The organism is Devosia sp. (genome assembly GCF_025809055.1).
Taxonomy (GTDB): domain Bacteria; phylum Pseudomonadota; class Alphaproteobacteria; order Rhizobiales; family Devosiaceae; genus Devosia.
In genome coordinates, this window is the sequence record NZ_CP075529.1 from 2,157,501 (window position 1) to 2,212,776 (window position 55,276).

A 55,276-nucleotide genomic window follows, 5' to 3' on the forward strand; every position below is an offset into this window, starting at 1 on the left:
CCTCAATCGCCGTCCGCTCGAGGGCGGGGGCACCCTGCGCTCGCGCTTCGGCTACCGCATCCACCCCATCTTCAAGACCCGGCGCCTACATACCGGCGTCGATCTGGCCGCCCCCTCCGGCACGCCCATCTATGCCGCCGGCGATGGCACCATCATCTATTACAAGTGGCAGTCGGGCTACGGGAACAAGATCGAGATCGAGCACGTCAATGGCTACGAGACCGCCTATGGCCACCTGTCGCGATTCGTCGATGGGCTGGGCAACGGCTCCCGCGTGCGCCAGGGGCAGCTGATCGGCTATGTCGGCTCGACGGGCCAGTCCACCGGCCCGCATCTGCATTTCGAAATCAAGATCAACGGCAATCTCGTCGACCCGCTCAGCGTCAAGCTGCCCAAGGACAATGTCCTGCCCCAGCAATATCGCGACGAGTTCGACCAGACCATCGCCCAGATCAACGATCTCATGGCCCGTGACCCGGCGCCGGTCAGCGTCGCGGCGGTCAGCAACTGATCCCTATTCCGGCACGCTGACATAAACTGCCAGTTCGTTCCCGCCCGGCTCGCGGAAGTGGAACCGCCGCCCGCCGGGAAAATCGTATTGCGGCCGGGTAATGATGCCGCCCGCCGCCAGCACCCGCTCCTGGGCTGCGTCGAGATCGTCGGTATGGACCACGGCCATGGTTGCAGCCACCCGGTCTTCGGCCTGGTCGACACCCCCATCGATGCCCGCCCCGTCGAGGCCGTCATAGATCGGGCCATAGCTGACGATGCTCCAGCCGAAGGCCGCCTGGAAAAAGCCACTGGTCGCTGCGCGGTCGCTCGAGGGAAATTCTATATAGTCCAGACGATCAGACATCGTGTCTCTCCTAATTCCGTTTGGTGCGCAGGCCTGCGCGCTTGGTAATGTCATCCCGCTCCATCAGATTACGGTAGGTCTGGCTGGCCGGATCGACCAATGCCACGCGGCCCTCCGAATCGTGGTGGAGCGCCCACCCCAGTGTCTTGACCAGCGCCGAACTCCGCAGGCAGGCCTGTCCGCTCGAAAAGAACGCCATGCGGGCCGGGCCGCGATCGCTTTCGTCTATGCCCTTGCGATCGGCGTGCACGCCGAAGATGACCTCGTCGCTGGTCAGCCCATAGGGCGCGGCCAGAAGTGCGTCATAGAGCATGGACGCCACCGTTCCCGGCTTTGATGGCGCAACCGCGCCGGTGGCCTTGGTGTCCGGCGACGGCGTGATCAGCGTGTCGAAGTAGTTGGTGGTGTGCACGATATTTGTTCCCTCTTTGTTCTAACCTATCATCCATTCCGGAAATGGCAAGGGGCTGTTCCGCGCGAAACAGCGCAGACCATCAGCCAGGCCTAGAACGGTGGGCATTGGAACCTCTCACCCCGGAGACGAAAATGATCCGCACCGCCCTGATCGCCCTGACACTGACCCTTGTAGCCCCCATCGCTGCCCAGGCCGCCCAGCCTGAAGACCAGCAGGTGACCGCCGAGGCCAGCCAGCAGAAATGCCACCCCATCTTCGTGACCTGCCCGGCGGGAGCCAATTCACCCGCGCGCCTGTCCCTCCTCGATGAGGATTTCCTGCCCGTCCTGCGCGACAAAACGGAAGCGGCCACGGCCTGACAGTGGACCCGCCTTAGAGGTCGTTGCTGACACTAAATCCGTGCAGCCGCGACAGGTGGTCCACCAGCACAGCCCGGAAGGCCCGCACATTCGGGCTTTCCCGCAAATGCTCGCGCATCACCAGATAATGCGGCTTGGGCGCCGGCGCATAGCCCGGAAGCACCTCTTCCAGCGTTCCCGCCGCAAGCCGCTCATGCACGAAAAAGGCGGGCGACTTGGCAAAGCCGATCCCACCCAGCACGGCATGCAGGGTCAAATCGGGGTGCTGCGCGGAAAAGGCAGGGGTCACTGGAACGTGGATGGCCTCGCCGGCATGCACCATGGCAATGGCGTTTTCTTCCGGGTCATCCCGATACTGCACATAACTGAGGCCGGCCAGATCCTCGGGGCCCTTGGGCCGCCCTACGCGGTCGAGATAGGACGGGGAGGCAATCAGCGCGCCCTCCATCGTGGCAATGCGCCGGACCAGCCCCCGGCCCGATCCGTGCGTACCCCCGCGCACCGCCAGATCGATTCCCTCCGCCTCGATATCCACGACCTTGTCGCTCGGCAGCACATCGACGCGCAGCGACGGGTAGCGCTGCCGCAGATCGGCAATGACCGGGCCCATGATCGCCTGGCCGAACATCATATTGACAGTCACCCGCAACCGCCCGGCCACCTCGCCCCGCAGACTGTCCAGCGCGGTCTGCATATCCGCCAGTGACGTCAGCACGCGCCCGGCATGCTCGAGGGCCAGTTCGCCCGCCGGGGTTGGCGCTACGCCGCTGCGCGAGCGCACCAGCAATTGCTGGCCCACAGCCGCTTCGAGGCCGGCCAGTTTCTGGCTCAGGGCTGGCTGCGACACCGCCAGCCGCTTGGCCGCCGCCGAGATCGAACCGGTTTCCACCGCAGCCACGAGGCTGCGCAGCGCCGACATATCCATAATCATTGCTTATGCCACCCAGAAGCGTTTCGGCAGTATTCCTGGGAAACCGTTATACCTAAATCGGGGCCGTCGTCACTTCTGATTGGACACATCAAATGACCGAAGCCCTTCCCAACCCCTCCCGCCGTGGCCTGCTTGGCGCGCTGGCCCTGGCCCCCGCCGCTTTGGCCTTGCCCACCCTGCTTGCCGCGGGCCGCTCCATGGCGCAGGCCCCTGCTGCCCCCACCGGCGCCATTACCCGGCACCGCGTCGGTGACATCGAGGTCATCGCCCTGGCCGATGGCCATGGTGCCGTCCCCACCAGCATCATGGTTGGCCTCGAAGACGGGGCCGCACAGCAGGCCGCGGCCCTGGCGCACAAGCCTCACGACCCGGCCAACCTGGCCATTTCCATCAATGCCTACCTGATCCGCAGAGGCGACCGCCTCATTGCCGTCGATTCGGGCGCCGGTGGTGCTATGGGCCCAACACTGGGTGCCTGGCAGAACAGCCTCGCCCTTGCCGGTGTAGACCTGGCCGATATCGACACCCTGTTCCTCACCCATACCCATACCGACCATGTCGGTGGCATGACGGATGCATCGGGCATCCGCCTGCTGCCCAATGCGGAACTGATCGTCTCCGAGGCCGACTGGTTCTTCACCCATGACGAAGGCGTCTTTGCCTCCATCCCGAAGGACTTCCAGGGCAATTTCCTGGCCGCCCGGGCCCAGCTAGCCCCCTATGCCGAGGGGCGTACCCTGATCACCATGGACCGCGAGACCGAAATCGCGCCCGGCGTGACGGCTGTTCCCCTGCCGGGCCACACACCCGGCCATATGGGCCTTCGGGTGGTCAGCGGCAGCGAGTCGGTGCTGATCTGGGGCGATCTGTTGCATGCGCCCGCCTACCAGTTCAGCCATCCGGACTGGTCGGTCGGCTTCGATGCCGATATTCCCACCGCCATCGCCACGCGCCAGCGCCTGTTCGACATGGTGGCCAGCGATGACACGCTGGTGGCCGGCATGCATCTGGATTTCCCGGCCTTCGGTTATGTCGAGCGGCGCGGCGACGCCTATCGCTACATGGCAGCGCCGCCCGATCTCGGCGCTTGAAAAAGCAAGGGGCCGGTCATGCAACCGGCCCCTTCCGTCAATGGATTGCCCGATCAGGCGGCGTGTGCCTTGCCTGCTTCACCGGGCAGCAGCACGATGCCACCTTCGCCGGCATCGATCAGCACATTGCCGCCGTCGCTGACCTTGCCCGAGAGGATTTCCTCGGCCAGTTCGTCCTGGACAGCCCTCTGGATCACGCGCTTGAGGGGGCGCGCGCCATAGGCGGGATCATAACCCTCGTTCGCCAGCCATTCGCGGGCCCGCGGCGTGAGTTCCAGCGCGATGTCGCGGTCATGCAGCAATTGCTGCAGGCGGCCGAACTGGATGTCGACGATCGAGCCCATATGCTCGCGACCCAGCCGGTGGAACAGCAGGATCTCGTCGATCCGGTTGAGGAACTCCGGACGGAACGCCGCCTTGACCGTATCGAGCACCTTGCCGCGCACCAGTTCCACCGAATCGCCGTCCTTGAGGTCGACGAGATATTCGGCGCCCAGGTTAGAGGTGAGGATGATGACCGTATTGCGGAAGTCGACCGTGCGCCCCTGCCCGTCCGTCAGCCGCCCATCGTCGAGCACCTGCAGCAGGACATTGAACACGTCCGGATGCGCCTTTTCGATCTCGTCGAACAGCACCACCTGATAGGGCCGGCGCCGCACCGCTTCGGTCAGCACCCCGCCTTCGTCATAGCCGACATAGCCCGGAGGCGCCCCGATCAGCCGGGCCACGGAGTGCTTCTCCATGAATTCGGACATGTCGAGCCGCACCATGGCGGTTTCGTCGTCGAAGAGGAATTGCGCCAGCGCCTTGGTCAACTCGGTCTTGCCGACACCGGTTGGTCCCAGGAACATGAACGAGCCGATCGGCCGGTTCGGGTCCTGCAGGCCGGCGCGCGACCGCCGCACGGCCTTGGCCACGGCGGCCACCGCTTCGGCCTGCCCGATCACCCGGGCGCCGAGCGAGCTTTCCATATGCAGCAGCTTTTCGCGCTCGCCTTCCATCATCCGGTCGACGGGAATACCGGTCCAGCGCGACACCACCTGGGCGATATCGGTCGGTTCGACCGTTTCCTTGGCCATCAGCGGATCCGGCTTGCCGTCCCCATCTTGGTCGTCGGCGGCGATCAGCCGCTTTTCGAGATCGGGAATGACGCCATAGGCAAGCTCGCCGGCCTTGGCCAGGTCACCCTGGCGCTGGGCGATCTCGAGCTGGGAGCGCGCCGCATCGAGTTCTTCCTTGATTCGGGTCGAACCCTGCAGCCGCTCTTTCTCGGCCAGCCACTTGGCCGAAAGGGCCTGGGCCTGTTCCTCGAACCCGGCCAGATCCTGCTCAAGCCGGTCGAGCCGGGTCTTGGAGCCCTCGTCGCTTTCCTTCTTCAGTGCCTCGCGCTCGATCTTGAGCTGCATGATGCGCCGATCCAATTCGTCCAGCGCCTCGGGCTTGGAATCCACGGCCATGCGCAACCGCGCCGCCGCCTCGTCCATGAGGTCGATAGCCTTGTCGGGCAGGAAGCGGTCGGTGATGTAGCGGTTGGACAATGTCGCCGCACTCACCAGCGCCGAATCGGCGATGCGGATGCCGTGATGCAGCTCATACTTTTCCTTGAGGCCCCGCAGGATCGAGATCGTGTCCTCGACGGTCGGCTCGGAGACAAAGACCGGCTGGAAGCGCCGGGCCAGTGCCGGATCCTTCTCGACATGCTTGCGATATTCGTCGAGCGTGGTGGCGCCGACGCAGTGCAATTCGCCGCGCGCCAGGGCGGGCTTCAGCAGATTGGAGGCGTCCATGGCCCCCTCGCTCTTGCCGGCACCGACAAGCGTGTGCATTTCGTCGATGAACAGGATGATCTGTCCCTCGGCCGACTGCACTTCGCTCAAGACGCTTTTCAGGCGCTCCTCGAACTCACCGCGATATTTCGCACCGGCGATCAAGGCGCCCATGTCGAGCGCCAATAGGCTCTTGTTCTTGAGCGATTCAGGCACGTCACCATTGACGATGCGGATGGCCAGGCCCTCGGCAATGGCAGTCTTGCCGACACCGGGTTCACCGATCAGCACCGGATTGTTCTTGGTCCGGCGGCTCAACACCTGGATGGCGCGGCGAATCTCCTCGTCGCGGCCGATCACCGGGTCGAGCTTGCCCTCGCGCACGTCCTCGGTGAGGTCGCGGGCATATTTCTTGAGCGCATCATAGGTGTTTTCGGCCGAAGCGCTGTCGGCGGTGCGGCCCTTGCGGATTGCCTCGATGGCGCCATTGAGACCCTGTGCGGTCACGCCGGCAGAAGCCAGGATGCGCCCTGCATCGCTGTCCTTCTCGATCACCAACGCCAGCAGCAGCCGCTCGACCGTGACAAAGCTGTCACCGGCCTTCTTGGCGGCCTCTTCGGCCGTGTCGAAAACCTTGGCCAGTTCCCGGCTGAGATAGAGCTGGCCGGCATCGCCGGATACTTTCGGAATCTTGTTGAGCGCGGCCTCGACCCCGGCTCGCGCCGCCTTGGGGTCGCCCCCGGCGCGCTGGATCAGGCCATTGGCCATGCCTTGGTCGTCATCAAGCAGGACCTTGAGCAGGTGGACCGGCGCGAATTGCTGGTGGCTCTGCCCCAGCGCATAGGTCTGCGCACTCTGGATGAAGCCGCGCGCCCGCTCGGTATATTTCTCGATATTCAATGCAACTCTCCTTGTCTCGCCCGCTCCATGGCCCAAAGGCACCACGGCAACGGCGGAAGCGTCGTTTGAGGCCCGCCCGGATCGGCGCAGGCCTTCGCACCATCATGTAGGCAGAGACAGCCAGAACAAAAGAGCCCGCCGCAGAAAAGTCACCAATGGGAGCAGCCTGACCAAGTGCAACCGAAAGGGAAAAAGGGAGGACCGGCATGAGGCAGGTCGGACACGCTGACCCCTCGTCTCCAATCGGGGCGGGTTGCCGGCAAGCCCGCCGCCTCCCATAAACATAGAACACGCGATTTGCGGAGACCGAGCATGACGGCCGAACAACAATTGCGACACTATGCTGAGCGCTACTTCCTGCGCCTCTCGGATTTCATCGATCAGGCAGGTTTGTCTGGCACCGCAATAAGCGAACTGATCGCCGCTGGCGCCTTACCAGGGCCGATCTATTCCATCTGGCCAAACGGCGCTTTTTATAGCCCCATCGGTGGCGCTCATGGTCCCGAACCCATGGGAAACGCCGATGATTATTATGCGCCGGCGGCAATCTGGTGGGCGCGGCGCGCAAGCCTCCTCGATGGTCCGGCGGAAAATATCGCCCGCAAGTTCCGCGACATTTTCGTCTCCGAATTTGTCGACGCCCTGCGGCAGGAAAAGCTGGGCGTGCACGGTTATCCATCCGCCTATGACGGGCAACGCTTCAACCCCGGCAACGCAATTGTTGCTGCCGAAGCAGAATGGGCCGACTGGATCAGTGGCGGTTACGGCGTCTGCCTGCGATACTGGGATGCACCCCACGCAATCACGAAGGCCTGCCAGCGAGGCTTGATTGTCTCGCTGACCGACGAAGGGCGCGCGCTTTCCCTTTCGTCTGAAACTCTGGACCATGTTCTGGTCGCCATGCAGAAGCTCGAAGCAGTCATGCTGCCGTTCGCACCGCACCAGCGCCCCCATGGCACGCCCGGTCTCTGGATCGACCGCTTGCTGCTGATCTATGGAATCGGCCAAGAGGCCAGAGCGGCGGGCTCGGAAATCACCGCAGCCGAACGATACTGCGCCTGACGAAAAAGGCCGGGCAACATGCCCGGCCTTTACTTATTCAGCGGCATTCCCAGTGAGGAAAGCCGGCAATTCGCCCACATCGGGCTGCTCGGCAACGGCCGGATCGGCATTGCCGTCACCACCGCCGGCGGGGCGGCGGCGGCGTGGCCGGCGCTCGCGCGGCTTGCGCTGGCTCTGTTCGCCTTCGCCCTCGGCCTGGGTGCTGGCAGCAGCCTGCTCCGGCTGGGCCTGACCTTCGGACGGCTGGGCGGAAGCCGCCTCGTCCTCGGTGTCGCTGGCATTGCTATTGTTGGAATTGTTCTGCTGCACCGGCTGGGGCGACGAGAAGCGGGAATTGACGTCCATGCCGTCATCCTCGAACTCGTTGTCGTCCTGGCTCTGTCCGTCGCGCGGGCCGTTCATGGCCTGCTGGGCGGAAGAGACGATGCGGAAATAGTGCTCGGCATGCTGCAGGTAATTCTCGGCCATCACCGAGTCGCCGGACGATTGGGCATCGCGGGCCAGCTGCAGATATTTCTCGGCGATATGGGCGGCGTTGCCGCGTACCTTCACATCGGGGCCGTTGCTTTCATAGTTGCGCGACAGCGGATTGACATGCTTGCGTCCGCCGTTCCGGCCACGCTGCCGGTTCTTGTTCTGGTTGGGTCTCATCGGGTCGCTTTGTCTGACTCTAGATCGTTAAGCGTCACATCACTGGGTCTGTCGGGACATAAGGCCCGATCTGGCCCACAGCCCCGGCGGAGAACGAATACGCCGTGCGGGGCCCTAACTGGCTTCATGAAGACCGAATGCGGTCGGCAGCGACCCAACGGAAAATCCGTTCCCTCTCCGCGTCGTCCCGGCTTGCCGGAACCGCGCTGCTCACAGCAGCAATATCGCAAATGGATCGGGTGTGATCGCTGCGGCGCCCATGATGCGCCGTTGACAGCACGGTCAAATTATCCGCTTCGCCCGGCTTTGGCCAGCACAAAGTGCGTTATTGCCCTTTCCGCGCTGTCAGCTCACCCCATGTGGTGCGCACAAACCACACGATCAAGACCCGCGAGGTCCTTGTGGACGGCGATTTCGCCGAATCCGGACCGGGCGAACAGCTCTGCAACGGCCACCCCCTGATCATGGCCGATCTCCACCAGCACCCGCCCGCCAGGCACGAGGTGACGCCCCGCCGTGGCGGCAATGATGCGATAGGGCCCAAGCCCGTCCGGCCCGCCATCAAGCGCCAGGCGCGGATCGAAATCCTTGACCTCGGGAGCCAGCGTCTCGACCACCGCGCTGTCAATATAGGGCGGGTTGGAGGTGATGAGGTGGAGCCTTTGCGGAGGAACCCCCACCCGGCCTCCCCCTGTAGAAGGGGGAGGAGCAGACCCTGCCACCGAACTGGCTCCCTCCCCCTTGTGGGGAGGGCTAGGGTGGGGGTTTTCGATCAACGCCCCGAACCAGTCACCCTGCGCAAAACGCAATCGCTCCGCCACTCCGTTCCGGGCGGCATTGACCGCGGCGATTGCCAGCGCCTCGGCACTGATATCTGTCGCCACCCCGGACACATCCGGCCGGTTGGCGAGGATGGCGATGGGAATGCAGCCGCTGCCCGTGCCGAGATCGAGCATAAGAGCATTTTCGGGCAAGTCCTTGAGCGCCAGGTCGACCAGCAGTTCGGTTTCGGGACGCGGCTCCAGCGTGGCGGCATTGAGGCCGAAGGGGAGCCCGTAGAACTCCCTCTCGCCGATGATCCGCGCCACCGATTCCCCGGCCAGGCGGCGCTGGATGAGCGCGGCTACCCGCGCGGCCCCCGTTTCCTCGACCGGCATGTCTTCGCGCACCGTCAGGGCCAGCATGTCCAGCCCCAGCCCCTGGCCGGTCAGCAGCTTGGCATCGAGCGCGGCCGTCGCAAAACCCTGCCGGGCCAGCACATCGCGCCAGCCGCGCCACAGGGCGCCGATGGTCATGGCCTGGCTCAGTTGGCCTGCTCCAGGGCGGCCAACTGCGCCGCCTGGTTTTCGGTGATCAGCGCTTCGATCAATTCGTCCAGCGCTTCCCCGGTAATGACCTTGTCGAGCTTGTAGAGCGTCAGGTTGATGCGGTGATCGGTGACCCGGCCCTGCGGAAAATTATAGGTGCGGATGCGCTCAGAGCGATCGCCCGACCCCACCTGGTTCTTGCGGTCGGCAGAGCGGGCGCTGTCGCGTTCCTCCCGCTGGATTTCATAGAGCCGCGCCCGCAGCACCCGCATGGCTTCGGCGCGGTTCTGATGCTGGCTCTTCATCGAGGAGGTGACCACGAGCCCGGTCGGCAGGTGGGTGATGCGCACCGCCGAATCGGTGGTGTTGACGTGCTGTCCGCCGGCGCCGGACGAGCGCATCGTATCAATGCGGATATCCTGTTCGCGCACCTCGATGTCGATGTCCTCCACCTCCGGCAGGACGGCGACGGTGGCGGCGGAGGTATGGATACGGCCCGAGCCCTCGGTCGCCGGCACGCGCTGCACCCGGTGCACGCCGCTTTCGAATTTCATGCGCGCATAGACGCCCTTGCCCGAGACATTGGCGATGATTTCCTTGAACCCCCCGACTTCGCCGGGGCTCTCCTCCATGACGCTGACTTTCCAGCCGCGCCCGGCCGCATAGCGCTCATACATGCGGAACAGATCGCCGGCGAACAAAGCCGCCTCGTCGCCGCCGGTGCCGCCCCGGATTTCGAGAATGATCGACTTTTCGTCGGCCTCGTCGCGCGGCAGCAGCAGGATGCGGATCGATTGCACCAGGGCCTCGATCTGGCCGTCGAGATCTTCGATCTCGGCTTCGGCCATTTCGGCCATTTCCTTGTCGCCGCTCTTGAGCAGCGCCGAGGCCTCACCCCGGTCCTTGAGCGCCTTCTTGTAGGCGCCGATCTGGCCGACGATTTCGCTGAGGTCGGAATGTTCCTTACTGAGCCTTGCGAACTCGTCCGGGCCCGCCCCGCCCGACAGGGCCGCCTCGATATACTGAAAGCGCACTTCGAGCGCGTCGAGCTTGTCCTGGGGAAGAGAAGGCATCTGATCGTCCTAACAACCACCGGGTCATTCCGGCATGGGCCGGAATCCATGCGCGGGATTTCCCCGGCCCTGGATGTATCGGATGGTTCACAACATGGATCCCGGCCTCAGCCGGGATGACATCGTGCGTTTAATGGGTGCTGCGCCACATCGCAAGCTTTGCCCTACCCCAGCGGCAGGTTCTGCTTGTCGACCCACTCGGTCAGAAGGGCCCGCACGCTGCGGCCATTGGCACCGGCACTCAGGGCCTTGGCGATATCGTCCTGAATGGGCTTGAGCTCGAGATTGAGGATCATTTCCTTGATCGGGCCGATCGAGGCCGGGCCCATGGACAGCCTTGTCATCCCCACCGCCATCAGCGCCAGGGCTTCCATCGGTTTGCCGGCAAGCTCCCCGCACATGGTCACCGGCTTGCCATGCCGGGCGGCAGCATCCACCACCAGGCGAATGGCCCTGAGGCGCGGCAGGGCGATCGGATCATAGGCCTTGGCGACGCGCGGATTGGCGCGGTCGGCGGCGGTGAGGAACTGCACGAGGTCGTTGCTGCCGATCGAGACGAAATCTGCCTCGGGCAGGATCTGGTCCAGTTCGAACAGCAGCGATGGCACTTCCACCATGGCGCCCACTTCGAGCTTTTCGGGCGCTGGCAAGCCGGCGCGCCGCAACCGCGCCAGTTCCTTCATGATCACGAGCTTGGTCGCCATGAACTCAAAGGTCTCGGTGACCATGGGCACCAGGATCTTGAGCGGACGCCCGGCCGCCGCGATCAGCAGGGCCCGGATCTGCGTGCGCAGGAGGCCCGGCCGGTCCAGCCCCAGCCGGATCGAGCGATAGCCCATGGCCGGATTTTCCTCGGCCGAGGCCCGCAGATAGGGCAAGACCTTGTCGCCGCCGATATCGAGCAGCCGGAACACGATGGGCCGGTTGCCGGCGATCTGCATGGCTTCGGCGTAGAGATCGGCCTGTTCGCGCAGCCGCGGCAGACGGCTGGCGATCATGAACTGCAATTCGGTGCGGAACAGGCCCACCCCGCTCGCCCCGGTATCCTCGAGCATGGGCAGGTCCGCCACGAGGCCCGAATTGTGCAGCAGCGTCACTTCGATCCCGTCGCGGGTGACGCTGGGCTTGTTCTTGAGCGCGGCGTAATGGGCGCGCCGCCGCGCCGAAATGCGCACCTTGTCGACAAAGGTCTGCTCGACATCGGGCGTGGGCCGTAAGTGCACCTGGCCCGCCGGGCCATCGATGATGATGTCGTCGCCGGTTTCGGACATGGAGACGATGGACTGCGCCTGGCCCACCGCCACGATGCCGAGCGACCGCGCCACGATGGCGACATGGGCGGTGGCCCCGCCCTCTTCGAGCACCACGCCGCGCAGCTTCTTGCGGTCATATTCGAGCAGTTCTGCCGGACCCATATTGCGGGCGACCAGAATGGCATTGTCAGGCAGCTCGCGCTGGGCGGGCTGGCTCGAATTGGTCAGCACCCGCAACAGGCGATTGGCCAGGTCATCGAGATCATGCAGCCGGTCGCGAATATAGGGATCGGTCTGGCGCAGCATGCGCGCCCGCGTGTCGTTCTGCACCCGCTCGACTGCCGCCTCGGCGCTGAGGCCATTGTCGATCGCCTCGGTCAGCCGGTTCACCCAGCCCCGGTCATTGGCGAACATGCGATAGGTTTCAAGGATTTCCCGATGGTCGGAGCCGCCGGCCATGTCGCCATGGTCGAGCATGGCATCGATCGACACCCGCATGGTTTCAAGCGCCGTGTCCAGCCGCAGCTTTTCAGCTTCGGTGTCCTCGGCAATGAAATTGGTCACGACGACGCGGGGATCGTGCAGGACCACGGTTCCCAGTGCGATTCCATCGGTGAAGCTGACGCCATTGAACATGCGGGGCCGCCGGAGATCGATATCCGACCCTGGCTTGATGAGATTGTCGAAATCGCTGGTAGCGATCATCTCGGCCAGAATCGTGGCCGTGGTGAGCATGGCCTCAGCTTCGTCTTCGCCATAGTGGCGATGATCGGCATTCTGCACCACCAGAACACCAAGCGTTTGACCGGCCCGCAGCACCGGCACGCCGAGGAAGGAATTATATTTTTCCTCGCCCGTTTCCGGCCGGTAGGCAAAGGAGGGATGCGTCGGCGCATCGTCGAGGCTGAGCAGTTCGGCTTCCGCCGCGATCAGGCCCACCAGGCCCTCGCCCAGCCGCAGCGTTGTCAGGTGGACCGAACCGGCTTCAAGGCCATGGGTGGCGAACAGTTCCAGCGCGCCATCATCGCGCAGGACATAGAAGGAGCAGACATCGGCCCGCATGTTTTCGGCGATGAGATCGACGATCTTGTCGAGGCGTTGCTGCGAGGCCAGGGGCTCCGCCATCGTCTCGCGCAATTGCCGCAGCAGCACTCTCGGGCCGCCCGTCGTCGTAGCCATGCCTCACCAGGCGGCCCGCAAAGCCGCCCCCCTTATCGGACGCGGCTCACCCCCCTCAACGGAGCTATGCGTCCTTCTTGTCCAGACCGTAATAGGTGTGGAGCGCGCGAACCGCAAGCTCGGCATATTCTTCATCGATCAATACCGAGGTCTTGATTTCCGATGTGGTGATGAGCTGGATATTGATGCCCTTGTCGGCCAGCGCCTTGAACATGGACGAGGCGACACCGGCATGGCTGCGCATGCCGACGCCCACCACCGAGACCTTGGCGCCGCCCTTGGAGCCGGACAGGCGCGCATATTCGAAACGCCCGCCATTGTCCTCGAGCGCCTTGACCGCCTTGTCATACTCACTGTCGGGTACGGTAAAGGTGATGTCGGTGGTTGCGCCATCATCGGCAATGTTCTGCACGATCATGTCGACGATGATGCCCTTGTCGGCCAGCGTGCCGAAAATGGCGGCGGCGACACCGGGATTGTCCTTGACGTCGCGCAGGGTGATCTTGGCCTCTGCCTTGGCGAGCGTCACGCCCGAAACGATCTGCTTTTCCATGATCTCATCCTCATCGCAGACAAGCGTTCCGGGCACACCCGGGGTTCCATCGGGCGCGATCTGCGGCGCGTCCGGGTCATCGAAACTGGAGCGGACGGTCACGCGCACCTTGTGCGCCATGGCCATTTCCACCGAGCGGATCATCAGCACCTTGGCGCCCAGTGACGCCATTTCCAGCATTTCCTCGAAGGAAATCTTGGTCAGCCGTTGTGCCTTGGGAACGATGCGCGGGTCGGTGGTATAGACGCCATCGACGTCGGTATAAATATCACAACGGTCCGCGCCCACGGCGGCCGCCACGGCCACCGCCGAAGTATCGGAGCCGCCCCGGCCCAGCGTGGTCACCCGGCCATGCGGCGATATCCCCTGGAATCCGGTGATCACCGGTACCCAGCCCGCCTTCATGCGCTTGTCGAGCTCGGTCGGCTCGATATCGGTAATGCGCGCGGCACCATGGGAATCGTCGGTATGGATAGGCACCTGCCAGCCGGCAAAGCTGCGCGCCTCTATCCCCATTTCGCTGAGCACGATGGCCATCAGGCCCGCCGTCACCTGCTCGCCCGAAGCGACGACGGCGTCGTATTCGCGCGCATCGTGGAATTTGGATGCCTCATTGACCCAGCCCACCAGTTCATTGGTCTTGCCGCTCATGGCCGAAACCACCACGGCAACCTCGTTGCCGGCCTCGACCTCGCGCTTGATGTGACGGGCCGAATGGCGGATGCGCTCGACGCTGGCCATCGAGGTGCCACCGAACTTGACGACGATACGGGCCACTTGGCTTCCCCGGCTAAGCGCTGCCGGCAAAAGCGGAAACCACTCTTGCGGTTCGGCAGCGCGAAAACTCAAAGCACTTCCCGCCGAACCCGGCGGTACGCTTCAATCGCGCGGGACATGCCATAATCCCGGGGCGCAATCAATGGGCTTGGGGCCGCACCCCATGATCGCGGGGTGCCTCAATCGCTGGCCGGGCGCATTGTCCGCGCTTCGGAGGACCCCGACCATGCTGCACCGCATCCTGATCCTGCTGACAGTGAGTCTCGGCCTCGCCTTCCCCGCTGTTGCGCAGGACGCAGACGAACAGGCATTTCTCAACTATCAGGTCGCCATGGCGATCAACGACAAATGCCATTTCCTGAGGCAGTTCGAGCTGAGCCACACCTACCCCATTTTTAGCGATCTGGTGGATCAGTTGCACTGGGGTGCCGCTTATGGATCGGGAAAAATCTCTCCCGAGGAGTATGACGCCAGCCTCACCGAAGTTCGGAACCAGGCCGCCACGATAGCCCAGACAATCGCCTGCACTGACGAGCAACAGGCTGCAGCCTATATTGTGCCACTCCGCGCCGAATTGGCTTTGGCCATCTATGCCAGATTGCTGATCGCTTTCGAACTGGGGCAGCCGACGCCCGAACAACAGGACGCAGCCCGGCGCTATGAAGCAATGATCGCGCCGCTCTATGGCCAGAACTGGCAAGGATTTGTGCAGCGGGCACAAGCTGATGCCCGGCAGATCCTGGATGAGGCGCGCCAAACCGACAGCATGGACGATCTTTACGGGTTTAGCCTCTTTCCCGACGATGACTGGCTCTGGCCGGAGGAAGATTCCGGTTACGGTCCGGGCAGTTGGAACGTCGAGATGGAAGCGGCCGGTTCGGTCCGGATCATCGACGAAATCTTCTTTGAGATCGTCGCGGAGAGCCAGGGATACCGCTACGTCACACGCTCCGAGCCCGGCCGCGACGGCTACATCAAGAGCCTGACCAACGCTGAGTTCGAGCCACAGGCGGACCTGTTCGGCGGCCCGGGGCGCTATCCGACATTGGAGGGCGGCGCCGAAGTCCACGCCGCAATGACGATCGGCCAGGATGGTAGCATCAGGATCATGACATATGGCCAGGGCGCCGCAATGCTCAAGCAAGGCACCGTCGTCCTTATGGTGCAGCCCGATCCGCTGCCCGCCGACAAGGCCGACAATTACTCATACGTTACGACCAGGGAGTGGTGGGATACGGCCCGCGCCTATCGCGGCGAAGTTGTGCCCGAGACCTGCCTGGGCGGCCCATGCTTTGCCTTCGACCCATCGCTTGCCGAAGCGCTTCTGACCGGGGACAGGCAGCAGACGCTTCGCTTCTACATTGCGCAGGCAGGTGACGCGGCGCCCCCATCCTTCGATGATGTGGCGATCCAACTTGGCTACGCCTATCAAATCAGGTCGCGCCGGGATTTTCTGGCGGCCGCACCGTAAGCCTGCGACACGCCGAGCCTTGCCCCGGCGATGGCTGCGGGGTCATATGGCGGCCAAGGAGCCCGCCATGACCAGCACTGCCCGCACCACCGTCAACGATGCCGAGATCGCCAAGTTCACCGCCATGGCCGAACAATGGTGGGACCCCAAGGGCAAGTTCAAACCGCTGCACAAGTTCAACCCGGTGCGCCTCGCCTATATTCGCGACAATCTCAACCGCCATTTCCGCCGCGACGCCAATGCCATCCGGCCGTTCGAGGGCCTCAAGGTGCTCGATGTCGGCTGCGGCGGCGGGCTGCTCTGCGAACCCCTGACCCGGCTGGGCGCCGCGGTCACGGGCGTCGACGCCGCCGAGCGCAATATCGCCATCGCCCGGATCCACGCCGAGCAGTCCGGCCTTGAGATCGACTACCGCGCCACCACCAGCGAAGCCCTGGTCGCGGCCGGCGAACGCTACGATGTGGTGCTCAACATGGAAGTGGTCGAGCATGTCGAGGACGTGCCGCTTTACATGAAAAGCTGCGCCGATCTGGTGGCGCCCGGTGGACTGATGTTCACCGCCACCCTCAATCGCACCGCCCGCGCCCTCGCCTTTGCGGTCATCGGGGCCGAATATGTCCTGGGCTGGCTGCCGCGCGGCACCCATGACTGGAACAAGTTCCTCACCCCCGACGAGATCAAGGCCGAGATCACCCGCAATGGCCTGGCCGTTTTGGACGAGACCGGCGTGGTCTTCCACCCCCTGGCCGATGAATGGCGGCTGTCGCGGGACATGGGCATCAACTACATGGTGCTGGCCAATCGGCCCGAATAGAGAAGACGTCTGCTAAAATACTGCCATTTGCTTAGAGAGGCGGTAAACCAAGCAGCAAACCGCCCGCGCCGGAGCGGCGATGTTCAGTTCCCGTTCAGCCGGACCGCCGCATTTTCCTTGCAGCGTCATCAAGGAAAATCGTCATGTTCAAGTTCATCCTGTCGGGCATCGCCCTCACCCTTCTCAGTATCAGCCCGGCCCTCGCCGACATGATCGTGCTGCGCTCCGCAGAAGTCGGCCACTATGTCGGCACCGACGGCGCCGGGCGCCTGGCCCTGGTCGAAAGCCCCGCCCAGGCCCTCGAACTGGAACTGGTGCCCCTCGAGAGCACGCTCGTCGCCTTCCGCGCGGCCGATGGCCAATATCTGCGCGCCGGCGTGGGAGAAAACACCCATCTCATGGTGACCAGCCCCCACATTCGCGGCTGGGAAACTTTTCAGCGCATCAGGGCCAGCGGCGGGCGCACTGCCTTCCTTTCGAGCCAGAACGGCAAATATCTGACGATTGATCTCGACGGCCGCCTCTCGGCCACCGCGCCGCATATCACCGAACGCGAAATCTTCACCCTCGAAGCCAAGCCGCGCCTCGTCATCAACCCCAATGTCAGCCAGTGGCTCGGCAATTCGGGCAATCCGGCCGCTGCGCAACCCCCTGCCCAGGCCGCCCAGCCACCCGTGGCCGCCAATGAATCCCATTTGTACGAGGGTTTCTACAAGATCGCCCAGCTCTCCAACGGGCAGGGCGTGACCTATCAATTGCCATCCCGCCTCTATCACACCATTCGCATGCAGATCCTGGGCACCGGCGGCATCACCTTCGTCGCCGATTGCACCAACTTCAATGGCCGGCTGCGCATCAGTGGCCATGATGCCGGCGTCGACAATCTCAATGGCCCGATCAGCCGTTGCGATGGCCAGATGCGCCAGATCGAGGAAGACACGCTCCTCGCCCTCACCGCCGTGAGCCGCTTTGCCGGCAGTACCGGGGGCGGCGACCTCTACTTCTTCGATGCCAGCAATCGCGACGTGCTCGTCCTGCGCCCCACGCGCTGACCGCGCCGCACCGTCCCCGACCCGAACCAGACCCCGCTTCGGCGGGGTCTTTTTTTGTGTCACACACGACATTTGAGGGCAGGCGCGAAAAAAGTGATCGCTGAGACAGTAATCGTGATCACACAATCAGGAACGATGTAGATTCTAGAAGATTATGCCTGACAAAGAAGGTCCCGTCAGGCAATCATGATCAAAATTTGGCACAAAAAAGCTGCAATCGCGGCAGCAACCGGAATACTATTGTCTACTTCTGTTTTGGCTCAGGACGCCAATACGGATGAAAACGTATTTGTATTTGGCGGACCGCTGACCAAAGGGTACTTTGGTGATGCCTTTCTTGTCTGGGAAGACAATTACGAATCCAACTTCTTTGCTGGTGTCGGCTATCAACGCTTCCTCTACGAGTATCTGGATTTCCAAATGGGCGTCGAAGTGGGCCTTGGCGTGCGCGTCGGTTCGCCATCTTCGGGCGAGGCCTGGGCGGGCATCGTCAATCGCCTGATGAAATTCGAGATCGGCGAGGTCAATATCGTGCCCAGCATCACCGGCGGCTTCTCGGTCGTGACTGATACGATCGGTGTCGAGACCGAGCGGACAGCGGCCTCCGGCGATAGCGCGGCCTTTCTCTATTATCTTGCGCCCGAGGTTTCCGTCTCGCTCGACAGCCAGCCCGAATGGGAGGCCTTTGGACGCATTCAGCATCGCTCCGGCGGCTTTGGCACCATTGCCCATATCGATGGTTCAAACGCGGTAACGGTCGGGCTGCGCTACAAGTTCTGATCATCCCGCGAGAACGGCAGACATGTCGGCGCGCCGAAAGTGTACCGTACGGTACGGTACGGATTTGTGTTGCCGCTCCACCCGTTTGGGTCTAAACAGGAGGTCAGAAGACCGGCCCCACCGGCAGCTCGTTTCCGAGGATTTCGCCATGCCCGCTTATCGTTCCCGCACCACCACTCATGGCCGCAACATGGCCGGCGCGCGCGGCCTCTGGCGCGCCACCGGCATGAAGGACGGCGATTTCGGCAAGCCCATCATCGCGGTGGTCAACTCCTTCACCCAGTTCGTGCCAGGCCATGTGCATCTCAAGGATCTCGGCCAGCTCGTTGCCCGCGAAATCGAGGCGGCCGGCGGCGTCGCCAAGGAATTCAACACCATCGCTGTTGATGACGGCATCGCCATGGGCCATGACGGCATGCTCTATTCCCTGCCCAGCCGCGATATCATCGCGGACTCGGTGGAATACATGGTCAATGCCCATACGGCCGACGCCATGGTCTGCATTTCCAATTGCGACAAGATCACCCCGGGCATGCTCAATGCCGCCATGCGTCTCAACATTCCGGTGGTCTTCGTCTCCGGCGGGCCTATGGAAGCCGGCAAGGCGATCGTCAAGGGCAAGCTGCAGGCACTCGATCTCGTCGATGCCATGGTGATGGCCGCCGACGATCACTATACCGATGAGGAAGTCCAGGCCGTCGAGGAAGCCGCCTGCCCCACCTGCGGGTCGTGCTCGGGCATGTTCACCGCCAATTCCATGAATTGCCTCACCGAGGCGCTCGGCCTTTCCCTGCCCGGCAATGGCTCGACGCTCGCCACCCACACCGATCGCAAGCGCCTGTTCCAGGAAGCCGGTCACCTGATCGTCGATCTGGCCCGCCGCTATTACGAGCAGGATGACGAAACCGTCCTGCCGCGATCCATCGCGACCAAACAGGCCTTCGAAAACGCCATGAGCCTCGACATTGCCATGGGCGGCTCGACCAATACCGTGCTGCACATCCTGGCGGCTGCCCATGAGGGCGGCGTCGATTTCACCATGGACGACATCAACCGCCTGAGCCTCAAGGTTCCGGTTCTGTCCAAGGTCGCGCCGGCCAAGCAGGACGTGCATATGGAAGACGTGCACCGCGCCGGTGGCATTTTCGCCATTCTCGGCCAGCTCGACCGCGCGGGCCTCATCAACCGCAAGGAACCCACGGTCCACGCCGCCACCATGGGCGATGCCATTGATCGCTGGGATATTTCCCGCACCAATTCCGACAGCGTCCGCAATTTCTTCATGGCCGCGCCGGGCGGCGTGCGCACCACGCAGGCCTTTTCCCAGTCGAACCGCTGGACCGATCTCGATCTCGACCGCAAGGACGGCGTCATCCGCTCGGCCGACACCCCCTTCTCCAAGGATGGGGGCCTTGCCGTGCTCAAGGGCAATATCGCGCTCGACGGCTGCATCGTGAAGACGGCCGGCGTCGATGAATCCATCCTCAAGTTCACCGGCCCGGCCCGCGTCTTCGAGAGCCAGGACATGACGGTCAAGGCCATCCTCTCCAATGAGATCAAGGAAGGCGACGTCGTCGTCATCCGCTATGAAGGCCCCAAGGGCGGCCCCGGCATGCAGGAAATGCTCTATCCCACGAGCTACCTCAAATCCAAGGGCCTCGGCAAAGCCTGTGCCCTGCTGACCGATGGGCGGTTCTCGGGCGGCACATCGGGCCTGTCCATCGGCCATGCTTCGCCCGAAGCGGCCGAGGGCGGCGCCATTGGTCTCGTGCGCGAAGGCGACACCATCGAGATCGACATCCCCAACCGCACCGTCAATGTGCTGGTCTCCGATGCCGAACTGGCCAGGCGCCGCGCCGAGCAGGATGCCAAGGGCTGGAAGCCCGAGCATCCGCGCAAGCGCAAGGTGACGACGGCATTGAAGGCCTATGCGGCGCTAGTGACCTCCGCCGCCAAGGGCGCGGTGCGCGACACCGCGGCCATCGACAAGCTCTGGAACTGAACCGAAGGGCCAGGCCCCTCACAATGTGATCCCGGCGCAGGCCGGGATCCACGTCCGTCCCCAACCGCGACCAAGCGCTCGCGGCTTACGCTGCGCATGGGTTCCGGCCTCCGCCGGAACGGCATGGTGGATTTGACCACCAACCGCCCCACGACAATCGCGTGACAAGCTCCGCATCCGGTGCTAGTACCCCGCCCAGCCAACCAGCGGCCTGCCAAGGTTTGCTGGCCTGGTCAGGTTCGATAGCGGGGATTCCACCCTCCCTATCGAACCGACCCTAATCTCCCCCTATCTCCGGCCGATGGCATCCAGCGTGGCGAAATCCTCATCGCTGAGCGCAATTGCGGCCGCCGCGACATTGTCCTCCAGATGCTTGAGCTTGCCGGTGCCCGGAATGGGCAGCATGACCGGCGAGCGCTTGAGCAGCCAGGCCAGCGCGATCTGGCTGCCGCTGGCGCCGTGCTTGTCCATGATGGCGCGCGCCTTGTCATGGCCCGCGACCAGTTCACCACCGGCCAGCGGAAACCAGGGAATGAAGCCGATGCCCTGCTCGGCGCAGTAATCGAGAACGACCTCGCTCTTGCGGCCTGCAAGGTTGTAGTGGTTCTGCACCGTGGCGACCTTGAAATATTTCTGCGCCTGCCTGATGTCGTCGACACTGACTTCGGACAGGCCGGCATGGCGGATCAGGCCTTCCTTGAGCATGTCGGCGATGACACCGAACTGGTCCTCGCGCGGCGTCCTGGCATCGATGCGGTGCAATTGCCAGAGATCGAGTTGTTCGCGCTTCAACCGGCGCAGGCTGGTCATCACACCCTGGCGCAGGAATTCCGGCCGCCCGACCTGATGCCATTCATCCGGCCCGGTGCGGGTAAGCCCGCTTTTTGTCGCCACCACCGTGCCCTTGCCATAGGGCGCCAGCGCCTCCCCGATCAGTTCTTCGCTGATATAGGGGCCATAGCTCTCGGCCGTGTCGATCAGGTTGACATTGAGCTCCGGCAGGCGCCTCAGCACGGCAAGGGCCGCCTCATGGTCCTCGGGTGGCCCCCAGATCCCCTTGCCCGTAATGCGCATGGCGCCGAAGCCGAGCCGGTTGACCGAAAGGTCGCCGCCAATGGCGAATTGTCCCGACAGGGACGCGTCGAGTGTGGTCATGCTGGTTTCTCCATTGGATGGACTGCGATCAGAGGGCCGCAGCTCAAGAGGAAAGCGTTCAGGCGATGCCCAGCTCCGCCCGCAGCTTCTTTGTGAGCCCCGCTGCCACCAGTTCATGCGAGCGGGTGGCATAGGCCAGCACGTCGCCCTCAGGCAGGGCGCCGGGCTCAATCGATACCCATTGGCGCTTGGCGAAATAGGCGGCCTGTTCGACCCCTTCAATTTCCGAGAGGATATCGAAGCTGGTTTCACCGCATTTCAAAACGATCCGGTGCGGCGCCGTATCCGACAACAGGCAGAACACCTTGCCGCCCACCTTGGCGACCCGTGCATCCCATTGATCGACGAAACTGACCCCCGGCAGGGCCGCGAGCGCGTCGTCAAATCCGGGGCGCAGGAACAGGCTCAATTGTCGTCGCCGATATCGGGCAGTGGCAGGAAATCGACGCCGTCCTCGATCAGCCCGGCCACGTCGTCGCGGCTGGCTTCGCCATAGATGCCGCGCGCCTCCACTTCCTCGAAATGGATCTTGCGCGCCTCTTCGGCGAAGCGGTCGCCGACATAGTCAGCCTCTTCCATCACCTTGCTGCGATATTGGCGCAGCAATTCGCGCATCCGCGCCGCATCGGCATGGCCCGCCGAGACCGGCAGGCGCTCGCCATCCTTGCGCGCCACATTGGGCGCCATCGGGGCCTTTTCGACCTGGCCATCGCCGCATTGGGCGCAGGAGACAATGCCCCTTGCCTTCTGGTCGTCATAGGCGGCGGCGCTCTTGAACCAGGCGTCGAACCGGTGCCCTTTCGAGCATTGCAGCGAATATTGAATCACGTCTCTGATCGTCTGTTCCGCGCCCGGGGGCGCCTGTTCCGGACCATATAGGGCGTCAGCCTAACCCTGCAAAGCCGGCAGGGCAAATTCACGCGCATTGGCCAGCGCCGGAATGCGGTTCCGGGCCTCGGTAATCGCCGCCGGATCGATATCGGCCAGCAGCACGCCGGGCCGGTCATGGTCGAGCTCGGCCACCACCCGCCCCCAGGGATCGATGACGAGGGAATGGCCATAGGTGGACCGCCCATTGGCGTGAACGCCGCCCTGCGCCGCCGCGATGACATAGGAGCCGGTTTCTATGGCCCGGGCCCGCAACAGCACGTGCCAATGTGCCTGTCCCGTCGGCACGGTAAAGGCCGCCGGCACCGCCATCAGCCCCGCCCCGGCATTGGCCAGCGCGTTGAACAGGCGCGGAAACCGCATGTCGTAGCAGATGGCAAAGCCGAGCGTGACATCGTCGACCCGCGCCGTCACCGCCTGCTCGCCGCCGCGATAGGTGGCGCTTTCGCGATAGGCATTGAGCCCGGCAATATCGGCATCGAAGAGATGAATCTTGTCATAGGTCGCCACCTGCCCGCCATCCGGAGCGTAGAGGACAGAACGATTGGCAAAGCGCCCATCCTCGAGCGGCACGGGGAGCGAGCCGATATGCACGAAAATCCCGTGCTGTTTCGCCAGCCTGCTCACCGCCGCCAATTGCGGATGGCCTTCGAACGGCGCCGCCACGCTGCGCAACTGCTCCCGGTTTTCCGGGAAGATCATGGTGACTTCCGGCGTCAGCGCATAGCGCGCCCCGGCGGCCGCCGCTTCGGCCAGCAGCGGCTCGAGCGCGGCGAGATTGGCCTCGGGGTCCAGCCCCGACTGCATCTGGATGGCGGCAACCTTCATGGCGTCAGCGCACGAGCAGCGGGTCGAGCCCGCCCTGCCGATCCAGCGCGGCGATGTCGTCATAGCCCCCGATATGGGCATTATCGATGAAGATCTGCGGCACGGTGCGCCGCCCATGCGCCCGGTCGGTCATGGCCACGCGCACATCCGGATCGAGCACGTCGATCTCGGTATAGTCCACGCCCTTGTCGGCCAGGAGCGACTTGGCCGCATGGCAATAGGGGCAGGTGGGTGTGGTGTAGATTTCGACCTTGGCCATGACGTCACTCCGGCAAAATTCTGTATCGGTTCTTATATGGTGTCATCGCCGCCGATGACAACGCGGGCAAAGGTGAGAACATCGACGCCCGCCACGCCGCCGCGCAACAGCGTCCGCGTCACCGCCTTGACTGTCGCTCCGGTCGTATAGACGTCATCGACCAGCACCACCCGGCGCCCCCTGGCCCGCTCCAGTGCGCGCGGATGCAGCGAGAACGCCCCCTGCACATTGCGCAGCCGGCCATCGCCGGAAAGCCCCACCTGCTGGCGCGTCCGCCGATGCCGCAGGATCAGATGCGCATCCACCTCTAGACCAGTCAGCCGCCCCACCGCCTGCGCCAGCAGCAGTGACTGGTTATAGCGGCGAAACCGCAAGCGGCTGACATGCAGCGGCACCGGTACCAGAATCGGGTGTTCACCCCAGAAATCGTCCCCTGCCCCCGCCATCAGCCGGGCGCAGAACTGCGCCAGTTCCGGCCGGTCGCCATATTTGAGCCGCCCCACCAGGGCCTGGGCCACCTCACCATAGGCAACCGCCGCCCGGGCCCGCGCAAAGGGCGGCGGATCGGCCAGCGCCTCGGCCGACAGCGCCCCTGCGCCCTGGTCACTGGCAAAGGGCAGGCCGAGCACCGGACAGTAGGGGCGGGTAATAACACGCAAATGGCCGTGGCACTGCGGGCAGAGCCCGTCGCTGGCAACCAGGGGCGCATTGCAGGCCATGCAGCCGGGCGGATAGAGCTGGTCGAGCACCAGGCGCCCGGCAGCAGCCAGCCCCCGCCCGAACCATCCCGGCCTGAGCCCGGCTTTGACTTCCGCGCCGTCGCTGGCCATAACTGCCACCACCCCCAAGGGGCCATGCTCTGCAAGCGCCCCGCCCTCACTTCGGCACGTCCGCGTCACCATGTCCAGCCCGCCCGTCATCTTCGATTCCGGCCAGATCGCCCGCAACCTGGCCCGCCGCGCCAATAGCGCCAATTTCGTGCGTGATCTGGTGGTGGATGACCTTGTCGACCGCATGGGCGCCTACAAGCGCGATTTTGCCCGCGCCGTGCTCATCGCGCCCGATGTGGCGGACCTGCCCGACACCTTTTTCACCGCCAACGGCCCGGTGCATGTCGCGCGCGTCGAGGCTTTTTCCGGCGCCGAATTTCCGGACCTCCCCACGGGCGAGCTCGATCTCGTCATTTCCCTATTGCATCTGCAGGTGGTCGACGACGTGCCCGGGCACCTCTTGCGGCTGCGCCGTCAGCTCAAACCCGATGGCCTGCTGCTCGCCGCCTTTCTGGGCGGCGACACCCTCACCGAATTACGCGAGGCCTTTCTGGCCGCCGACCTCGCCGTCACCGGCGGCGCCTCGGCCCGCGTGGCGCCCATGGCCCAGGTGCGCGATGCTGGCGCCCTGTTGCAGCGGGCCGGCTTTGCCCTGCCGGTGGCCGATGTCGAGACCCACCGCGTCCGCTATGCCAATCCCTTTGCGCTCATGGCCGAGATCAAGGCCTTGGGCGCCGCCAATCCGCTGCGCGACCGGCCCCGCCACTTTGCCACGCGCCGCCTGCTGGCTGCCGCCGCCGAAGCCTATGCCCGGCGCGATAGCGATGCCGATGGCCGTATCAGGGCGACGCTGGAGCTGATCTGGGTCGCCGGCTGGGTGCCCCATGAAAGCCAGCAGAAGCCGCTCAAGCCGGGCAGCGCCACCGTCAGCATGACCCAAATTCTCTCCAGCAAGAAGGCAGACACACCATGACCCTCACCATCTGGGGCCGCGCCACCTCATCCAATGTCCAGGCCGTCATGTGGGGTGTGGGCGAGCTGGGGCTCGATCACATTCGCCACGATATCGGCCATATCCATGGCGGCAATGACACGCCCGAGTTCCTGGCCATGAACCCCAATGGCCTGGTGCCGGTCCTGCGTGACGGTGAGGACGAACCGATCTGGGAAAGCGCTGCCATCCTGCGCTATCTGGCTGCCCGCTATGGCGACGACAGCTTCTGGCCCAAGGATGCTGCCGCCCGCGCCCAGGTGGACAAATGGGCCGAATGGGCCAAGGTCACGGTGAGCCTGGCCTTTACCGTCCCGATCTTCTGGCGGGTCGTGCGCACGGCACCCTCCAAGCGCGATCCCGAGGCCATCGCCCAGGCCATTACCGGCTTCGACAGGTTGCTGGGCATGGCCGATGCCCGCCTTGCCAAGCATCAGTTCCTCGTCGGCGATGCCTTTACCCTGGCCGATATCCAGTTCGCCCACATTCTCTTCCGCTACTACACGGCCGAGATCGAGCGGCCCGCGCGGCCCCATGTCGAGCGCTACTACAAGGACATGACCGAGCGCCCGGCCTATCGTGAGCATGTCATGGTGTCTTACGAAAGCCTGCGGGCGAAAGACTGAACCCATGGCGCTCGATGCCCTGGCCGGCCATATCGCCATCATTTCGGGGTCGCCGGGCTCGGGCAAGACCACGGTCGCGTCGGCCCTGGCCCACCGGACCGGCGTGGCCAAGGCGCATCTGCATACCGATGACTTCTGGGGCAATATCAAGCACGGCCATATTCCGCCCTGGTTGCCGGAATCCGACGCGCAGAACCGCATGGTCTGCACCATCGCGGCAGGCGTCGCCGCCGCCTATGCCCGCCACGGCTATTTCGTCGCCCTCGATGGAGTGGTCCGGCCGTGGTGGCTGCCCAGCTTTTCGGCCCTGGACCTGCCGGTGCACTACATCATCCTGCGCACAAGCCTCGAAGATGCGGTGACGCGCTGCCAGGCCCGGGGCGGCGACAGCCTCACCGATCCCACCGTAGTCGCCGATCTGTATGGCCAATTCACCGATCTCGGACCCTTCGAAGCCCATGTGCTGGACGTGACCGGGCTGACGCCCGAAGACACCGAGACCGCCGTCGCCTCGGCCCTCGCCAGCGGCGGCTACCGGCTCTCCCCTTTGGGGGAGAGGGGGAATTGAGCCACTGGATCAATTCGCCGGTGAACGCCCCGAGCCCGCGCAGGTAGCTCCACACCACCCGGGTCATTCCCGCGAAAGCGGGAACCTCCGTTGCAAGGCATAGCGAAGTATAAAGATTCCCGCTTTCGCGGGAATGACACCGTGATTGACGGACGCAATGTCCGAGCGCCCCAATAAAAAAGGCCGGTGTTTCCACCGGCCTTTTCGATTCTCGTTCCGATAAAAGCGGCTTACGCGGCTTCTTCGTCGCTTTCGGCTTCGGCGGCATCGGCCTTGACCCGCTTGGGGCTCTTGGCGAGCTGCTTTTCGATCAGTTGCACGGCCTCGGTGAGGGTCAGCTTCTTGACCGAACCGATTTCACGGCTCATGCGATCCATGGCCTGTTCGAACAGCTGGCGTTCCGAATAGGACTGCTCGGGCTGCTCTTCGGAGCGGTAGAGGTCGCGGACCACTTCGGAAATCGCGATCAGGTCGCCCGAATTGATCTTGGCTTCATATTCCTGGGCGCGGCGCGACCACATGGTGCGCTTGACGCGGGCACGGCCGGTGACGGTTTCAAGCGCCTTCTTGACCTCGTCTTCTTCGGCCAGCTTGCGCATGCCGACAGACTTGATCTTGGCCACGGGTACACGCAGGGTCAGCTTGTCCTGCTCGAAGCTGATGACGAACAGCTCCAGAGTAAGGCCGGCGACTTCTTGCTCCTCGATGGCGACGATTACGCCGACGCCATGGGCGGGGTAGACGACGAACTCGCCCGTCTTGAACCCGAGCCGCTGCTGCTGCTTCTTGGCTACCATTATGCTGGAACTCCTTGTTGACGCCCCAAATGGCTGGTTCCTTGCGGTAAAGACCGGCCATTCCGTACTCGTTCAGCGCCCGACCCCGGACACCGATGCGCAGTCAACCCCACGGCCGTTCCGGGTCCGCTTGTCCGGAACGCCATGCATCATAACGATGTTGTCAAAAAAATCGTGCCTTGCGGCACGGGCTGGGTGACGGGCTCAACTGCATATGGTGACACCATAGCACAATTTTTCAGCAGAATCAAAAGGAACGAATCAGCCGAGGGCGAGCCCCGCGCCCGGTAGAAGCCGGCGTGTCAAAATCGTGACATTTGCCAGTCACGTCCGGGGCTTGTCACCAGGCTTGTGACCCAGTCCCGATCAGTCGCCCTCGCCCGGGGATTCCGAGAAGTACTTCTCGAGCTTGCCGGTTTCGCCGTCGCGGTCCTTGGCCTCGGGCAGCGGATCGCGCCGCTCGGTCAGGTTTGGCCATTCGGCGGCATATTTGGTATTGAGCGCCAGCCAGTCGTCCAGGCCGCTTTCAGTATCGGGCTTGATCGCTTCGGCCGGACATTCGGGTTCGCACACACCGCAGTCGATGCATTCGTCCGGATGGATCACCAGCATGTTCTCGCCTTCATAGAAGCAGTCCACCGGACACACTTCCACGCAGTCGGTATATTTGCAGGCGATACAATTGTCGGTGACGATATAGGTCATTCTAGCCGGCGATCCCGTCCAAGCGCGGCTTGTCCTCTGGGGAAGGTCAAGCCGCCTGTCTCAACGCGACCGGTGCTAAACCCTTTTCCATGGCTTCGCAAGGCTGTCCGGGAGGACGGTTTGGCGCATCTCGGGCCGGTCTCAAAAAGACTTGCCTATTCCTCGTCCGGGACGCGCAATCTGTCCGTATCGCGCCGCTCTTTCTTGGTGGGACGTCCGGCCCCGGCCGGCCGTTCGGCAATCGCCGCCTCATAGGGGGATTTCTCGGCTTTGGGCACGGGCGGCGGCGACAGGTCCTCGTAAAGTCCCTGGGCCTCGCTGGCCGGCCCGCGGCGCGTACCGGGATCGAGAATGCGCCAGACCAGGATCCGGCCGTGCAGGGACATGGTCAGAACGTCCCCGGCCCCGACCTTATGGTCGCTGCGCTCGGTGCGCTCGGAATTGACCCGGATGGCGCCGCTTTCGATGATCTTTTGCGCCAGGGTGCGGGATTTGACCGCGCGCGAGAAGAACAGGAACCGGTCCAGCCGCTCCTTGCGGAGGCCAGTGTCCGGCCCTGCCAATCCTTACTCCGACTTGCCGCGCAGGGCGGCCAGGGCAGCAAAGGGGCTGTCGGGATCGAAAACCGGCTTGCGCTCTTCCCGCTGCGGGCGGCGATCGGGACGGGGCCCCTTGTCGGGCCGGCCCTTGCCAGCATACGGCTTGCCGCCATGCCCGCGATCTTCGCCCTCGGGACGGCGCGGCCCCTTGCCATGGCGCGGCCGCTCATTGCGCCGGTTCGGCTGCCCTTCGGCATCACCGTCGCGGCGCTGGCGCGGCTCGTGGCGGCGCTGTTCGGAATTGCGGCGGCCGGGGAACCACACCTCGTCGAATTGCGGTTCGGCGGGCGCTGCAGCCTCGGCCGGCGCCGCGTCGGCCACCGCGCCTTCGGCTACGACCGCTTCGGCAACCGGCTCTGCCGGGGCTTCTTCCACAGCCGCGGGCTCCACCACACCATCGGTGGTGGCTGCATTATCCTCCAGCACCGTTTCGAGCGCCTGGACCTCCTCGGAAGCCTCGGCCGGCGCGACCGGCTCCACCGGCTTGGGCGTGCGGCGCACGCGATAGCCCAGCGATGTCAGGATGGAGGAAAAATCCTCGCCCGAGCAACCCAACAGGCTGGTCATTTCCACCGTGACGCGGAAGCCATTGCCGTCCGCCGCACCCACCGGCAATTCGCCCTGATAGGGCCGGCCGGCATCGAGCGCGATCAGCGGCCGGATGATATCGGCGAGCCGCTCGAGAATATCGACCCGCACCGCCCGCTTGCCCGCAACCTTGAACCCGGCGATCTCATAAAGCCGCGGATCGACCTCGGGGTCGACCAGGAACGAGGTCCGGCCCGACAAAACGATATGGGGAATATCGGTGACGCCCGGCTGACGGATGCCGCCATTCTTGAGCGCGAACAGGACCAGGGCCAGTTCGCGCGGCGCCGGCTTCAGCGAAGCCGGAACATAGATGTGATAGGCGCCGAACTTGATCCCCAGCTTGCGCAGCTTGCCGCGCACGTCCTGATCGAGCCCCTTGACCTCTTCGGCCACGCCGGCGCGCGGCAACAGGCCCAGATGCTCATAGAGCTGATAGGCCAGGCCCCGCGCCGTGCCCTCGACATCGGCCGGCGCTTCCAGGGCCATCACCGGCTCGAGCACGGTATTGATATGGTGGCGCAGCCACAGCATCAGCCGGTCCTGGACCTTTTCGAGGTCCGGTCCGGTCAGCGTCTCGTCGGCCAGGATGATGATGCGCGGCCGGAACAGGCTGTCGCCCTCGGCCAGTTCGGCGACCATTTCGCCGCGCCAGCGCAGGCGGCCATCGGTCGCCAACACAAATTCTTCATTTGGCGAACCAGCCAATCGTTCGGCACGATGATGTATCTCCGGCGCCACGACCGAATCGGCGGCGCCGCGCAGCCCCTTGGCATCAGCGTCGCCATCATTGCGCGCCAGGGTGAAGCGGAAGCCTTCGAGCGTACCGATCAGGTGGCCTTCCAACCTGACTTCGCCTTGGCTGTTGATTTCGGGAGATACCATACGTTTGTCTTTCAGGTGGCGGAGCAGAACGCTCGTGCGCCGGTCGACGAATCTCTGGGTGAGACGCTCATGCAGGGCGTCGCTCAGCCGATCTTCAATGTCCCGTGTCTTTTCGCGCCAATAGAGAGGGTCTTCAAGCCAGTTTTTCCGATTGGCGACAAAGGTCCAGGTGCGGATCTGCTTGATCCGGTTACTGAGTGTGTCAATGTCGCCCTCGCCATTGTCGCAAAACCGGACCTGCTCGGCAATCCAGTCCGCATTGACCGATCCAATTCGTCTCAAATCCGAATAAATCCGGGTGACGATTTCGCCATGCGCCGCCGGTGAAATCCCCTGATAGTCCGGAATCTGGCAACATTCCCAGAGCAGTTTGACCGCATCGTGACCACGCGCCAGGCTCGCCGCCTCGTTGCGCGCCAGAAATTCGAGCGCGTGCTGGTCGGTGGCCACCGGCACCCGGGTCAGCGTGCGATCCTGCGGCGACATTTCGAGGGAATGGCGCAGCGCCTCGATCGAGCCGAAATTGAGGTTCGAATTGCGCCATTGCACCTGGCGCACCGGCTCGAAGTCGTGCGTCTCAAGCTGCACGACCAGTTCCTCGTCGAAATTGGCCGTGCCGCCGGTCACCCCGAACGTGCCGTTATGGCGGTGGCGTCCCGCCCGTCCGGCGATCTGGCCCAGTTCCGACGGCGTCAGCGGCCGGCTCTGATGCCCGTCGAACTTGGTGTCGTCGGCAAAAGCGACGTGGTGGATATCCAGGTTCAGCCCCATGCCGATGGCATCGGTGGCCACGAGAAAATCCACGTCCCCATTCTGGTAGAGATCGACCTGGGCGTTGCGCGTGCGGGGGCTGAGCGCCCCCATCACCACCGCCGCCCCGCCCCGTTCGCGGCGGATCAGTTCGGCAATGGCATAGACCTGCCGGGCCGAGAAGGCGACGATGGCCGAGCGCGGCGGCTGGCGGGAGATTTTGCGCGAACCCGAATAGGTCAGCTGCGAGAAACGTGGCCGGTCGATGATCTCGGCATGGGGGATCAGCTTGCGCACCACCCCGGCCATGGTCGCCGAGCCCAAAAGCAGCGTTTCCTGCAGGCCCCGGGCCTTGAGCAGCCTGTCGGTAAAGACATGGCCGCGATCGAAGTCGATGGCGGTCTGGATTTCGTCCACGGCCACGCAGTCGACATGGATATCCATGGGCATGGCTTCCACCGTCGCCACCCAATAGCGCGGCTTGGCCGGAACGATCCGCTCCTCGCCGGTCACCAGCGCCACCGCCTGTTCGCCGACCCGCTCCACCACCCGCTGATAGACCTCGCGCGCCAGAAGGCGCAGCGGCAGGCCGATCATCCCGGTGGGATGGGCCAACATGCGCTCGATGGCGAAATAGGTCTTGCCGGTATTGGTCGGGCCGAGAATCGCCTTGACCGAATGGGAGTGTGCGAAAGTCATCCCGCCCTATTTAGTCGCTCGCGTGATGACATGCGAGGGGCCCCGGCCAGTTGTCCCAACCCTGCACAATTTCGCCACGATCCCGCCCCGGACATTAACGGGCGAAACAGAACCGGAACAAATCAGCATCGAATCGGCGCGACTCACCCAATCCGGTTTTGTTCTCGGCCACATCTGGTGGGCACGACGCCCGCCGACACACAAGCGCGGCGCATCACCGTGTCTTGCCGGGACTTTCGAGCGCCAGGGCATTCAACTTGGTTGCCATCGGGTTAATTTCAGCGTTCTGCGGGCAAAGATGAACGCGCGGTAAAGGCGGCGGCGACCAGAATAATTTCGCCGTTGAGGCTTTCCAGCCCGTAATCCGGCCCCCTCGCACCAACCCATTGGCAAAATCGCCCGTTGACGTCCCACCCTGGCACAAGGTGACACCGCGCCACCGCAAGCGCTGGTCCTCATCTCACCCGCCGCCCAGGCTCGCCCTCTACCCGTCACGCAGCTCCCACTCCACTCCAGCCCCGCCCACCCCACTGGGTCACTCCCGAGAAAGCGGAGCCTCTGGTTTCTCGACACCAGCACCACCCAATATGTCCACCCGTCCCATTCCGGCGCAGATCGCGACGTCCGCGCAGCCGCGCGTTAACCCATGAACCAAACCCGGAACGAACAGGGACAGAATCGGGGCAGTCAGCACAATGCGGCTTTGTTCTCCCCCATCATCTGGTGGCAATGGCGGCACGCAGCCACAATCACCCGCCCGGCGCGCCTCATTGGAGCCCGAAACCGTTCACAGAGGCTAACAGGGGGTAAATTTGCGGGCGCCTCGGCACTTTCTTAGCGAAACGCTGCCAGAATTTTTCTGCGCGGAGCCGAGACGTTAACGCGCGCACCCCGGCGCGCCCGGCGGTCGGGCTCATAAAATTGGCAAAAAACCTTTTGACCGTCCGGTTTTGGGACAGGGGCCGGGGGCGCTGTGTTTGACGCGCAGCCTGCCTATTCGCGCATGCCGACCAGGATCATGGAGAGATCGCCCATCGAGGTACCGACGATCACACGATAGGGCACGTAGTAGCCGGTCTGGCCCAGCGGCGCATACCACAGGACCATGCGGCTGCTCTCGGCCAGATAAGTGGTCATTTCCGAGCTGGCGAAATGTCCCGAGATCGGCCGGTAGCGCAGCGAACAGGCCACGAGCGGCCCCTGATAGCCGGTGCGGGGCGATGTCGCCTCATCGGTATCGAGAAAACCCATCTCGATGTTGAAGCGCTCGACACCGGTAAAGATGGAGGCGCGCTTTTCACACAGGCTCCGGTCGAGCGCACTGCCCTTGAGCACGAAGGCGGAAATGAAGTCGCCCACCCCGCTCAACTGGCTGCGTTCGATTGGAACGCGGTCCCCGGTATCGACGATCGGCGGGTTGACCTGAAAGGTGCTGACAGCGCGGCCGGAAAAACCGACTTCGGCGGTGAACACCTCGCCATTGGCGCGGGTTTCGAGCGCAAAGCTCTCCGAAACCAGGCTCGCGCCGGCCGAACTGCCCCGCACGGAGGCCTTGGCCGTGCCGCTGGCCACCACCGAGCCGACCCCGGTGACATTGGCGCTGAGGTCGAGGCCATAGCGTCTGCCATCGTCTGTCAGCCCGACTTCCATCAGCGCCACATTGAGACCACCCAGCGTCAGCACATAATTGAACTTGGCGTCGACCTGTGCCATCGCGACTTGCGTAAGGCTTAGGACAAGGGCAGTGGCGGCGAGGGTGGAACGGATCACGGCGTCAACTCGTCTCGGGTGAACCGGCGGCCTGGCGCCGGACGAATCAGTGGGTTCGATCAAACCTGCCCATGCCTTTGGGCGCTGGCAAGGCATTCACGGCCCTCAAAACGGCCCTTTGGCTTGACGGGACGGGCCTCTTTCTCTAAAGAGCCGCCAGATTTCATGACAAATGAGGCCCGTTGCGGACTTCCCCGCCACGCAGGACCTTTACACAAACAGGATCTACAATCATGGCACGTCGCTGCGAACTGACCGGCAAGGGCGTTATGATGGGCAACAATGTTTCGCACGCCCTCAACCGCACCCGCCGCCGTTTTCTCCCCAATCTGGTCAATGTCACGCTGATCTCGGACGCCCTCAATCGTCCGGTCAAGCTGCGCATCACCACTTCCGCCCTGCGCACGGTCGAGCACCGTGGTGGCCTGGACGCCTTCCTGCTCAAGCAGGATGATGCCGACCTGAGCCCCCTGGCCCTGGGTATCAAGAAGGAAGTCCGCGCCGCCCTCGCCGGCTAAGCGGTTTTCCTCTACCGAATTTGACCGCGTGGTAGGCAACTGCCACGCGGTTTTGTTTTTTGGAACGGCGCTTATAATCTGCGTCATCCGATCGCCTACCGGCCGTCGCCCTCGGGCTTGACCCGACAATGGCGCCGCCATTGCACAACCTCCGCCCCGGTCTTTTGCCGGTCAGCGGCAAACAAAGGTACAGTCAGATGCTGTCTCGTTTTCTGGTGGCCGTCGCCGCCATGGTGGCCGTGGTCGCCGCCTCCAATGTCCTTGTTCAGTTTCCGGTCGATTTCACCCTGGGCGCCGTCCATATTGGCGACATCCTGACCTGGGGCGCCTTCACCTATCCGATCGCCTTCCTCGTGACCGATCTCTCCAACCGCGCCTTCGGCCCGCAAAAGGCGCGGCTCGTGGTGGTCGCCGGTTTCTGCGTCGCGGTCGTGCTCTCCATCTGGCTGGCAACGCCGCGCATCGCCATCGCCTCGGGCACCGCCTTCCTCGTCGCGCAATTGCTTGATGTCTCCATCTTCCATCGCCTGCGCGATGGCGCCTGGTGGCACGCACCGATGTTCTCCTCGCTGGTCTCCTCGGCGCTCGATACGGTCATCTTCTTTTCTCTCGCCATGGCCCCGGCCTTTGCCGGCATTGATGCCGCCTTCGGCATGGAGGATTCGTCCCTCGCCTTCCCGGCCCCGCTCCTGGGCGTAGGCGCCGAAGTCGAGCTCTGGCAGTCGCTGGCTTTGGGCGATTTCCTCGTCAAGCTGGTCATGGCCGTGCTGATGCTCGCTCCCTACAAGAGCGTCCGCGACCTCGTGCTGCGCCGCCTGCCCGCCACGGCCTGACGCCGGGCAGGCTCTTTCGTGCATCCAATTCCTCTGGCATGGTGGCCTCACCTGCCGGAGGCTTTGCATGACCGAGACCGTTGTCTTACCCGGGAACCCCGCACCGCGCCGCCGCGGCACCTTCTTCGTGCCGCTGCTGGTCTTTCCGTTCCTGGCCTACAACCTCATCGTTTTCCTGTTCTTCGGCGGCAATCCGGCCAATTGGGCCTTCGGCATGTTCGCCCTGCCCATGCCCTCGGGCATGCCCTGGGCCATCACTGCGGGCGATTTCCTGCTCGTGGTCGGCATCATTCTGTTGTTCTTCGAAGTGCTGAAATCGACCAACACCGCCCGCAGCTCGATCGTCGAGCACATGCTGTCCATGCTGGTCTTCGTCGCGTTTCTGGTGGAGTTCCTGCTGGTCGGCGCGGCCTCCAGCTCGGTCTTCTTCCTGCTCATGGTGATGAGCCTGATCGACGTGGTCGCCGGCTTTACCGTCTCCATCACCAGCGCCAGCCGCGATGTGTCGATGACCTGACTGCCCGTGCGGATCAGACGATCTTAGTCTTGCGATAACCCAGCGGCATCCGCCGCTCGCTGATCCGCGCGCCCCGGCCATAGGCATTCACCGCCACTTGCTGCGGTCCGGCCTGGCCCGGCCGACGCACCACATGCAATTCCCGCGTGGCGATGATCTGGCTGACAAAAGCTGCCATGGGCGCGGAGCGCGCCAGGGACGGTCGCGGCGCAGGCGCATCGAGCGCGACGGGCACCCCGATCTCTCCTGTCCTGATCTGCTCCAGCTTTCGCATCGACCGTACCATTCTGCGCCGCGCTGTCCCGAAATGGCACAGCATGACCGGCAATCTGACACTATGGCAGCAAGCGCCATGCCAGATGGTAACAGTCTGTTAACGAAATTCGATCCCTGGTGACGATCAGTTCACAGAGAAAGTGAACGCCTAGCCCGGCTCAGAAGTTATCCTTGCCCTTGCGAATGGCGGCGAAAACCTCCGCCGGATCGGCCCCGGTGAGCCCATAATGCTCAGCCAGTTCCGGGGCATCGGCGCGCAGGAATGGATTGGCCAGTTTGTCCTCGCCGAGCGGAAAGGGAATGGTCGGTTTCCCCTGCTCCCGCAAGGACTTGACCTCTTCCGCCCGCTTTTTCAGCGCCGCATTTTCGGGATCGATGGAGAGCGCAAACCGCGCATTGCTCTCGGTATATTCGTGCCCGCAATAGACCAGCGTCGCGTCCGGCAAGGCCCGCAACCGCTCGAGCCCCGCCCACATCGGCCCCGGCGTGCCCTCGAACATCCGCCCCACCCCAAGTGAAAACAGCGCATCGGCCGAAAACAGATGCCCGCCGACCGAATCGTGAAACACCACATGCCCCAGCGTGTGACCGGGCGTCGCCAAGACGTCGAAACGCGTATCTCCCAGTTCCACGACGTCGCCGTCGCCCACCAGCTCGTCCAGTTCCTCGATCTTGTCCGCCTCGGCGGCGGGCCCCACGACGCGCGCCCCCGATGCAGACTTGAGCTCGGCAATGGCCTCGACGTGGTCGATGTGGTGGTGGGTAATCAGGATGTCGGTGAGCGTCCAGCCGCGCCGCGCCAGCGCCGCCTTGATCGGGCCGGCCTCGGGCGCATCGATGGCAGCGGTTCGGCCACTGGCCTCGTCATGCGCCAGATATCCGAAATTGTCGCTGCGAGCGGGAAAGACATCCACGATCAGGGCCAAGGCAATACTCCTTCAATCAACGAGCGCAGGCTAGGCACGGTGCCCGGCAATGGCAACCGGCGAAATGGACAAGTTGATGGCACTTTGGCAAGGTCTGGCCATGACCAGCGACGTCTCGCGCCTCATCGGCTTCTACAAATCTCCGCTCGGGCGTATTTCCCGCGCTTTGGTGCGCGAGCAGGTCATGCATCTGGCCGGCGATGTCACCGGCAAGCGCGTTCTGGGCCTGGGCTTTGCCACCCCCTATCTGCGGTTCGCGCTGAAGCCGGCGGAGCGGGTTCTGGCCTTCATGCCGGGCCGGCAGGGTGCCTCGGCCTGGCCGCGCGAAGGCCCGTCTTGCACGGTGCTCTGCGATCCCCTGGAAATGCCGCTGACCGATGCGGCCATTGATCTGACCCTGGCCGTTCACACGCTGGAACACATCGCCGATGCCGAGGAACTGATGCGCGAGCTCTGGCGCATCACCGCGCCCAATGGCCATCTGATTCTGGTCGTGCCGCGCCGCCGGGGCATCTGGGCGCAGCGCGACAACACGCCCTTCGGTCAGGGCAATCCCTATTCGGGCGGGCAGCTGGAAAAGCTGCTGCGCGATCATTCCTTCGTGCCCGAAGCCTGGCGCGACGCGCTGTTCCTGCCGCCCTTCCAGTCGAGCCTGGTGCTGAAATCGACGCGCTTCTTCGAGCGCTTCGGACGGCTGCTGGGCCCCGCCATGAGTGGCGTCATCTGCGTGCGGGCGCGAAAGGAAGCCTTTCCCGCAGTCCCCCGCCGCAAGCGGGCCGAACGCTATGTCCGCCTGCCCGGCATGAGCACCGCCACCGCACGCAACGCCTGAGCGCACAAGCTCTTTGCCTTTGCGCCCTGCTTTGCATATGGTCCCCGCGATTTTCCGCCTCAGACAGCAGACTTCCATGACCGACCGCAAGCGCCCCCAGCCGCAGCCCGGAATTCTCGATATCGCCCCCTATCTGCCGGGCAAGTCCGGCAAGCCGGGCGCCCACTCGATCAAGCTTTCGGCCAATGAATCCCCGCTCGGCGCCAGTCCCAAGGCCATTGCGGCCTTTGCCGCCGCCGCCGAACATCTCGAAATCTATCCCGAAGGCTCGTCCCGGCTGCTGCGCGAAGCCCTGGGTGAAGTCCATGGCATCGATCCGGCCAGCATTGTCTGCGGCAATGGCTCGGATGACCTGCTGCACCTGCTCGCCCAGATCTATCTCGGCGAAGGCGACGACGCGCTGATGAACTGCTACGGCTTTTCGGTCTATCCGATCATCACCAAGGCCACCGGCGCCAATATCGTCATGGTCGAGGAAACCGAATACCGCGCCGATGTCGACGCCCTGCTTGCGTCCGTGACGGAACGCACCAGGGTGATCTGGCTGGCAAACCCCAACAATCCCACCGGCACCTATCTGTCCGACGCCGAAGTCCGGCGGCTGCATGCCGGCCTCAGGCCCGACATCCTTCTCGTCATCGACAGCGCCTATGCCGAATATGTCACCGCGGCCGATTACAGCACCGGGATTGATCTGGTGCGCGAGACGGACAATGTCGTCATGGTCCGCACCTTTTCCAAGATGGGGCTGGCTGCGGCCCGTATCGGCTGGATGGTCGGGCCCGGCCATGTGATCGACGCCATCCATCGCATCCGCGGGCCGTTCAACGTCAATCTGCCGGCGCAATTGGCCGGCGCCGCCGCAACGCGCGACGTGGCTTTCACCGAAAGCCTCCGGCAGCACAATGCCCATTGGCGCGAATGGCTCACGGCGGAACTGGCCGGCAACCGCATGCGGGTCCTGCCCAGCCAGGCCAATTTCGTCATGGTGCTGTTCGAAACCCCTGAGGACGCGGCCCGGGCATTTTCGACACTGGCCGAGGCCGGCTATATCGTGCGCGAGATCGGCGTCTCCTATGGCATCGAAAACGGCCTGCGCATCTCCATCGGCTCCGAAGACGCCATGCGCGCCGTGGCCGGCATCCTCACTTCCATGGACAAAGTGCAATGAGCGTACATTTTCGCAAGCTGGCGCTGATCGGCATCGGGCTCATCGGCTCCTCCATTGCCCTGGCGGCAAAACGGCAGGGACTGGTGGAAGTCATCTCCATTGCCACGCGGCGCCAGGAAACGCTCGATGAAGCCCGTGAACTGGGCCTGGGCGATATCTATACGCTTGACCCTGCCGAGGCCGTGCGCGGCGCGGACCTTGTCATTCTCTGCGCCCCCGTCGGGGCCTATGCCGATCTGGCCCGGGCCATCGGCCCTGCCCTGGAACCCGGCGCCATCCTTTCCGATGTGGGTTCGGTGAAGCGCCATGTCCACGAGGTCGTAGGGCCTCTGGTGCCGGAAGGCGTGCATTTCATTCCGGGCCACCCCATGGCCGGCACCGAACATTCCGGGCCTTCGGCCGGTTTTGCAGAACTGTTTACCGGCCGCTGGTGCATGCTAACGCCCGAACCCGATGTGGATCGCGCCGCGGTCGATAGGCTGGTGGCGTTCTGGAAGGGTCTTGGCTCCAATGTCGAACTGATGGACGCCGCCCACCACGATCTTGTCGTGGCCATTACCAGTCATGTGCCACACCTTATTGCCTACAATATCGTGGGCACGGCGGATGATCTGGGCAATGTGACGAAGTCGGAAGTGATCAAGTTTTCCGCAGGCGGCTTCCGAGATTTCACCCGCATTGCCGCGTCCGATCCGGTGATGTGGCGTGACGTGTTCCTCACCAACCGCGATGCTGTCATGGAAATGCTGGGACGGTTCCTCGAAGACCTTTCCGTCCTGCAGCGGGCCGTGCGGGTCGGAGACGGCCCGGCGCTGGAAGCCCTTTTCACCCGGACGCGGGCCATTCGCCGCTCGATCATCGATGCGGGCCAGGATTCGTCCGCTCCCGACTTCGGGCGCCCGCACGAAGCGCCGCCGGCAGTCGATACCGGCTTTGTCCGCGAGCATGGTGGCGGCGACGACGCCTAGAACAGGGCGGGCACCGCCGCGATCGGCACCAGGCCGGACGAAATGCCACCGCCGGCAAAATTGAGCTGATTGGCATGGCGCCCATCGGCGCCGGGCACGCCCAGCACCAGTGTCCGCCAGGGCTCCTCGAGGAATGGCCCGATCCGTTCGGCGACGCCCAGGGAATCCACGGTAATCGCGCCCGTGGGATAACCCGCCGGGTCCAGCGCCAGTTCACCGCTGGCATTGAGATCGGCACTGCCGTCATTGGCCCTTATGCCGACGATGCGCAGAACGCCGCCGGCCTGCTGCCAGTCCTGAAGGAGCGGCGCCTGCCCCCAGTTGCGGACATCATCTGGCAGGCCGGTGATTTCAAGCTCCGCCTCGGCCAGGGTCGGGGCCAGTTGCAGGCCCGGCGCCTCGACGTCATTGGCCCGCAGATAGGCGGCAAGCGCCGACCGCCCTGCCTCGGCATCGTGTTGCTCGGGAATGTCGAGCAGGTGCAATTCGACATGCGGGATGGCCGCGATAAGCGAGGACCCAAACAGGGCATCGGTCCATTCGACCCCATCGGCAACGGTCGACATCCGTGCGATGCGCCAGTTCTCGATCCGCAGGCTTGCTTCGAGACTCTGCCAGTTCACCGCCTGGGCGAGGCCGGTAAAGGCATCGGCGAGCTGCACCGGACCATGCGCCGATGCCAGGACGTGATTGGGGCGATAGACCATGACGCTGGCGCGAATGGAGGGCACGGTGACCAGCATATCGCCCGTGACAAGGCTCGCCTCGGCACAATCGAGATCGAAGCGGAAGGGAAAGCCGCCAATGTCGAGCCGGCCGCAGACCAGCTGCGGGCTAGATTCACCATCGGCCAGCGCCAGGGCCTCCACCTGCTGCCGGACCATGCCGGCGAGGAAAAACCAGCCGCCCGTCCACAGCACAACGACCAGGCCCACGACCGCGCCAAGGATGATGATTCGCTTTTTCATACTGCCTTCTTACCTGCGCCGGCGCGACGTCAGAAGCGGTTTGATGGCCGCGTTCATTCCCAGTAAACCTCGCCCCGGACACACTGGCTGCCGATCCGCCGCAACAAATGCGGTCGAGGCGAGCCTTATTCGGAGTTCTGGGTCGAGTTATGGCATTTTCCACCGACAGCCCTGAGAAAAAGACCCAGTGGGTTTTTGGCTATGGTTCGCTGATCTGGAACCCCGGCTTCCAATACCGCCACGCGCAACTGGCCTTGCTGCGCGGAGCACACCGTTCGCTGTCGATCGTCTCCCATCACCATCGCGGCACCCGTGAACAGCCGGGCCTTGTCTTCGGCCTGACCCGGGGCGGCTCATGCCGTGGCATGGCGTTCGAAGTCGATGACGGCAATTGGCCGGCGGTGCGCGCCTATCTTGATGCACGCGAACTGGTCACCTCGGTCTATCGCGACGTCACCCGGCCGGTCACCCTTGCCGATGGAAGGCGCATCGAGGCTCTGACCTATGTGGTGGACGAAAGTCACGAACAGTTCGCGGGGGCCCTCAGCATCGACCAGCAGGTCGCCATGATCCGCGCAGGCGTGGGTATTTCGGGGCGCAATGTGGACTATGTGGTCAATACCGCGCGCCATCTCGAAACGCTGGGCATCTCCGATCGCGCCCTGATGCGCATTGCCGCCCAGCTCGAAGCTCAGGACATATTGGCCAGCTAAGCTGGATCTCAAGCCGCCTTTTGGGGTGTCAGGACATGCAGCGCGCCCTGCGGCGCGGCACCCTCCAGATCCCAGATGGTCGCCAGCCGGTCCCCGGCCAGGTCCACGCCATCCACTCTGAAGGCCCGATCCCCACAGGACAGGGCAAGCCGGAAGCGGGTGCGGCTCACCGGATCGGCGACAAGATCGTCGGTGGATCCGACCCAAAGCACATTGCTGCCCTTGGCCACGAGATAAAGCCCGCCCGTCTCCATGCCAAAGCTGGTGAACACTTCGCCGGCCAGCGAGAAGCTACGTCCCGAACGCCCGATCCAGGTTGCCCGGCGGCCGGGCTGCCGTGTCAGAGCCTTGTGTTCACTGGTCTGCATGTCTCATCCCCTGCGTCCCCAGAAGAAGAACAAAAATAGAACAAATTGTATCCATCGTCAAGCCACCCCACGGCATAACACTAGATGTATGGTCTTGTTCGGCTATTCCGTCAATATATTGATAGTCAGGCCTGCCGTGCGGCATCAACGCGGGCCTGCAGGGCCGGGCTCATGGGCCGGTCATAGCCGGCATCTATGGCCTCCAGCGACAGCCGGGTTGATTCGGGCTCGATCGCGGCCTTGAGCCTTTCGGTGAACACGTCCGGCGCAAGGCCTGGCTCGATGGGCGGCAGGAACCGGGCACGCGCCACGCCCGGCCAGATGACGAGGCTGTTCCGGCCCCAATAGAGCCCGGAATTGAGCGCCACCGGCACGACCGGCACATTGAGCTCGCTATAGAGCCGCACGATCCCCTGCCGGTATTCTGGCGGTGCCAGGGGCGCCTTGCGCGTGCCCTCGGGATAGATGACGATCCGGCAACCGCGATCGATGGCCGCCTTTGCCTGAGCAAGCATTTCGGGAATGGCTTCCGCGCCCTTCTGCCGGTCGACCTCGATGCAGTCGAGCGAGCGCGCGGCCCAGCCGAAGAAGGGGATACGCATCAACTCCTTCTTGGCGATATAGGCCGGGCGGCCGGTATGGGGGAATATGGCGAAGATATCCCAGTCCGACTGGTGCTTGGACGCGATGATGCAGCCGCCGGGGGGAATGTTCTCTTCCCCTTCGACATGGGTGCCCATGCCGGTCAGCCCGCGGAGAAACTGCACATTGGACCAGCACCAATAGCGCGCAACGGCCCAGCCGAGCCGGGTCCGGCCGGCCAGAATGCCGATCGTGCCCGCAATGATGGCCAGAATGACGGTCTGCCCCAGGAAAACCAGATAGAAGACCGCGGTACGAACGGCCTGGACGGCGGACTTGATCGGCATAGGCTCCCCCGCGCCTTTTGGCGCTTTTGCCATTCATAACCGCAGCGGGAGCGCTTGGCGAGGTTTCAGAGCGGTCCCGGGAGAGGTGGGCTCACTCCCCCGATACGAAACTACGCCATTCGGGGGCCTTGCGAAGCTCCGCCTAGGACGCTTCGCTCAGATACCGCCGCACGGTCGTGCGAGAGGTGACTGCGGTCAGCACCGCCATGACCGGGACAATGGCCAAGATTCCGATCGTGCCGTCCCAGCCCAGCAGGAACCGCCCGAACAGGACGCCCACCTGTGCATTGGCCTCGCTGGGCAGGACACTGCCGGCGGCCGTGCTGATCAGGGCAAAGAACAGCACCGCCAGGATGGCACCCAGCAGCCCGCCCTGCAGGCCGATCGACAGGAAGCGCCCCTGAAACTCACCAGCGATGAACCGGTTGGAGGCCCCGATAAAGTGCAGCACGTCGACGATCTCGCGGTTGGAGGCCATGGCCCCGCGTGTCGCGAAAATGATGGCCAGCACCGTGGCGACACCGATCAGCCCCAGAACCAGCATGCCGGAGAGAACCACGGTTCCCGCCATGGTGTTGAGCTGCTGCCGCCAGGCGGCGTGCGTGTCCAGGCTCGCCCCGTTGATGGCTTCGAGATTGCGCTGCAATTGCTCGATATCGGCATCGACCGGATCGGCCAGTTGCACCACGACGAGGCGCGGAATGGCAATGGCCGACAGATCGAGCCCGGCACCCAGCCAGGGCTCGAGCAGCGCCTGGCTCTCCTCGATGGTCAGCGCCCGCGCGCCGGAAACGCCCGGTGTCGCCTGGGCCAGCGACACCGCCGTGCGCAGGTTGGATTCCATCACTTCGCCCTCTACCGGGCGAATCTGGATGGTCAGTTCCCGCCCGACATCGGCAGACCAGGCAATGGCCGATTTCTGCACCAGCACCACGCCGCCAAGCGTCACCGCCGACAGAAACGCCATGATGGTCACGAGCAGCAGCAGGGTCCGTCCCGCCACGCTCTTCTCCGGCACGATGGGAGCACCGCCCCGCCGGGGCGTGAGGCGTCTGAGCCAGGTCTCAAGCATGGATCGACAACTCCCCCTTTTCGAGCACCATCCGGGGATAGGAAAACCGGTCGAGCAGCGGCAATTCGTGCGTGGCCAGGATGATGGTCATGCCCAGCGTCCGGTTGAGCTCTGCAAACAGGTGGACCAGACGGCTCGACAGGTCCGGATCGACATTACCGGTCGGTTCGTCCGCGAGGAGGATTTTTGGCCGGGCGATCACCGCGCGGGCAATGGCGGCGCGCTGTTTCTCGCCGCCGGACAGCAGTGTCGGCAGGGCGTGCATCCGCTCGCCCAGCCCGACCCATTCGAGCAGTTCGGTGACGTTTGGCCGATATTCGGCCTCTGCCTGGCCCAGCACGCGCAGCGGCAGGGCGACATTCTCGAATGTTGTCAGATGATCGAGCAGCCGAAATTCCTGGAACACGATGCCGATATGGCGTCGCATCTGCAACAGGCTGTCCCGGTCGAGATTGCCCACATCCTCGCCGAACATGGTGACGCGCCCGCGCGTCGGCTTGAGCGAAAGGAGCAATAGCCGCAACAGGCTGGTCTTGCCCGCCCCCGACGGCCCGGTGAGGAAATGGAATGAACCCGGCTCGATGGCGAACGAGAGGTCTTTGAGGATTTCCGGGCCATGCCCGTATCTGAGCCCCACATCGGAAAATTCGATCAAGAACAAATGCTCCCCGTTGCCCGGACCGTTGTGGCGCACCGGCCGACGAATCAGCCGTTCCGCGCATCATAGCAGCGCAGCAGGCGCGCCGCTCACGAGCAGGCGATTGGGCGGGAGAAAGCGGCACAAATTTGACCGGCACCCGGTTTGAGGAGTTTTAACCCCACCCCGCTAGTGTCGGACAACCTGTCCCAATCCGTCCGGCCTGATGATCATCACCTGCCCGCATTGTCAGACCAAGTACCAGGTGACCTACGAGGCCATCGGCTCGGCAGGTCGCAAGGTGCAGTGTGCCCATTGCAACAGGGCCTGGCAGCAGACCCCCAGCGAAGACGACGACGATCCCGATCGCCTGTTCGACGCCAGGTCTGAAGAGGAAATGGACAAGGCCCTGGCGAGCGAGGCGGGCCTTTTTGCGGCGGAACAGGCCCTGCGCAGCAATGCGCTGGATCAGCCGCGCGCGCCAATACCGGACACGGCCAGAGCGCCCTTGCCGCTCCCGTCGGCCATGACCGACGACAGCGAGTTGCGCAAACGCCAGAAGGCCTTTTCCCGTCGCCAGAATGCCTTGTTCTCAACCCTGCCGGTGGCGCGCCTGCGCCGGGCCGCACGCATTGTCGCCGCCCTTGGCCTGGCTGGATTGATCGCACTTGGCTATTTCGGCCGCTACGAGCTTGTGACGCGCTATCCGGACCTGGCGGGTCTCTACGGCTCGATCGGGCTTGCAACCAATGTCATGGGCCTCGAATTTGCGGCCCTGCAATCGCAGCGCGCCCTTTCCGCTGGCAATGAAGTGCTGACCGTGTCGGCACAGATCGTCGGTATCTCCCCGAGGCCGGTCAAGGTGCCCCCGGTGGTCATCAGCCTGCTCGATGATCAGGGCATGCCGGTCTATGAATGGAGCGTCACCCCCAGCGTCGCCGACCTGATGGTGGGCGAGCGCGCTACCTTTGACACCCGCCTCACCCTGCCCCCCAGCCAGGCAACCACCGTTCGCCTGAGCTTTACCGGCGGCGCGGGCAGCGGGCGCCATAGCGGGACCGCGACCAGCGCCGATGAGACCAAAACGGCTCAACCCGTCTTGCCGGAGACACCGGCAGAACCCATTTCTGACCAACAGGACCATCCGGAGGCTCACCAGGCACCGGCTGCCGCCGCACACCACTAGGAGCGTACCATGGCCCGTATTCTTGTCGCCGAGGACGATCCCTCAGTTCGCGCCTTCGTGGTCAGCGCCCTGGGTTTCAAGGGCCATGAGGTCGTTGCCGAGGAAGATGGCGGGCTGGCTGCCGAGACCATGGATGCACAGGACGGCCGTTTTGACCTGCTGCTCAGCGATATCAAGATGCCGGTGATGGACGGGATCGCCCTTGCCCTGCATGTCGGCGCGCGCTTTCCCGATGTCACCATTCTGCTGATGACCGGCTTTGCCGACCAGCGCGAACGGGCCCATGGCCTTGATGCGCTGATCTACGACGTCCTGCCCAAGCCCTTCACCCTTGCCGATCTGCTGGCCAAGGTCGACGACGCGCTGGCCGGGCGTCCGGTCGAGGTGGTGCCCCTGGCCCACCGCTCTCCGCAATAGTTAAAGCGTTTTCAAGAAAAGTGGGCACCACTTTTCTGGTTCGAAAACGTGACCATTCAACAACTTAGAGCTCTCGTTCTGATTCAATCAGAACGAGAGCTCTAAACCCAGTCCGGCACGCTATCGAGTGCGATAAGCTCTTCGATGGGCTTGCGCGGCCTGACCACGTGCCATTTGTCGCCATCCACCAGCACTTCGGGGATCAGCGGCCGGGAATTGTAGGTCGAGGCCATGACGGCGCCATAGGCCCCGCCGCTCATGATCGCCAGCCGGTCGCCCTGCTTGACCCCGGCAATGGTGCGGCCGCGCGCCAGATAGTCCCCTGTTTCGCAGACCGGCCCGACAATGTCCCCGGTGATCGGCGGCAGGTTCGAGGCCACAACCGGCTGGATGTCGTGATGGGCTTCGTAGAGCGTGGGGCGAATAAGATCGTTCATGGCCGCATCGACGATGATGAAGTTGGAGTCGCCCTCCTTCACATATTCGACGCTCGTCACCATGATCCCGGCATTGCCGACCAGAAGCCGCCCCGGCTCGATGACCAGCGAACAGCCCAGCTGCCCCACCTTGTCGCGCACCACCGCGGCATAGGCTTCCGGCGCCGGGGGCGCATCCACATCGTGATTATAGGGAATGCCCAGCCCGCCGCCGACATCGACATGCTCGATTCTATGGCCATCGGCCTTGAGGGCAGAAACCAGTTCGGCCATGAGGCCAAAGGCGTTGCCGAACGGCTCGAGATCGGTGATCTGGCTGCCGATATGCATGTCCACGCCCACCGCTTCGAGACCCGGCAACTCGGCAATGCGGCGATAGACTTCATGGGCGCGCTTGTAGGAGATGCCGAACTTGTTATCGGACTTGCCGGTCGAAATCTTGGCATGGGTGCGCGCGTCGACATCGGGATTGATGCGCACCGAGACACGCGCCGTCAGCCTCATTTCGTCCGCCACCAGCGACAGCCGCTCGAGCTCGGGCTCACTTTCGACATTGAAGCACTTGATGCCGGCCGCGAGCCCCTGGCGCATCTCTGCCATGGTCTTGGCCACGCCCGAGAAGACGATTTTTTCCGGCGCAATCCCCGCCGCCAGCGCCCGCGCCAGTTCGCCCCCCGACACCACGTCGGCGCCGCAGCCTTCGGCCGCCATGAGCTTGAGCACCGCCTGGTTGGAATTGGCCTTCATCGCATAGGCGATCAGCGTCGGAATGCCCTCGAAGGCCTCCCGGACAACGCGTACATGCCGGCGCAGGGTCGCACTGGAATAGACATAGAATGGCGTGCCGACCGTGTCGGCCAATGCACTCAGATCGACGTCTTCGGCAAAGAGCACGCCGTCGCGGTGGTGAAAGTGGTGAACCAAGGTCTTTTCCCGATATTCTGCCAATTGCGGGCCATCCCGGCGCAGACCGGGATCCAGATTCAACGCCATCCGCACGACGGTGTGCGGAGAGCGCAGCGCATGGATTCCGGCCCTTGCCGGAATGACACCGAGTATGGGTGGTGTTTGGGCTATTTCCCTAAGCCAATGCCCGCAGAAACGAAAGCCAGACTTATCGATCCGCCCCATAAGCGGCTTCAATGCGCCGGGCCACGAGGTCCTGCAGCCGCCACAGATGCGGGTCGTGTATGCCCATCTTTTCCAAGTGGTCGACCGTGGCATGGAGATATTCGGCCATCGAGCCCCGCGTGCCCACCGCCCGTGCCAGGGCGTCGGCAATCTCGGCCTCGCTGAGCCCGCTGACATAGCGCCCTGAATTGCGGTCGATGCAGAAAGTCAGCGCCCGAATGACCCGCTCACCACTGCGCACCCGCACCCAGCGCGGCGGGAAGGCCGTCGGGATCCAGCCCATTTCGCGCTCGAACAGCTTGATCAGGCACGGATCGCGTCGATCCGGAGGCAAGCGGTAGAGGGCACCCTTGCAGGCACCGCCCCGGTCCAGCGCCAGCATCAGGCCCGGATTGGCTTCGCTGCCGCGAAACCGGGTGTTCCAGCCCAGGCAGAACGCACGATGCCATCCATGCAAGAGGCCGGTACGCACCTCCACGAAGTCGCAGGCCGGCTTCCAGATCAGCGAGCCATAGGCAAAGATCCAGGTCTCGTCGTGCTGATCGGCTCCGAAAAGCCGCTCGATCGTGGCGTCATGGTCGGCCGCCGAGGCTTCACGCATACCCGGCGGCGGAGGCGGCAGAGCCTCGAATGTCTCGTCGGGTTGAAGAAAGGCGACATGGCGCGCGCTGAGGCGCATCTGTCGCAAGGGTTTTTGCACCGGGTTCTCCGTACTTCCTTCTCCCCTTGTGGAGAAGGTGGATCACGCAAAGCGCGAGACGGATGAGGCGGATGTGGTCCAGATAGAACCCGTCATCCGCCCTTCGGGCACCTTCTCCCACAGGGGGGGAAGGCAAACGTGGCTTATTCGCAGATTTCAGGCAATACCGCCATCGCCGTGACCGCCATGCTTTTTGGCCTTCAGCGCGCGCGGTTCATGCGCCGTCCCGGTCAGCGCGCTTTTCCAGCGCGCCGCCTGGGCTAGGACATTGGCCGGGGCCGTGCCGCCATAGGAAGCACGAGCGGCCACCGATGCCTCGACGGTCAGCACCTTGTGGATGCGGCTATCGATGCGATGGTCGATCAGCTTGAAGTCCTCGATGGTCAGCCCTTCGAGACCGCAATTCTTCTGCTCGGCCAGCGACACGATCTGCCCGGTAATGTGGTGGGCGTCGCGGAACGGAATGTTGAGTTCGCGCACCAGCCAGTCGGCAATATCGGTGGCCGTCGAAAAGCCCGCCGAGGCAGAGGCGTGCATCTTTTCGCGGTTGGGCTGCATATCGGCCACCATGCCGGTCATGGCGGCCAGCGACAGCGACAGGGCGTCGAGCGCATCGAACGCGACTTCCTTGTCTTCCTGCATGTCCTTGGAATAGGCCAGCGGCAGCCCCTTCATCACCACCAGCAGCGAATTGAGCGCCCCCAGGATGCGGCCGATCTTGGCCCGCACCAATTCGGCAGCGTCCGGATTGCGCTTCTGCGGCATGATCGAGGAGCCGGTGGTGAACTTGTCGCTGAGCCGCACGAAACCGAATTGCGCGCTCGACCAGATCACCATTTCCTCGGCAAAGCGCGACAGATGCATGGCGCAGATCGAGGCGGCGGCCAAAGTCTCAAGGATGAAGTCGCGATCCGAAACCGCATCGAGCGAATTGGCCGTGGGCCGGTCAAATCCGAGCGCCGCCGCCGTCATGTCGCGATCGATGGGGTATGGCGTTCCCGCCAGAGCCGCCGAACCCAGCGGGTTCTCGTTGAGGCGCTTGCGCGCATCCATGAGCCGGCCGGCGTCACGCCCCAGCATTTCGACATAGGCGAGCAGGTGATGACCAAAGGTCACCGGCTGCGCATTCTGCAGATGCGTGAACCCGGGCAGGATGGTTTCGGCCTCGTCCTCGGCGCGATTGACCAGGGTCAGCTGCAAGGTCTCGATCTGCGCCACCAGGTGATCAATGGTGTCGCGGACATAGAGGCGGAAGTCGGTGGCGACCTGGTCATTGCGCGAGCGGGCCGTGTGCAGGCGCCCGGCCGCGTCGCCGATCTTTTCGCGCAACCGGCTTTCCACGTTCATATGGATGTCTTCGAGCGCCCGCGAGAATTTGAACTGCCCGCCCTCGATTTCGGACAGCACCTCGTCTAGACCGCTGAGAATGGCGTCGCGATCGGTCTGCGTCAGAATGCCCGTCGCCGCCAGCATTGTCGCATGGGCCTTCGATCCGGCAATATCCTGGCGGAAAAGGCGCTGGTCGAAACCGATGGAGGCGTTGATTTCCTCCATGATGGCATCGGGCGCCTCGGCGAACCGGCCGCCCCACATCTTGTTGCTCAACGCCTTGTCCGGAGACACCATGCCAAATACCCGCTCGAAAGGTCCGCAAACCGCTTTTCGCTGGGCGCTGCCCATGGCGGCGGGACTGGTCGTGATTGGGGGGTCTATAGCGGCATGGCTGGTGCTTGCCAATGGCGCGCAGGCCAATGCCTGTCCTGTCCGCGCTGCCCAGGCACAGATCATCGACGCTGCAGCGACCGGCGAGCTGGCGGCCCTCAACGGCACCGGAACCGGCCGGGGCTATGCCGACATGGCCTTCAAGGACGCATCCGGCGCCGAGATGAGCATCGCCGATTTCGCCGGCAAGGCCCTGCTCGTCAATTTCTGGGCCAGCTGGTGCGTGCCCTGCCGCGAAGAAATGCCCGCACTCGATGCCCTGGCCACCGAGTACAATTCGGACCGGTTCGAAGTACTGCCGATCAATCTCGATATCGGCGAGGGTGGCCTCGAAAAGGCACAGGCTTTTCTCGATGAGGGCAAGTTCGCCAATCTGCCGCTCTATGCCGACAACTCATTCACCGCCTTCGAGCGCCTGAAGCGGGAAGCCGTCGCCATCGGCCTGCCGGCCACGCTGCTGCTTGATCCAGAGGGTTGCGAACTCGCCGTGCTGCAGGGCCCGGCGGAATGGCATACCGATGACGGCCGCGCCGTCGTCGAAGCCCTCATCGGGTTGCGGGGCTAAATCAGCAGGTCAACTTCGGCGCCATTGATGGGGGCCTGCGCCTCTGGCGCCGCATTGCCGGCCTTGAGGGCCGCTTCGGTCTGCGCCCGCATCATTTCGGCGCGCAGGCGCGCAACCTCGAGGAGATGGCCGCTTTGCGGCACGCCTGCCTCATGCACCATGCGGTTGATCATGACACTGGGTGCGATGCCGATGCCGTTCGACATGGCTCAGGCCTGCTTGTCGACCCGCAGGCCCTGCCCGGGCGGCGGCGCGCTGAGAGCGGTCTGCATCAGCGAATTGATCAGCTCGGTCTGCATTTCGTGGGCCTTCTTGAAGACCGCGATCTGCACCGAATTCTGCGTCATCGCCGTCCGCGCCGCGATCAGGTTCATGGAAAGATCGGTGTCCATCCTGCCTCCTTTCGCGTTCAAGACCCCTCAACACTAGTTAAGGCGCGTTAACAGAGGCTTTTTCCACGATCACAATTTTACCGACCGCCCCAAAGCCTGACATCGCCGCGCTTCAGCAACGGCGCCAGCGCCAGCCCGGCCGCGAACCCGCCCAGATGCGCCCACCAGGCCACCGGCTCGTCCGAACCCAGAAGCGCGTAGAACAGTTGCGTGGCGATCCAGAACCCCAGCATCCAGAAGGCCGGCACCGGCAGTGGAATGGGAATGACGATGCGGGCGAGCACGAAGACCCGGGCATGCGGGTAGAGCAGGATATAGGCCCCCATCACCCCGGCCACGGCGCCCGAGGCCCCGATCAGCGGACCATTGCCGTCAAGATTGAACAGCAGATGCGCCAGGGCCGCCAACACGGCGCAGGCAACATAGAAGATCAGGTAGCACACATGCCCCAGCGCATCCTCGATATTGTCCCCGAAGACCCAGAGAAACAGCATGTTGGTCAGCAGGTGGAGCCAGTCGGCATGCAGGAAGGCATAGGTAACAAGGGTCGCCCAGTCCGGCAGCCATGGCAGCGGCTGCGGATAGAGGTCGCGGACGACGATGGGGATCATGCCGAACTCGATCGTTGCCCGATCGAAAGCCGGCTGCGGCAGCGCCACCTGCGCGAGGAAAATAAGGATGGTGATCCCGATCAGCCCGTAATTGACCACCGGCATGCTGACATGGCGGATGGGATTTGTGTCATGCAGCGGCAGAAACATGCGCCCTCTCCCCCAAGGCCCGGCTGGCTCAGCCGGGCCCGCGGCCGCCGAAGAAGAACAGCGCGCCCATGAGCAGCAGCAGGGCCACGGCCTGTCCGATGACACGCAGGCGCATCAGGCGCTGGCTGGTATTGCCCGGCCCGCCCTTGAGCATGTTCCACAGCCCCATGCCCAGCACAACGACGACGAAGAGCAGGGCGAGCCCGATGGCGATGTTGAGAACGGTTTCCATGTCAACCTTGGCTTGATGTCACTGGCCCGTCCTGAATATAGGCACAAAGGCCCGCCGCCAATGCGTCATATGCGGTTCGGATGCGATGGGACACATAGAGTTCCCTGTGGGTCGTCAACCACACCGGCAGCGGTGGAATGGCCATGTCGATGGGCAGCGCCACGAGGCCAGCGGTCTTGGCGACAAGGTTGGCCTGGCCGAAGCCGATGCCCAGCCCGGCCTTGATCAGTTCCCATAAATGCGCCTGATCGTCCGAGCGCACCACGAAACTCTCCCGGCTTGCGGCGTGTCCAAGGCTCCTGGCGTGCTGCACGATCAGGTCCGACCGGTCGAACCCGATCAGGTCATGCTGCCAGAGGCTCTCGCGGCTGGTGGGACGGCCGCGCCGGGCCAGGTAGTCTTCATGCGCCACCGCGACCAGGGGAATATCGCCCAGATGTCGCGATACCAGTTCCAGCTGGGTCGGGCGAAACATGCGCACGGCAATGTCGGCTTCACGCAGCAGCAGGTTTTCCGCTGAGTCGCTGGGCACCGATTCAAGCGCTATGGCCGGGTGGAGACGGCGCATGTCGCTGAAGATGGCGGGCAGGACATAGTTCGAGATCATGACGCTGGCGGTGATACGAACCGTGCCGCCCGGCGCGCTTTGGGCGCCTTCGGCAACCAGGCTGGCCTCGGCCAGTGCCTGTTGCGCCTGGCTCACCGCCTCAAACATCCGCAGGGCCGATCGATTGGGCTTGAGCCCCGTGAGGCTGCGCTCGAACAGGGACAGGCCAAGGCCGGATTCGAGCGCCTCGATATGCCGGCCGACAGTCGGCTGGCTGATGCCCAACGCGCGCGCAGCGGCCGACAGCGACCCCTCGGCAACCACGGCCGCAAAACTACGCCACAGCGTCCAGTCCGGCTCACTATTCAAAATTGAATATTACTCATCCGGTTTTTACGAATTTCAATTCCTCAGTGTATAGCCGACTGTTGTGGCGAACAAGCACAGGAGTTCGCCATGACCAAAGGAAAAGTCACCGTTCTGGGGTGCAACGGCCATATCGGCAATGCCGCCATGATCGCCTTTCGCGACGCGGGCTGGACCGTCACCGGCCTGGGCCGGACCAATCGCAAGCCGGTTTCCGGAACCCGGTTCATCGCGGGCAATGCCGACGAGGTGAGCGTGGTTCGCGCCGCCACCAGCGACGCCGATGTGGTCGTCAACGGGTTGCACCTGCGCTATGACCAATGGGGCAATGGCCGCGCAACCCGGCAATTGCAGACGGTGCTCGACGCCCTGGCCGGGACCGGAAAGACCCTCATGTTTCCCGGCACCATCTACAATTACCACGCCAATGACAGGACCATTCCCCCGCACCTGCGCCAGAGTGCCGAGGCACCGCGCGGCGCCATCCGCATCGAGCTCGAACAGATGCTTGCCGCGGCCGCCGAGCGTGGCGACATCCAGGCGATCATCCTGCGCGCCGGGGATTTCTTCGGTCCCGGCAATGAGGGCGAATGGTTCGAAGCCGCCATGCTGATGGATCGCGCCCGGGGCCGGCTCTATCACCTGGGCGATCTCCAGACCCGGCACAGCTGGGCCTACCTGCCCGATCTCGGCCGTGCCTTTGCCAGCCTTGCGGTACACCGCACCCATTTGGGACCGCTGGAGAATTTCCATTTCGCCGGCCACTGGGTCAGCCACGCCCAGCTCATGCAGGCCATCCAGGCGGCCAGCCCGCTTCCCCTTGCGGTCGCGCCGCTCAAATGGTGGATGCTGGGCGCGATCGGCCTGGTCAATCCGGTGATGCGGGACATCTACCGCATGCGCTACCTTTGGGAAAACGAGATGGAACTGGTCGATCCCCGCCTCGATGCCCTGCTGGGCCCGGGCGCAATCACGCCTTTTGAGACCGCCGTCGCCGCGACTGTGGCGCCTATCCTGGCCGGTCACAAGCAAGCCGCCTGAGGAGGACCCTGCCGTGGACAAGCACTATCTCATCTGGCAGCGCCTCGAAGGATTTCTGGCCTTTTGCGCCGGCCTGTTGCTGTTCTGGCAGGCCGATGCCGGCATGGCCTGGTGGCTCGCTCTCTTGCTGTTCTTTGCGCCCGATCTCAGCTTTGCCGGCTATAGCCTCGGCAGCCGCTTCGGAGGCGCGATCTATAACGGGGTTCACCTCTATGCCTTCGGGCCGCTGGCCATGGGTGTTGGCCTCGCACTCGCCTGGCCCGGCCTCGTTGCGGCGGGCGCCCTGTGGCTAGGCCATTCCGGCTTCGACCGCATGTTGGGCTACGGGCTCAAGTCGGCGGACAGTTTTTCGCACACGCATCTGGGGCCGATCGGCAAGGCCCGCTGATCAGAAGCCAACGGCGCGCCGCACGTCCTGTGCCGTCCACCCCCCGGCGCGCAGATCGCGCAGGCTCTGCGACCCCTTGGACTTGGCAAGCTTTTCGCCATCCTCACCCAGCAGCAGCCGGTGAAAGTGGTAGATCGGCTGGGGCAGGCCGAGCAGCATCTGCAGCAGCACATGCACATCGGTTGCCGCTTCGAGATCGCGGCCGCGCGTCACATGCGTGACCTCTTGTGCCGCATCGTCCACGACGACGCTGAGGTGATAGCTGGTCGGCGTATCCTTGCGCTGCAGCACCACGTCACCCCAGCGCTCGGGCCGCGCATAGCGCAATTGAGGCCGGTCCTGCACCCCCGGCCCGGTAACCGAGAATGTAAGCATCCCGGCGCGGTCCATCGCCGCCCCGCTGTCCAGCCGGAACTGCGCCGGATCGCGGCGCTCCAGCCGCTCGATCCGCTCCGCATTGGATAGATGCCGGCAGGTGCCCGGATAAAGCGGCGCTCCATCGGGGTCCGTGCCCATGGCCGTGGCGGCGATCTCGGCGCGCGTGCAAAAACAGGGATAGAGCAGGTCCATGTCGCGCAGGTGATTGGCGGCATCGGCATAATGCTCAAGCCGGTTCGATTGCCGCCAGACCGGTTCGGGCCAGTCGAGGCCCAGCCAGGCAAGGTCTTCAAGGATCGCCGTGTCATATTCGGGTTTACAGCGAATAGGGTCGATGTCTTCGATGCGCAGCAGGGCCGCGCCGCCGAGCCGCGCCGCCGCATCCCAGGTAGCCAGGGCAGACAGGGCATGGCCCAGGTGAAGATAGCCATTGGGGCTGGGAGCAAAACGCAGGATGGGCCGGGACATGACAACAAGGAGAATGATGGCGTGACAGCCCATACCATGTTCGAGCCGCCCGAGACACCGGGCGTCGATACGTCCGAAGCCATCGCCTGGCACCTCGACGCCCTGGTGGCGCTGGCGCCATCCCTCGCGCCCATGCGCGAGCGGGCGGGACGGGTCGAGCCGCGCATCAATCCAAAGGGCTTTGCGGGCATGGCCAAGGTGATCTGTGGCCAGCAACTGTCGGTGCAGAGCGCCGCCGCCATCTGGGCCCGTTTCGAGGCCTTGCCTGGGGCGCTCGATCCCCAGACCTATCTCGCGCTTGATGAAGACACGGTGCGCCAGTCGGGGTTTTCACGCGCCAAGTTTCAGACCCTCGGCGCAGTCGCCGCGGCCGTTGGCGCGGGGGATCTCGACCTCGCCCATATCGACCGCCTGCCGGCCGAGGAGGCGATTGCCCGGCTCACCGCCATCAGGGGCATCGGCCCCTGGACCGCCGAGGTGTACCTGTTGTTCTGCGCCGGGCACAAAGACATATTTCCGGCGGGCGACCTGGCCCTGCTCAAGGCGGCCCAGCATGGCCTTGCGATCACAACTCGCCCCACCATCGCCGAAATGATTGACATCGCCCGAAAATGGTCGCCCCATCGCTCTGCTGCAGCCCTGCTGCT

The 55,276-nt window shown here is 64.0% G+C and carries 61 protein-coding genes (2 of these 61 only partly in view); 25 read left to right on the forward strand and 36 right to left on the reverse strand.

Annotated features, from left to right (window positions below; genetic code table 11):
* Window positions 1-511, forward strand: partial view of a M23 family metallopeptidase gene (locus tag KIT02_RS10575; protein ID WP_297577635.1) — the end only. Its footprint begins 1,454 nt before the window's first position; the window shows 511 of its 1,965 coding nt (coding positions 1,455-1,965); its start codon lies off the left edge, out of view; it ends in the stop codon at window positions 509-511.
* 3 nt (window positions 512-514) lie between these two features.
* Here the strand turns inward: KIT02_RS10575 and KIT02_RS10580 are convergent, their stop codons facing one another.
* Window positions 515-856 carry a VOC family protein gene (locus KIT02_RS10580; protein ID WP_297577636.1) on the reverse strand — a complete coding sequence of 114 codons (342 nt, stop codon included), beginning with the start codon at window positions 854-856 and terminating at the stop codon, window positions 515-517.
* Window positions 857-866: 10 nt separating this feature from the next.
* Window positions 867-1,268: a DUF6157 family protein gene (locus tag KIT02_RS10585; RefSeq protein WP_297577637.1), complete on the reverse strand. Its 402-nt coding sequence runs from the start codon at window positions 1,266-1,268 to the stop codon at window positions 867-869.
* Between the two features lie 134 nt (window positions 1,269-1,402).
* Between KIT02_RS10585 and KIT02_RS10590 the strand changes: the two genes are divergently transcribed.
* Window positions 1,403-1,630: a hypothetical protein gene (locus KIT02_RS10590; RefSeq protein ID WP_297577638.1), complete on the forward strand. Its 228-nt coding sequence runs from the start codon at window positions 1,403-1,405 to the stop codon at window positions 1,628-1,630.
* A gap of 13 nt (window positions 1,631-1,643) precedes the next feature.
* On the opposite strand, the gene KIT02_RS10595 is transcribed toward KIT02_RS10590, so the two are convergent.
* Window positions 1,644-2,561 (reverse strand): LysR family transcriptional regulator, encoded by a 918-nt coding sequence (locus KIT02_RS10595; RefSeq protein ID WP_297577639.1) that lies wholly within the window; start codon window positions 2,559-2,561, stop codon window positions 1,644-1,646.
* A gap of 92 nt (window positions 2,562-2,653) precedes the next feature.
* Between KIT02_RS10595 and KIT02_RS10600 the strand changes: the two genes are divergently transcribed.
* Window positions 2,654-3,652, forward strand: a complete 999-nt coding sequence (locus KIT02_RS10600; RefSeq protein ID WP_297577640.1) for an MBL fold metallo-hydrolase — start codon at window positions 2,654-2,656, stop codon at window positions 3,650-3,652.
* Between the two features lie 53 nt (window positions 3,653-3,705).
* Here the strand turns inward: KIT02_RS10600 and clpB are convergent, their stop codons facing one another.
* Window positions 3,706-6,318: an ATP-dependent chaperone ClpB gene (gene clpB / locus KIT02_RS10605; protein ID WP_297577641.1), complete on the reverse strand. Its 2,613-nt coding sequence runs from the start codon at window positions 6,316-6,318 to the stop codon at window positions 3,706-3,708.
* Window positions 6,319-6,630: 312 nt separating this feature from the next.
* On the opposite strand from clpB, the gene KIT02_RS10610 reads away from it, so the two are divergent.
* Window positions 6,631-7,380, forward strand: a complete 750-nt coding sequence (locus KIT02_RS10610) for a DUF6058 family natural product biosynthesis protein (RefSeq protein ID WP_297577642.1) — start codon at window positions 6,631-6,633, stop codon at window positions 7,378-7,380.
* A gap of 33 nt (window positions 7,381-7,413) precedes the next feature.
* On the opposite strand, the gene KIT02_RS10615 is transcribed toward KIT02_RS10610, so the two are convergent.
* The 5 genes from KIT02_RS10615 to KIT02_RS10635 form a co-directional block, all read right to left on the reverse strand.
* Window positions 7,414-8,031: a DUF4167 domain-containing protein gene (locus KIT02_RS10615; RefSeq protein WP_297577643.1), complete on the reverse strand. Its 618-nt coding sequence runs from the start codon at window positions 8,029-8,031 to the stop codon at window positions 7,414-7,416.
* Window positions 8,032-8,381: 350 nt separating this feature from the next.
* Window positions 8,382-9,326 carry a HemK/PrmC family methyltransferase gene (locus tag KIT02_RS10620; protein WP_297577644.1) on the reverse strand — a complete coding sequence of 315 codons (945 nt, stop codon included), beginning with the start codon at window positions 9,324-9,326 and terminating at the stop codon, window positions 8,382-8,384.
* 8 nt (window positions 9,327-9,334) lie between these two features.
* Complete coding sequence (gene prfA, locus KIT02_RS10625; protein WP_297577645.1) at window positions 9,335-10,411, reverse strand: peptide chain release factor 1; 1,077 nt, start codon at window positions 10,409-10,411, stop codon at window positions 9,335-9,337.
* Between the two features lie 164 nt (window positions 10,412-10,575).
* Window positions 10,576-12,843, reverse strand: a complete 2,268-nt coding sequence (ptsP, locus tag KIT02_RS10630; RefSeq protein WP_297577646.1) for a phosphoenolpyruvate--protein phosphotransferase — start codon at window positions 12,841-12,843, stop codon at window positions 10,576-10,578.
* A gap of 64 nt (window positions 12,844-12,907) precedes the next feature.
* Window positions 12,908-14,173 carry an aspartate kinase gene (locus tag KIT02_RS10635; protein ID WP_297577647.1) on the reverse strand — a complete coding sequence of 422 codons (1,266 nt, stop codon included), beginning with the start codon at window positions 14,171-14,173 and terminating at the stop codon, window positions 12,908-12,910.
* Window positions 14,174-14,399: 226 nt separating this feature from the next.
* On the opposite strand from KIT02_RS10635, the gene KIT02_RS10640 reads away from it, so the two are divergent.
* The 5 genes from KIT02_RS10640 to ilvD all read left to right on the forward strand — a co-directional run bounded on the left by KIT02_RS10640 (window position 14,400) and on the right by ilvD (window position 20,292).
* Window positions 14,400-15,644, forward strand: a complete 1,245-nt coding sequence (locus tag KIT02_RS10640; RefSeq protein ID WP_297577648.1) for a hypothetical protein — start codon at window positions 14,400-14,402, stop codon at window positions 15,642-15,644.
* 67 nt (window positions 15,645-15,711) lie between these two features.
* Window positions 15,712-16,458, forward strand: a complete 747-nt coding sequence (gene ubiG / locus KIT02_RS10645) for a bifunctional 2-polyprenyl-6-hydroxyphenol methylase/3-demethylubiquinol 3-O-methyltransferase UbiG (RefSeq protein WP_297577649.1) — start codon at window positions 15,712-15,714, stop codon at window positions 16,456-16,458.
* A 143-nt stretch (window positions 16,459-16,601) separates the two neighbouring features.
* The gene (locus tag KIT02_RS10650) at window positions 16,602-17,510 is read left to right on the forward strand and encodes a hypothetical protein (RefSeq protein ID WP_297577650.1); all 909 of its coding nucleotides are present in this window, start codon (window positions 16,602-16,604) and stop codon (window positions 17,508-17,510) included.
* 186 nt (window positions 17,511-17,696) lie between these two features.
* Entirely contained in the window at window positions 17,697-18,290 is a 594-nt protein-coding gene (locus KIT02_RS10655; protein WP_297577651.1) for a hypothetical protein, read from the forward strand.
* Between the two features lie 148 nt (window positions 18,291-18,438).
* A complete protein-coding gene (gene ilvD / locus KIT02_RS10660; RefSeq protein WP_297577652.1) occupies window positions 18,439-20,292 on the forward strand; it encodes a dihydroxy-acid dehydratase in 1,854 nt (617 codons plus the stop codon).
* 288 nt (window positions 20,293-20,580) lie between these two features.
* Here ilvD and KIT02_RS10665 read toward each other — a convergent pair whose 3' ends face one another.
* The 6 genes from KIT02_RS10665 to KIT02_RS10690 are packed head-to-tail and all read right to left on the reverse strand — an operon-like array spanning window position 20,581 to window position 24,252.
* Window positions 20,581-21,447, reverse strand: coding sequence for an aldo/keto reductase (locus tag KIT02_RS10665; RefSeq protein WP_297577653.1), 867 nt, complete (start codon window positions 21,445-21,447; stop codon window positions 20,581-20,583).
* A 58-nt stretch (window positions 21,448-21,505) separates the two neighbouring features.
* The gene (locus KIT02_RS10670) at window positions 21,506-21,856 is read right to left on the reverse strand and encodes an MmcQ/YjbR family DNA-binding protein (RefSeq protein WP_297577654.1); all 351 of its coding nucleotides are present in this window, start codon (window positions 21,854-21,856) and stop codon (window positions 21,506-21,508) included.
* Complete coding sequence (locus KIT02_RS10675; RefSeq protein ID WP_297577655.1) at window positions 21,853-22,275, reverse strand: DUF1178 family protein; 423 nt, start codon at window positions 22,273-22,275, stop codon at window positions 21,853-21,855. The genes KIT02_RS10670 and KIT02_RS10675 overlap by 4 nt, the downstream gene beginning before the upstream one ends.
* Before the next feature lie 60 nt (window positions 22,276-22,335).
* On the reverse strand, window positions 22,336-23,163 hold the full coding sequence (locus tag KIT02_RS10680) for a carbon-nitrogen hydrolase family protein (RefSeq protein ID WP_297577656.1): 828 nt from the start codon (window positions 23,161-23,163) through the stop codon (window positions 22,336-22,338).
* Window positions 23,164-23,167: 4 nt separating this feature from the next.
* Window positions 23,168-23,422 (reverse strand): glutaredoxin 3, encoded by a 255-nt coding sequence (grxC, locus tag KIT02_RS10685; RefSeq protein ID WP_297577657.1) that lies wholly within the window; start codon window positions 23,420-23,422, stop codon window positions 23,168-23,170.
* A 32-nt stretch (window positions 23,423-23,454) separates the two neighbouring features.
* Window positions 23,455-24,252: a ComF family protein gene (locus tag KIT02_RS10690; protein ID WP_297577658.1), complete on the reverse strand. Its 798-nt coding sequence runs from the start codon at window positions 24,250-24,252 to the stop codon at window positions 23,455-23,457.
* Window positions 24,253-24,322: 70 nt separating this feature from the next.
* On the opposite strand from KIT02_RS10690, the gene KIT02_RS10695 reads away from it, so the two are divergent.
* The 3 genes from KIT02_RS10695 to KIT02_RS10705 are packed head-to-tail and all read left to right on the forward strand — an operon-like array spanning window position 24,323 to window position 26,377.
* A complete protein-coding gene (locus KIT02_RS10695; RefSeq protein ID WP_297577659.1) occupies window positions 24,323-25,165 on the forward strand; it encodes an SAM-dependent methyltransferase in 843 nt (280 codons plus the stop codon).
* Window positions 25,162-25,809 (forward strand): glutathione S-transferase family protein, encoded by a 648-nt coding sequence (locus KIT02_RS10700; protein ID WP_297577660.1) that lies wholly within the window; start codon window positions 25,162-25,164, stop codon window positions 25,807-25,809. Before KIT02_RS10695 ends, KIT02_RS10700 begins: the two co-directional genes overlap by 4 nt.
* Before the next feature lie 4 nt (window positions 25,810-25,813).
* A complete protein-coding gene (locus KIT02_RS10705) occupies window positions 25,814-26,377 on the forward strand; it encodes an AAA family ATPase (protein WP_297577661.1) in 564 nt (187 codons plus the stop codon).
* Window positions 26,378-26,607: 230 nt separating this feature from the next.
* Here KIT02_RS10705 and KIT02_RS10710 read toward each other — a convergent pair whose 3' ends face one another.
* From KIT02_RS10710 to KIT02_RS10730, 5 genes are all read right to left on the reverse strand, one after another.
* Entirely contained in the window at window positions 26,608-27,174 is a 567-nt protein-coding gene (locus KIT02_RS10710; protein WP_297577662.1) for a CarD family transcriptional regulator, read from the reverse strand.
* A gap of 366 nt (window positions 27,175-27,540) precedes the next feature.
* On the reverse strand, window positions 27,541-27,879 hold the full coding sequence (gene fdxA / locus KIT02_RS10715) for a ferredoxin FdxA (protein ID WP_297577663.1): 339 nt from the start codon (window positions 27,877-27,879) through the stop codon (window positions 27,541-27,543).
* Between the two features lie 155 nt (window positions 27,880-28,034).
* Entirely contained in the window at window positions 28,035-28,442 is a 408-nt protein-coding gene (locus KIT02_RS10720; RefSeq protein ID WP_297577664.1) for an RNA-binding S4 domain-containing protein, read from the reverse strand.
* Window positions 28,443-28,445: 3 nt separating this feature from the next.
* Entirely contained in the window at window positions 28,446-31,400 is a 2,955-nt protein-coding gene (locus tag KIT02_RS10725; RefSeq protein WP_297577665.1) for a helicase-related protein, read from the reverse strand.
* Window positions 31,401-32,393: 993 nt separating this feature from the next.
* Entirely contained in the window at window positions 32,394-33,170 is a 777-nt protein-coding gene (locus KIT02_RS10730) for a DUF3108 domain-containing protein (protein WP_297577666.1), read from the reverse strand.
* Window positions 33,171-33,403: 233 nt separating this feature from the next.
* Between KIT02_RS10730 and rpmB the strand changes: the two genes are divergently transcribed.
* The 3 genes from rpmB (at window position 33,404) to KIT02_RS10745 (ending at window position 35,038) form a co-directional block, all read left to right on the forward strand.
* Window positions 33,404-33,688: a 50S ribosomal protein L28 gene (gene rpmB, locus KIT02_RS10735; protein ID WP_297577667.1), complete on the forward strand. Its 285-nt coding sequence runs from the start codon at window positions 33,404-33,406 to the stop codon at window positions 33,686-33,688.
* 197 nt (window positions 33,689-33,885) lie between these two features.
* Window positions 33,886-34,521: a queuosine precursor transporter gene (locus KIT02_RS10740; RefSeq protein WP_297577668.1), complete on the forward strand. Its 636-nt coding sequence runs from the start codon at window positions 33,886-33,888 to the stop codon at window positions 34,519-34,521.
* Window positions 34,522-34,588: 67 nt separating this feature from the next.
* Complete coding sequence (locus KIT02_RS10745; RefSeq protein ID WP_297577669.1) at window positions 34,589-35,038, forward strand: hypothetical protein; 450 nt, start codon at window positions 34,589-34,591, stop codon at window positions 35,036-35,038.
* Window positions 35,039-35,051: 13 nt separating this feature from the next.
* Here the strand turns inward: KIT02_RS10745 and KIT02_RS10750 are convergent, their stop codons facing one another.
* Together KIT02_RS10750 and gloB are read right to left on the reverse strand one after the other, a co-directional pair.
* Window positions 35,052-35,312 (reverse strand): hypothetical protein, encoded by a 261-nt coding sequence (locus KIT02_RS10750; protein ID WP_297577670.1) that lies wholly within the window; start codon window positions 35,310-35,312, stop codon window positions 35,052-35,054.
* A gap of 160 nt (window positions 35,313-35,472) precedes the next feature.
* On the reverse strand, window positions 35,473-36,240 hold the full coding sequence (gene gloB, locus KIT02_RS10755; RefSeq protein ID WP_297577671.1) for a hydroxyacylglutathione hydrolase: 768 nt from the start codon (window positions 36,238-36,240) through the stop codon (window positions 35,473-35,475).
* Window positions 36,241-36,316: 76 nt separating this feature from the next.
* Between gloB and KIT02_RS10760 the strand changes: the two genes are divergently transcribed.
* The 3 genes from KIT02_RS10760 (at window position 36,317) to KIT02_RS10770 (ending at window position 39,211) form a co-directional block, all read left to right on the forward strand.
* Window positions 36,317-37,072 carry a methyltransferase domain-containing protein gene (locus KIT02_RS10760; protein WP_297577672.1) on the forward strand — a complete coding sequence of 252 codons (756 nt, stop codon included), beginning with the start codon at window positions 36,317-36,319 and terminating at the stop codon, window positions 37,070-37,072.
* Window positions 37,073-37,148: 76 nt separating this feature from the next.
* A complete protein-coding gene (gene hisC, locus KIT02_RS10765; RefSeq protein WP_297577673.1) occupies window positions 37,149-38,243 on the forward strand; it encodes a histidinol-phosphate transaminase in 1,095 nt (364 codons plus the stop codon).
* Entirely contained in the window at window positions 38,240-39,211 is a 972-nt protein-coding gene (locus tag KIT02_RS10770; protein WP_297577674.1) for a prephenate/arogenate dehydrogenase family protein, read from the forward strand. Before hisC ends, KIT02_RS10770 begins: the two co-directional genes overlap by 4 nt.
* Here the strand turns inward: KIT02_RS10770 and KIT02_RS10775 are convergent.
* A complete protein-coding gene (locus KIT02_RS10775) occupies window positions 39,208-40,179 on the reverse strand; it encodes a DUF2125 domain-containing protein (protein WP_297577675.1) in 972 nt (323 codons plus the stop codon). The genes KIT02_RS10770 and KIT02_RS10775 overlap by 4 nt on opposite strands.
* A 149-nt stretch (window positions 40,180-40,328) precedes the next feature.
* Between KIT02_RS10775 and KIT02_RS10780 the strand changes: the two genes are divergently transcribed.
* Window positions 40,329-40,892: a gamma-glutamylcyclotransferase gene (locus tag KIT02_RS10780; RefSeq protein WP_297577676.1), complete on the forward strand. Its 564-nt coding sequence runs from the start codon at window positions 40,329-40,331 to the stop codon at window positions 40,890-40,892.
* Window positions 40,893-40,900: 8 nt separating this feature from the next.
* On the opposite strand, the gene KIT02_RS10785 is transcribed toward KIT02_RS10780, so the two are convergent.
* From KIT02_RS10785 to ftsE, 4 genes are all read right to left on the reverse strand, one after another.
* Window positions 40,901-41,260 carry a hypothetical protein gene (locus KIT02_RS10785; RefSeq protein ID WP_297577677.1) on the reverse strand — a complete coding sequence of 120 codons (360 nt, stop codon included), beginning with the start codon at window positions 41,258-41,260 and terminating at the stop codon, window positions 40,901-40,903.
* A 125-nt stretch (window positions 41,261-41,385) separates the two neighbouring features.
* The gene (locus KIT02_RS10790) at window positions 41,386-42,189 is read right to left on the reverse strand and encodes a lysophospholipid acyltransferase family protein (protein ID WP_297577678.1); all 804 of its coding nucleotides are present in this window, start codon (window positions 42,187-42,189) and stop codon (window positions 41,386-41,388) included.
* 142 nt (window positions 42,190-42,331) lie between these two features.
* Window positions 42,332-43,261 (reverse strand): ABC transporter permease, encoded by a 930-nt coding sequence (locus KIT02_RS10795; RefSeq protein WP_297577679.1) that lies wholly within the window; start codon window positions 43,259-43,261, stop codon window positions 42,332-42,334.
* The gene (ftsE, locus tag KIT02_RS10800) at window positions 43,254-43,916 is read right to left on the reverse strand and encodes a cell division ATP-binding protein FtsE (RefSeq protein ID WP_297577680.1); all 663 of its coding nucleotides are present in this window, start codon (window positions 43,914-43,916) and stop codon (window positions 43,254-43,256) included. The genes KIT02_RS10795 and ftsE overlap by 8 nt, the downstream gene beginning before the upstream one ends.
* Window positions 43,917-44,124: 208 nt before the next feature.
* Here ftsE and KIT02_RS10805 point away from each other — a divergent pair, with 208 nt between their 5' ends.
* Both KIT02_RS10805 and KIT02_RS10810 read left to right on the forward strand, forming a co-directional pair.
* Window positions 44,125-45,084: an MJ0042-type zinc finger domain-containing protein gene (locus tag KIT02_RS10805; RefSeq protein WP_297577681.1), complete on the forward strand. Its 960-nt coding sequence runs from the start codon at window positions 44,125-44,127 to the stop codon at window positions 45,082-45,084.
* A 9-nt stretch (window positions 45,085-45,093) separates the two neighbouring features.
* Entirely contained in the window at window positions 45,094-45,501 is a 408-nt protein-coding gene (locus KIT02_RS10810; protein WP_297577682.1) for a response regulator, read from the forward strand.
* A gap of 101 nt (window positions 45,502-45,602) precedes the next feature.
* Here the strand turns inward: KIT02_RS10810 and lysA are convergent, their stop codons facing one another.
* From lysA to argH, 3 genes are all read right to left on the reverse strand, one after another.
* Window positions 45,603-46,931 (reverse strand): diaminopimelate decarboxylase, encoded by a 1,329-nt coding sequence (gene lysA, locus KIT02_RS10815; RefSeq protein WP_297577683.1) that lies wholly within the window; start codon window positions 46,929-46,931, stop codon window positions 45,603-45,605.
* 121 nt (window positions 46,932-47,052) lie between these two features.
* A complete protein-coding gene (locus tag KIT02_RS10820) occupies window positions 47,053-47,769 on the reverse strand; it encodes a gamma-glutamylcyclotransferase (RefSeq protein WP_297577684.1) in 717 nt (238 codons plus the stop codon).
* A 156-nt stretch (window positions 47,770-47,925) separates the two neighbouring features.
* Entirely contained in the window at window positions 47,926-49,374 is a 1,449-nt protein-coding gene (argH, locus tag KIT02_RS10825; RefSeq protein WP_297577685.1) for an argininosuccinate lyase, read from the reverse strand.
* Window positions 49,375-49,393: 19 nt separating this feature from the next.
* Here argH and KIT02_RS10830 point away from each other — a divergent pair, with 19 nt between their 5' ends.
* Window positions 49,394-50,056: a TlpA disulfide reductase family protein gene (locus tag KIT02_RS10830; protein ID WP_297577686.1), complete on the forward strand. Its 663-nt coding sequence runs from the start codon at window positions 49,394-49,396 to the stop codon at window positions 50,054-50,056.
* On the opposite strand, the gene KIT02_RS10835 is transcribed toward KIT02_RS10830, so the two are convergent.
* From KIT02_RS10835 to KIT02_RS10855, 5 genes are all read right to left on the reverse strand, one after another.
* Window positions 50,053-50,262: a hypothetical protein gene (locus tag KIT02_RS10835; RefSeq protein ID WP_297577687.1), complete on the reverse strand. Its 210-nt coding sequence runs from the start codon at window positions 50,260-50,262 to the stop codon at window positions 50,053-50,055. The two genes, KIT02_RS10830 and KIT02_RS10835, sit on opposite strands and share 4 nt — an antisense overlap.
* Before the next feature lie 3 nt (window positions 50,263-50,265).
* A complete protein-coding gene (locus KIT02_RS10840; RefSeq protein WP_297577688.1) occupies window positions 50,266-50,448 on the reverse strand; it encodes a putative motility protein in 183 nt (60 codons plus the stop codon).
* 77 nt (window positions 50,449-50,525) lie between these two features.
* Window positions 50,526-51,209, reverse strand: a complete 684-nt coding sequence (locus tag KIT02_RS10845) for a rhomboid family intramembrane serine protease (RefSeq protein ID WP_297577689.1) — start codon at window positions 51,207-51,209, stop codon at window positions 50,526-50,528.
* A 28-nt stretch (window positions 51,210-51,237) separates the two neighbouring features.
* Window positions 51,238-51,441 carry a twin transmembrane helix small protein gene (locus KIT02_RS10850; RefSeq protein ID WP_297577690.1) on the reverse strand — a complete coding sequence of 68 codons (204 nt, stop codon included), beginning with the start codon at window positions 51,439-51,441 and terminating at the stop codon, window positions 51,238-51,240.
* A 1-nt stretch (window position 51,442) separates the two neighbouring features.
* Complete coding sequence (locus KIT02_RS10855) at window positions 51,443-52,357, reverse strand: LysR family transcriptional regulator (RefSeq protein ID WP_297577691.1); 915 nt, start codon at window positions 52,355-52,357, stop codon at window positions 51,443-51,445.
* Window positions 52,358-52,444: 87 nt separating this feature from the next.
* On the opposite strand from KIT02_RS10855, the gene KIT02_RS10860 reads away from it, so the two are divergent.
* Window positions 52,445-53,395 (forward strand): NAD-dependent epimerase/dehydratase family protein, encoded by a 951-nt coding sequence (locus KIT02_RS10860; protein ID WP_297577692.1) that lies wholly within the window; start codon window positions 52,445-52,447, stop codon window positions 53,393-53,395.
* Between the two features lie 13 nt (window positions 53,396-53,408).
* Entirely contained in the window at window positions 53,409-53,783 is a 375-nt protein-coding gene (locus KIT02_RS10865; protein ID WP_297577693.1) for a DUF4260 domain-containing protein, read from the forward strand.
* Here KIT02_RS10865 and gluQRS read toward each other — a convergent pair whose 3' ends face one another.
* On the reverse strand, window positions 53,784-54,629 hold the full coding sequence (gene gluQRS, locus KIT02_RS10870; RefSeq protein WP_297577694.1) for a tRNA glutamyl-Q(34) synthetase GluQRS: 846 nt from the start codon (window positions 54,627-54,629) through the stop codon (window positions 53,784-53,786).
* A gap of 21 nt (window positions 54,630-54,650) precedes the next feature.
* Here gluQRS and KIT02_RS10875 point away from each other — a divergent pair, with 21 nt between their 5' ends.
* Window positions 54,651-55,276 carry the 5' portion of a DNA-3-methyladenine glycosylase 2 family protein gene (locus KIT02_RS10875; RefSeq protein ID WP_297577695.1) on the forward strand. 52 nt of this gene lie beyond the right edge of the window, so only the first 626 of its 678 coding nucleotides appear in the window; the start codon lies at window positions 54,651-54,653; its stop codon lies beyond the right edge, outside the window.

Bases quoted from the DNA above. Each gene is read 5' to 3' on its own strand.
- KIT02_RS10580 (WP_297577636.1), bottom strand. From the start codon at position 856: ATGTCTGATCGTCTGGACTATATAGAATTTCCCTCGAGCGACCGCGCA.
- KIT02_RS10590 (WP_297577638.1), top strand. From the start codon at position 1,403: ATGATCCGCACCGCCCTGATCGCCCTGACACTGACCCTTGTAGCCCCC.
- KIT02_RS10595 (WP_297577639.1), bottom strand. From the start codon at position 2,561: ATGATTATGGATATGTCGGCGCTGCGCAGCCTCGTGGCTGCGGTGGAA.
- KIT02_RS10600 (WP_297577640.1), top strand. From the start codon at position 2,654: ATGACCGAAGCCCTTCCCAACCCCTCCCGCCGTGGCCTGCTTGGCGCG.
- KIT02_RS10610 (WP_297577642.1), top strand. From the start codon at position 6,631: ATGACGGCCGAACAACAATTGCGACACTATGCTGAGCGCTACTTCCTG.
- KIT02_RS10615 (WP_297577643.1), bottom strand. From the start codon at position 8,031: ATGAGACCCAACCAGAACAAGAACCGGCAGCGTGGCCGGAACGGCGGA.
- KIT02_RS10620 (WP_297577644.1), bottom strand. From the start codon at position 9,326: ATGACCATCGGCGCCCTGTGGCGCGGCTGGCGCGATGTGCTGGCCCGG.
- prfA (WP_297577645.1), bottom strand. From the start codon at position 10,411: ATGCCTTCTCTTCCCCAGGACAAGCTCGACGCGCTCGAAGTGCGCTTT.
- ptsP (WP_297577646.1), bottom strand. From the start codon at position 12,843: ATGGCTACGACGACGGGCGGCCCGAGAGTGCTGCTGCGGCAATTGCGC.
- KIT02_RS10640 (WP_297577648.1), top strand. From the start codon at position 14,400: ATGCTGCACCGCATCCTGATCCTGCTGACAGTGAGTCTCGGCCTCGCC.
- ubiG (WP_297577649.1), top strand. From the start codon at position 15,712: ATGACCAGCACTGCCCGCACCACCGTCAACGATGCCGAGATCGCCAAG.
- KIT02_RS10650 (WP_297577650.1), top strand. From the start codon at position 16,602: ATGTTCAAGTTCATCCTGTCGGGCATCGCCCTCACCCTTCTCAGTATC.
- KIT02_RS10655 (WP_297577651.1), top strand. From the start codon at position 17,697: ATGATCAAAATTTGGCACAAAAAAGCTGCAATCGCGGCAGCAACCGGA.
- ilvD (WP_297577652.1), top strand. From the start codon at position 18,439: ATGCCCGCTTATCGTTCCCGCACCACCACTCATGGCCGCAACATGGCC.
- KIT02_RS10665 (WP_297577653.1), bottom strand. From the start codon at position 21,447: ATGACCACACTCGACGCGTCCCTGTCGGGACAATTCGCCATTGGCGGC.
- KIT02_RS10680 (WP_297577656.1), bottom strand. From the start codon at position 23,163: ATGAAGGTTGCCGCCATCCAGATGCAGTCGGGGCTGGACCCCGAGGCC.
- grxC (WP_297577657.1), bottom strand. From the start codon at position 23,422: ATGGCCAAGGTCGAAATCTACACCACACCCACCTGCCCCTATTGCCAT.
- KIT02_RS10690 (WP_297577658.1), bottom strand. From the start codon at position 24,252: ATGGCCAGCGACGGCGCGGAAGTCAAAGCCGGGCTCAGGCCGGGATGG.
- KIT02_RS10695 (WP_297577659.1), top strand. From the start codon at position 24,323: ATGTCCAGCCCGCCCGTCATCTTCGATTCCGGCCAGATCGCCCGCAAC.
- KIT02_RS10700 (WP_297577660.1), top strand. From the start codon at position 25,162: ATGACCCTCACCATCTGGGGCCGCGCCACCTCATCCAATGTCCAGGCC.
- KIT02_RS10705 (WP_297577661.1), top strand. From the start codon at position 25,814: ATGGCGCTCGATGCCCTGGCCGGCCATATCGCCATCATTTCGGGGTCG.
- KIT02_RS10710 (WP_297577662.1), bottom strand. From the start codon at position 27,174: ATGGTAGCCAAGAAGCAGCAGCAGCGGCTCGGGTTCAAGACGGGCGAG.
- fdxA (WP_297577663.1), bottom strand. From the start codon at position 27,879: ATGACCTATATCGTCACCGACAATTGTATCGCCTGCAAATATACCGAC.
- KIT02_RS10725 (WP_297577665.1), bottom strand. From the start codon at position 31,400: ATGACTTTCGCACACTCCCATTCGGTCAAGGCGATTCTCGGCCCGACC.
- rpmB (WP_297577667.1), top strand. From the start codon at position 33,404: ATGGCACGTCGCTGCGAACTGACCGGCAAGGGCGTTATGATGGGCAAC.
- KIT02_RS10740 (WP_297577668.1), top strand. From the start codon at position 33,886: ATGCTGTCTCGTTTTCTGGTGGCCGTCGCCGCCATGGTGGCCGTGGTC.
- KIT02_RS10745 (WP_297577669.1), top strand. From the start codon at position 34,589: ATGACCGAGACCGTTGTCTTACCCGGGAACCCCGCACCGCGCCGCCGC.
- KIT02_RS10750 (WP_297577670.1), bottom strand. From the start codon at position 35,312: ATGCGAAAGCTGGAGCAGATCAGGACAGGAGAGATCGGGGTGCCCGTC.
- KIT02_RS10760 (WP_297577672.1), top strand. From the start codon at position 36,317: ATGGCACTTTGGCAAGGTCTGGCCATGACCAGCGACGTCTCGCGCCTC.
- hisC (WP_297577673.1), top strand. From the start codon at position 37,149: ATGACCGACCGCAAGCGCCCCCAGCCGCAGCCCGGAATTCTCGATATC.
- KIT02_RS10770 (WP_297577674.1), top strand. From the start codon at position 38,240: ATGAGCGTACATTTTCGCAAGCTGGCGCTGATCGGCATCGGGCTCATC.
- KIT02_RS10775 (WP_297577675.1), bottom strand. From the start codon at position 40,179: ATGAAAAAGCGAATCATCATCCTTGGCGCGGTCGTGGGCCTGGTCGTT.
- KIT02_RS10780 (WP_297577676.1), top strand. From the start codon at position 40,329: ATGGCATTTTCCACCGACAGCCCTGAGAAAAAGACCCAGTGGGTTTTT.
- KIT02_RS10785 (WP_297577677.1), bottom strand. From the start codon at position 41,260: ATGCAGACCAGTGAACACAAGGCTCTGACACGGCAGCCCGGCCGCCGG.
- KIT02_RS10790 (WP_297577678.1), bottom strand. From the start codon at position 42,189: ATGCCGATCAAGTCCGCCGTCCAGGCCGTTCGTACCGCGGTCTTCTAT.
- KIT02_RS10795 (WP_297577679.1), bottom strand. From the start codon at position 43,261: ATGCTTGAGACCTGGCTCAGACGCCTCACGCCCCGGCGGGGCGGTGCT.
- KIT02_RS10805 (WP_297577681.1), top strand. From the start codon at position 44,125: ATGATCATCACCTGCCCGCATTGTCAGACCAAGTACCAGGTGACCTAC.
- KIT02_RS10810 (WP_297577682.1), top strand. From the start codon at position 45,094: ATGGCCCGTATTCTTGTCGCCGAGGACGATCCCTCAGTTCGCGCCTTC.
- lysA (WP_297577683.1), bottom strand. From the start codon at position 46,931: ATGGCGTTGAATCTGGATCCCGGTCTGCGCCGGGATGGCCCGCAATTG.
- KIT02_RS10830 (WP_297577686.1), top strand. From the start codon at position 49,394: ATGCCAAATACCCGCTCGAAAGGTCCGCAAACCGCTTTTCGCTGGGCG.
- KIT02_RS10835 (WP_297577687.1), bottom strand. From the start codon at position 50,262: ATGTCGAACGGCATCGGCATCGCACCCAGTGTCATGATCAACCGCATG.
- KIT02_RS10840 (WP_297577688.1), bottom strand. From the start codon at position 50,448: ATGGACACCGATCTTTCCATGAACCTGATCGCGGCGCGGACGGCGATG.
- KIT02_RS10845 (WP_297577689.1), bottom strand. From the start codon at position 51,209: ATGTTTCTGCCGCTGCATGACACAAATCCCATCCGCCATGTCAGCATG.
- KIT02_RS10850 (WP_297577690.1), bottom strand. From the start codon at position 51,441: ATGGAAACCGTTCTCAACATCGCCATCGGGCTCGCCCTGCTCTTCGTC.
- KIT02_RS10860 (WP_297577692.1), top strand. From the start codon at position 52,445: ATGACCAAAGGAAAAGTCACCGTTCTGGGGTGCAACGGCCATATCGGC.
- gluQRS (WP_297577694.1), bottom strand. From the start codon at position 54,629: ATGTCCCGGCCCATCCTGCGTTTTGCTCCCAGCCCCAATGGCTATCTT.